At 67.8% G+C, this 55583-nt stretch carries 50 protein-coding genes, 1 tRNA gene and 3 pseudogenes (1 of these 54 running past the window's edge); 23 read left to right on the top strand and 31 right to left on the bottom strand.

The genetic code is table 11. From position 1 onward, the window contains the following. A protein-coding gene (gene trpS / locus ACOMG5_RS09505; protein WP_420343560.1) for a tryptophan--tRNA ligase crosses the window boundary here: on the top strand, positions 1-680 show its 3' portion. Its footprint begins 355 nt before the window's first position; only the last 680 of its 1035 coding nucleotides appear in the window; the start codon falls outside the window, past its left edge; the stop codon is at positions 678-680. A gap of 72 nt (positions 681-752) precedes the next feature. Here trpS and ACOMG5_RS09500 read toward each other — a convergent pair whose 3' ends face one another. The 3 genes from ACOMG5_RS09500 to ACOMG5_RS09490 are packed head-to-tail and all read right to left on the bottom strand — an operon-like array spanning position 753 to position 2982. Continuing rightward, a complete protein-coding gene (locus ACOMG5_RS09500) occupies positions 753-2039 on the bottom strand; it encodes an MATE family efflux transporter (RefSeq protein WP_420343559.1) in 1287 nt (428 codons plus the stop codon). Beyond that, a complete protein-coding gene (locus ACOMG5_RS09495) occupies positions 2039-2536 on the bottom strand; it encodes a PaaI family thioesterase (protein ID WP_420343558.1) in 498 nt (165 codons plus the stop codon). Before ACOMG5_RS09495 ends, ACOMG5_RS09500 begins: the two co-directional genes overlap by 1 nt. After that, positions 2533-2982 (bottom strand): PaaI family thioesterase, encoded by a 450-nt coding sequence (locus ACOMG5_RS09490; RefSeq protein ID WP_420343557.1) that lies wholly within the window; start codon positions 2980-2982, stop codon positions 2533-2535. The genes ACOMG5_RS09495 and ACOMG5_RS09490 overlap by 4 nt, the downstream gene beginning before the upstream one ends. Before the next feature lie 169 nt (positions 2983-3151). Here ACOMG5_RS09490 and ACOMG5_RS09485 point away from each other — a divergent pair, with 169 nt between their 5' ends. From ACOMG5_RS09485 to ACOMG5_RS09435, 11 genes are all read left to right on the top strand, one after another. After that, entirely contained in the window at positions 3152-3523 is a 372-nt protein-coding gene (locus ACOMG5_RS09485; RefSeq protein WP_420343556.1) for a MerR family transcriptional regulator, read from the top strand. Between the two features lie 157 nt (positions 3524-3680). Further along, on the top strand, positions 3681-4085 hold the full coding sequence (locus tag ACOMG5_RS09480) for a MerR family transcriptional regulator (protein WP_420343555.1): 405 nt from the start codon (positions 3681-3683) through the stop codon (positions 4083-4085). 20 nt (positions 4086-4105) lie between these two features. After that, a complete protein-coding gene (locus ACOMG5_RS09475; protein ID WP_420343554.1) occupies positions 4106-5878 on the top strand; it encodes an acyl-CoA dehydrogenase C-terminal domain-containing protein in 1773 nt (590 codons plus the stop codon). 109 nt (positions 5879-5987) lie between these two features. Then, on the top strand, positions 5988-6446 hold the full coding sequence (locus tag ACOMG5_RS09470) for a GFA family protein (protein ID WP_420343553.1): 459 nt from the start codon (positions 5988-5990) through the stop codon (positions 6444-6446). Positions 6447-6518: 72 nt separating this feature from the next. Next, positions 6519-7142 (top strand): glutathione S-transferase family protein, encoded by a 624-nt coding sequence (locus tag ACOMG5_RS09465; RefSeq protein ID WP_420343552.1) that lies wholly within the window; start codon positions 6519-6521, stop codon positions 7140-7142. Positions 7143-7161: 19 nt separating this feature from the next. Then, positions 7162-8373 carry an acetyl-CoA C-acetyltransferase gene (locus ACOMG5_RS09460; protein ID WP_420343551.1) on the top strand — a complete coding sequence of 404 codons (1212 nt, stop codon included), beginning with the start codon at positions 7162-7164 and terminating at the stop codon, positions 8371-8373. Continuing rightward, positions 8373-8897 (top strand): cupin domain-containing protein, encoded by a 525-nt coding sequence (locus tag ACOMG5_RS09455; protein WP_420343550.1) that lies wholly within the window; start codon positions 8373-8375, stop codon positions 8895-8897. Before ACOMG5_RS09460 ends, ACOMG5_RS09455 begins: the two co-directional genes overlap by 1 nt. Continuing rightward, complete coding sequence (locus ACOMG5_RS09450) at positions 8890-11076, top strand: 3-hydroxyacyl-CoA dehydrogenase NAD-binding domain-containing protein (protein WP_420343549.1); 2187 nt, start codon at positions 8890-8892, stop codon at positions 11074-11076. The genes ACOMG5_RS09455 and ACOMG5_RS09450 overlap by 8 nt, the downstream gene beginning before the upstream one ends. 177 nt (positions 11077-11253) lie before the next feature. Next, a complete protein-coding gene (locus ACOMG5_RS09445) occupies positions 11254-12876 on the top strand; it encodes an AMP-binding protein (protein ID WP_420343548.1) in 1623 nt (540 codons plus the stop codon). Positions 12877-13029: 153 nt separating this feature from the next. Further along, positions 13030-14043, top strand: coding sequence for a hypothetical protein (locus ACOMG5_RS09440; RefSeq protein WP_420343547.1), 1014 nt, complete (start codon positions 13030-13032; stop codon positions 14041-14043). 26 nt (positions 14044-14069) lie between these two features. Next, positions 14070-14993, top strand: coding sequence for a LysR family transcriptional regulator (locus ACOMG5_RS09435; RefSeq protein ID WP_420343546.1), 924 nt, complete (start codon positions 14070-14072; stop codon positions 14991-14993). A gap of 4 nt (positions 14994-14997) precedes the next feature. On the opposite strand, the gene ACOMG5_RS09430 is transcribed toward ACOMG5_RS09435, so the two are convergent. The 3 genes from ACOMG5_RS09430 to ACOMG5_RS09420 form a co-directional block, all read right to left on the bottom strand. Next, on the bottom strand, positions 14998-15972 hold the full coding sequence (locus tag ACOMG5_RS09430; RefSeq protein ID WP_420343545.1) for a quinone oxidoreductase family protein: 975 nt from the start codon (positions 15970-15972) through the stop codon (positions 14998-15000). Positions 15973-16171: 199 nt separating this feature from the next. Beyond that, entirely contained in the window at positions 16172-16897 is a 726-nt protein-coding gene (locus tag ACOMG5_RS09425) for a GntR family transcriptional regulator (protein ID WP_420343544.1), read from the bottom strand. 49 nt (positions 16898-16946) lie between these two features. Then, positions 16947-18689 carry a glycerol-3-phosphate dehydrogenase/oxidase gene (locus tag ACOMG5_RS09420; RefSeq protein ID WP_420343543.1) on the bottom strand — a complete coding sequence of 581 codons (1743 nt, stop codon included), beginning with the start codon at positions 18687-18689 and terminating at the stop codon, positions 16947-16949. 252 nt (positions 18690-18941) lie between these two features. Between ACOMG5_RS09420 and ACOMG5_RS09415 the strand changes: the two genes are divergently transcribed. The 5 genes and pseudogenes from ACOMG5_RS09415 to ACOMG5_RS09395 all read left to right on the top strand — a co-directional run bounded on the left by ACOMG5_RS09415 (position 18942) and on the right by ACOMG5_RS09395 (position 24117). Continuing rightward, complete coding sequence (locus ACOMG5_RS09415; protein ID WP_420343542.1) at positions 18942-20498, top strand: FGGY-family carbohydrate kinase; 1557 nt, start codon at positions 18942-18944, stop codon at positions 20496-20498. Beyond that, positions 20495-21583 carry an ABC transporter ATP-binding protein gene (locus ACOMG5_RS09410; RefSeq protein WP_420343541.1) on the top strand — a complete coding sequence of 363 codons (1089 nt, stop codon included), beginning with the start codon at positions 20495-20497 and terminating at the stop codon, positions 21581-21583. The genes ACOMG5_RS09415 and ACOMG5_RS09410 overlap by 4 nt, the downstream gene beginning before the upstream one ends. Beyond that, positions 21576-21827 (top strand): annotated as a pseudogene (locus ACOMG5_RS09405) (ATP-binding cassette domain-containing protein); the annotation flags it as partial. The gene ACOMG5_RS09410 and the pseudogene ACOMG5_RS09405, both read left to right, overlap by 8 nt. A gap of 1 nt (position 21828) precedes the next feature. Continuing rightward, positions 21829-22269: pseudogene (locus ACOMG5_RS09400) on the top strand (carbohydrate ABC transporter substrate-binding protein); the annotation flags it as partial. A 57-nt stretch (positions 22270-22326) separates the two neighbouring features. Next, positions 22327-24117, top strand: coding sequence for a thiamine pyrophosphate-binding protein (locus ACOMG5_RS09395; RefSeq protein ID WP_420343540.1), 1791 nt, complete (start codon positions 22327-22329; stop codon positions 24115-24117). A 38-nt stretch (positions 24118-24155) separates the two neighbouring features. Here the strand turns inward: ACOMG5_RS09395 and ACOMG5_RS09390 are convergent, their stop codons facing one another. After that, positions 24156-25007, bottom strand: a complete 852-nt coding sequence (locus ACOMG5_RS09390; RefSeq protein ID WP_420343539.1) for a bestrophin family protein — start codon at positions 25005-25007, stop codon at positions 24156-24158. A gap of 151 nt (positions 25008-25158) precedes the next feature. On the opposite strand from ACOMG5_RS09390, the gene ACOMG5_RS09385 reads away from it, so the two are divergent. From ACOMG5_RS09385 to ACOMG5_RS09370, 4 genes are read left to right on the top strand one after another with little or no spacing between them, the layout of a single operon-like run. Further along, the gene (locus ACOMG5_RS09385; protein WP_420343538.1) at positions 25159-26913 is read left to right on the top strand and encodes an alkaline phosphatase; all 1755 of its coding nucleotides are present in this window, start codon (positions 25159-25161) and stop codon (positions 26911-26913) included. A gap of 54 nt (positions 26914-26967) precedes the next feature. Beyond that, positions 26968-27411 carry a hypothetical protein gene (locus ACOMG5_RS09380; RefSeq protein WP_420343537.1) on the top strand — a complete coding sequence of 148 codons (444 nt, stop codon included), beginning with the start codon at positions 26968-26970 and terminating at the stop codon, positions 27409-27411. Beyond that, positions 27411-28091, top strand: coding sequence for an ABC transporter ATP-binding protein (locus ACOMG5_RS09375; RefSeq protein WP_420343536.1), 681 nt, complete (start codon positions 27411-27413; stop codon positions 28089-28091). Before ACOMG5_RS09380 ends, ACOMG5_RS09375 begins: the two co-directional genes overlap by 1 nt. Further along, a complete protein-coding gene (locus ACOMG5_RS09370) occupies positions 28091-29311 on the top strand; it encodes an ABC transporter permease (RefSeq protein ID WP_420343535.1) in 1221 nt (406 codons plus the stop codon). Before ACOMG5_RS09375 ends, ACOMG5_RS09370 begins: the two co-directional genes overlap by 1 nt. Here the strand turns inward: ACOMG5_RS09370 and ACOMG5_RS09365 are convergent, their stop codons facing one another. The 13 genes and pseudogenes from ACOMG5_RS09365 to ACOMG5_RS09305 all read right to left on the bottom strand — a co-directional run bounded on the left by ACOMG5_RS09365 (position 29312) and on the right by ACOMG5_RS09305 (position 43829). Further along, positions 29312-29764, bottom strand: a complete 453-nt coding sequence (locus ACOMG5_RS09365; protein ID WP_420343534.1) for a CYTH domain-containing protein — start codon at positions 29762-29764, stop codon at positions 29312-29314. Beyond that, on the bottom strand, positions 29764-30513 hold the full coding sequence (locus ACOMG5_RS09360) for a ParA family protein (protein WP_420343533.1): 750 nt from the start codon (positions 30511-30513) through the stop codon (positions 29764-29766). Before ACOMG5_RS09360 ends, ACOMG5_RS09365 begins: the two co-directional genes overlap by 1 nt. Next, complete coding sequence (locus ACOMG5_RS09355) at positions 30513-32030, bottom strand: CHAD domain-containing protein (protein WP_420343532.1); 1518 nt, start codon at positions 32028-32030, stop codon at positions 30513-30515. The genes ACOMG5_RS09360 and ACOMG5_RS09355 overlap by 1 nt, the downstream gene beginning before the upstream one ends. Then, positions 32027-32215 (bottom strand): hypothetical protein, encoded by a 189-nt coding sequence (locus ACOMG5_RS09350; RefSeq protein ID WP_420343531.1) that lies wholly within the window; start codon positions 32213-32215, stop codon positions 32027-32029. Before ACOMG5_RS09350 ends, ACOMG5_RS09355 begins: the two co-directional genes overlap by 4 nt. A gap of 63 nt (positions 32216-32278) precedes the next feature. Next, on the bottom strand, positions 32279-33763 hold the full coding sequence (locus ACOMG5_RS09345) for a pyruvate kinase (RefSeq protein ID WP_420343530.1): 1485 nt from the start codon (positions 33761-33763) through the stop codon (positions 32279-32281). Positions 33764-33852: 89 nt separating this feature from the next. Continuing rightward, positions 33853-34695, bottom strand: coding sequence for a hypothetical protein (locus tag ACOMG5_RS09340; RefSeq protein ID WP_420343529.1), 843 nt, complete (start codon positions 34693-34695; stop codon positions 33853-33855). A 446-nt stretch (positions 34696-35141) separates the two neighbouring features. After that, complete coding sequence (gene hypF / locus ACOMG5_RS09335) at positions 35142-37361, bottom strand: carbamoyltransferase HypF (RefSeq protein ID WP_420343528.1); 2220 nt, start codon at positions 37359-37361, stop codon at positions 35142-35144. 7 nt (positions 37362-37368) lie between these two features. Next, positions 37369-38796 carry a nickel-dependent hydrogenase large subunit gene (locus ACOMG5_RS09330; protein WP_420343527.1) on the bottom strand — a complete coding sequence of 476 codons (1428 nt, stop codon included), beginning with the start codon at positions 38794-38796 and terminating at the stop codon, positions 37369-37371. After that, positions 38793-39782 (bottom strand): annotated as a pseudogene (locus ACOMG5_RS09325) (HupU protein). The gene ACOMG5_RS09330 and the pseudogene ACOMG5_RS09325 overlap by 4 nt, the downstream one beginning before the upstream one ends. Then, positions 39779-41104, bottom strand: a complete 1326-nt coding sequence (locus ACOMG5_RS09320; protein WP_420343526.1) for a sensor histidine kinase — start codon at positions 41102-41104, stop codon at positions 39779-39781. Before ACOMG5_RS09320 ends, ACOMG5_RS09325 begins: the two are co-directional and overlap by 4 nt. A 118-nt stretch (positions 41105-41222) precedes the next feature. Next, the gene (gene pcaF, locus ACOMG5_RS09315; RefSeq protein WP_420343525.1) at positions 41223-42425 is read right to left on the bottom strand and encodes a 3-oxoadipyl-CoA thiolase; all 1203 of its coding nucleotides are present in this window, start codon (positions 42423-42425) and stop codon (positions 41223-41225) included. A gap of 1 nt (position 42426) precedes the next feature. After that, positions 42427-43098, bottom strand: a complete 672-nt coding sequence (locus ACOMG5_RS09310) for a 3-oxoacid CoA-transferase subunit B (RefSeq protein ID WP_420343524.1) — start codon at positions 43096-43098, stop codon at positions 42427-42429. Further along, on the bottom strand, positions 43095-43829 hold the full coding sequence (locus tag ACOMG5_RS09305; RefSeq protein ID WP_420343523.1) for a 3-oxoacid CoA-transferase subunit A: 735 nt from the start codon (positions 43827-43829) through the stop codon (positions 43095-43097). The genes ACOMG5_RS09310 and ACOMG5_RS09305 overlap by 4 nt, the downstream gene beginning before the upstream one ends. Positions 43830-43937: 108 nt before the next feature. On the opposite strand from ACOMG5_RS09305, the gene ACOMG5_RS09300 reads away from it, so the two are divergent. Continuing rightward, positions 43938-44696 carry an IclR family transcriptional regulator domain-containing protein gene (locus ACOMG5_RS09300; RefSeq protein WP_420343522.1) on the top strand — a complete coding sequence of 253 codons (759 nt, stop codon included), beginning with the start codon at positions 43938-43940 and terminating at the stop codon, positions 44694-44696. A 134-nt stretch (positions 44697-44830) separates the two neighbouring features. After that, positions 44831-44920: transfer RNA gene (locus ACOMG5_RS09295), tRNA-Ser, on the top strand. Positions 44921-45154: 234 nt separating this feature from the next. Here the strand turns inward: ACOMG5_RS09295 and ACOMG5_RS09290 are convergent. The 11 genes from ACOMG5_RS09290 to ACOMG5_RS09240 all read right to left on the bottom strand — a co-directional run bounded on the left by ACOMG5_RS09290 (position 45155) and on the right by ACOMG5_RS09240 (position 55120). Further along, on the bottom strand, positions 45155-46234 hold the full coding sequence (locus ACOMG5_RS09290; protein ID WP_420343521.1) for a hypothetical protein: 1080 nt from the start codon (positions 46232-46234) through the stop codon (positions 45155-45157). Then, positions 46234-46836 carry a hypothetical protein gene (locus ACOMG5_RS09285; protein WP_420343520.1) on the bottom strand — a complete coding sequence of 201 codons (603 nt, stop codon included), beginning with the start codon at positions 46834-46836 and terminating at the stop codon, positions 46234-46236. Before ACOMG5_RS09285 ends, ACOMG5_RS09290 begins: the two co-directional genes overlap by 1 nt. A 1-nt stretch (position 46837) precedes the next feature. Beyond that, entirely contained in the window at positions 46838-47482 is a 645-nt protein-coding gene (locus ACOMG5_RS09280; protein ID WP_420343519.1) for an HK97 family phage prohead protease, read from the bottom strand. After that, positions 47482-48732 carry a phage major capsid protein gene (locus ACOMG5_RS09275; protein ID WP_420343518.1) on the bottom strand — a complete coding sequence of 417 codons (1251 nt, stop codon included), beginning with the start codon at positions 48730-48732 and terminating at the stop codon, positions 47482-47484. Before ACOMG5_RS09275 ends, ACOMG5_RS09280 begins: the two co-directional genes overlap by 1 nt. Beyond that, positions 48725-49066, bottom strand: a complete 342-nt coding sequence (locus tag ACOMG5_RS09270) for an HNH endonuclease (protein WP_420343517.1) — start codon at positions 49064-49066, stop codon at positions 48725-48727. Before ACOMG5_RS09270 ends, ACOMG5_RS09275 begins: the two co-directional genes overlap by 8 nt. Then, positions 49057-50640 (bottom strand): terminase TerL endonuclease subunit, encoded by a 1584-nt coding sequence (locus ACOMG5_RS09265; RefSeq protein ID WP_420343516.1) that lies wholly within the window; start codon positions 50638-50640, stop codon positions 49057-49059. Before ACOMG5_RS09265 ends, ACOMG5_RS09270 begins: the two co-directional genes overlap by 10 nt. Before the next feature lie 432 nt (positions 50641-51072). Further along, entirely contained in the window at positions 51073-52926 is a 1854-nt protein-coding gene (locus tag ACOMG5_RS09260) for an AAA family ATPase (RefSeq protein ID WP_420343515.1), read from the bottom strand. Further along, positions 52923-53234 (bottom strand): hypothetical protein, encoded by a 312-nt coding sequence (locus tag ACOMG5_RS09255; RefSeq protein ID WP_420343514.1) that lies wholly within the window; start codon positions 53232-53234, stop codon positions 52923-52925. Before ACOMG5_RS09255 ends, ACOMG5_RS09260 begins: the two co-directional genes overlap by 4 nt. Further along, a complete protein-coding gene (locus ACOMG5_RS09250) occupies positions 53235-53408 on the bottom strand; it encodes a helix-turn-helix transcriptional regulator (RefSeq protein WP_420343513.1) in 174 nt (57 codons plus the stop codon). A 90-nt stretch (positions 53409-53498) separates the two neighbouring features. Continuing rightward, positions 53499-53864 (bottom strand): hypothetical protein, encoded by a 366-nt coding sequence (locus ACOMG5_RS09245; RefSeq protein ID WP_420343512.1) that lies wholly within the window; start codon positions 53862-53864, stop codon positions 53499-53501. Beyond that, positions 53864-55120 (bottom strand): tyrosine-type recombinase/integrase, encoded by a 1257-nt coding sequence (locus ACOMG5_RS09240; RefSeq protein WP_420343511.1) that lies wholly within the window; start codon positions 55118-55120, stop codon positions 53864-53866. The genes ACOMG5_RS09245 and ACOMG5_RS09240 overlap by 1 nt, the downstream gene beginning before the upstream one ends. Positions 55121-55583: the final 463 nt, after the last annotated feature.

Below are 55583 nucleotides of genomic sequence, written 5' to 3'. Positions count from 1 at the left end.
AGGACAAGACGCAGGGCAAGAATGCCGAGAATTCCTCGCTCGGCCTGCTGGCCTATCCCTCGCTGATGGCGGCCGACATCCTGACCTACCACGCCACGATGGTGCCGGTGGGCGAGGACCAGAAGCAGCACCTCGAGCTCACCCGCGACATTGCGGCGAAGTTCAACCACGATTACGGCACCGAATTCTTCCCGATCCCGACGCCGCTGATCGAGGGCGCCGCGACCCGGGTGATGAGCCTGAAGGACGGCACGAAGAAGATGTCTAAATCGGATCCGTCGGACGCGAGCCGGATCAACCTGACCGACAGCGCCGACACGATCGCGAAGAAGTTCCGCAAGGCGGTGACCGACCCCGAGCCCCTGCCCGAAAGCGTCGATGGGCTGGAGGCGCGCGCCGAGGCGCGCAACCTCGTCAATATCTATGCCGCGCTCGCCGACAGCACCCCGGCCGATGTCATCGCCGAATTCGGCGGCAAGGGCTTTGGCGTCTTCAAGCCCGCGCTGGCCGATCTGGCCGTGTCGAAGCTCGAACCGATCTCGCGCGAAATGGCCCGGCTGATGGCCGACCCTGCCGAGATCGACCGCATCCTCGGGGAAGGCGCAGCCCGCGCCCGCGCGATCGCGCAACCTATCCTCGAACAGGCCCTCGACCTGATGGGCATGGTGCGCAGCCGCTGAGGCCGCCGGGGCAGGCGCAGCCTGCCCGCGCCGGGAGGGGGCTCGATGCCCCCGACCGGCGCCCCTCCCCCCTCAGGCCGCCCGCGCCTCGGCCCGCGGATAAAGCCGCGCCATCGTCACCGCCCGGGCCAGGTTCAGCGCCATCAGCGCCGCCCAGAGCCCATGGTTGCCGAAGGCCGGCACCAGCACCGCCGCCGCCCCGGCATAGACCCCCACCGAAACCACCATCGCATTGCGCATCTCGCGCGTCAGTGTGGCGCCGATGAAGATCCCGTCGAACATCCAGCTCGCCACCCCGATGAGCGGCGCCGCCACCAGCCAGGGCAGGTAGGCGCGCGCGGCCGCCCGCACCTCGGGTGCCGCCGCCATCGCATCGATGATCCAGGGCCCCGCCGCGCCGAAGGCCAGCGCCAGCAGCAGCGCGCCCCCCGCCGCCCATTGCCCCGTCACCCGGGCCGCCAGGCGCACCTGCCGCGGCGCGCGCAGCCCCACCGCCTGGCCGACCAGCGTCTCCGCCGCGAAGGCAAAGCCATCGAGCGCATAGGCCGTGACCTCCAGAAACTGCAGCAGCACCTGATTGGCCGCCAGCACCACGTCGCCCTGCCCCGCGCCGAGGAACATGAAGCCGGTGAAACAGCCCTGCAGCAGCACCGAGCGGATCATGATATCGCCATTGACCCGCGCCATCGCGCCAAGCCGCGCCCGGTCCAGCACCGCCCCCCAGGCCGGCCGCAGCGCGCCCCGCGCATACCACAGCGCCAGCGCAAGTCCGCTCCATTCCGCGATCAGCGTCGCCGCCGCCACACCGCGCACGCCCCAGCCGAGCCCCGGCACGAAGGCCAGATCCAGCACCACATTCAGCCCGTTCATGCACAGCTGCAGCACCAGCACCGCCCGCGTCCGCTCCAGCGCGATGAGCCAGCCGGTGAGCGCATAGAGCCCGATCGTCGCCGGCGCGCCCCAGATCCGGATCCCGAGATAGTGCCGCGCCAGCAGCTCCACCTCGGCGCTTGCGGGGGCCATGCGGAACGCCGCCCACACCAGCGGCCCTTGCAGCGCCATGAGGCCCAGCCCGGCCACGCCCGCGATCAGGAGCGCCCGGATCAGCGTGGCCGAGACCTCCTGCGCATCGCCCCGCCCCTGCGCCTGCGCCACGAGGCCGGTCGTGCCCATGCGCAGGAAGCCGAACACCCAGTAGAGCCCAGCCAGCACCACCGCTCCGATGCCCACCGCCCCGATCGGCGCCGCCTGCCCGATCTGGCCCACCACGGCAGTATCGACCGCGCCGAGCAGCGGCACGGTGGCATTCGACAGCACGATCGGCGCCGCGATCCGCAGCACCCGCCGATGCGTGATCATCAGCGCTCGGGCATCAGGAAATGGCCGGTGGCCTGCGCGAACAGCCGGGTGCGGTTGTCCTGCCAGCCCTCCACATGCACCGAGGCATAGCGCCGCCCGGAGCGGTTCACCCGCGCCCGCGCATAGGCATCGCGCGGCAGGCCGGAGCGCAGGTAATCAACGGTGAAATCGATGGTTTTCGGCATGCGCAGCTGCCCTGCCCCTGCTTCGGGGTCGATCCGGCCACCCTCGATATCCTCCCACCAGGTGGCCCAGGCCAGCTCCACGATGGCCGTCACCTCCAGAAACGCGGCCGTCGCGCCGCCGTGCAGCGCCGGCAGGAACGGATTGCCGATCAGCTTTTCATCGAAGGGCATGGTCGCGGTCAACTCGTCGCCGCGCCGGTCGAACTGGATCCCCAGGAACCCGATATAGGGCACCCCGGACACCAGCGCACGCAGCGCCGCATCGCGCCGCTGCTTCACCACCTGCACGGGTTCGGGCTTCGGGCGGCTCATGCTTCGGCCTCCCGGCGGTCCACGGTGAAGGCGCCGGTGGCGGTGGCCACGGGCAGGCCCGCCTCCTCGTCATGCGCGGTGGCGCGCAGAAAGGCCACGGTGCGGGTCAGGTGATAGACCTCGGCGCGCGCGGTGATGCGCTGCCGGGGCGTGGCCGCGCGCATGTAATCGATCCGCAGGTCGATGGTGGCGGTCACGGCGGCGGCTTCGGGGTGGCTCATCACCGCCGCGCCGCAGCAGGTGTCCATCAGCGCCGACACCGCGCCGCCATGGATCACCCCGGTGCGCGGATCGCCCACCAGCTTCGCGTCCCAGGGCATGGAGATCACCGCCCGCCCCGCGCCCAGCTCCTCCAGATGCATGTTCAGCGCGCGGCTGTGCGGAATCGCCGCGATGAACTGCTGCGCGCGGGCCTTCAGCGCGGCCCCGTCCTCGGCTTCGGTCATGCGCGCTCCTCCGTCATCGCCCGTCCTTGCCGGACTATCCCCCCGCCCGCGCCCTGACGCAAGCCGCCCTGCGCCCTTGACGCCGCGACATCAATGGCGTTTGAAAAGGTCCGGCCCTGCCGCGCCGGCGGGCTGCGGCGCCCGATCCTGCCGCGCGAGGAGACCTGCGATGTCCGAGCTTCTGAGCTTCAAGGAAATGTGCACCCGCTTCGAGGTGACCCCGCGGACGCTGCGCTACTACGAATACATCGAGCTGCTGGCGCCGCAAAAGCAGGGCCGCGCCCGGTTCTATGGCCCGCGCGAAGTGGCGCGGATGACGCTGATCCTGCGCGGGCGCCGCTTCGGCTTCAGCCTGGAAGAGCTGCGCCAATGGCTGGAAATCTACGACAAGAGGGGCACGGAGGAGCAATACCGTGTCTGGGTCGAGCTTGCAGACCGGCAATTGGTGACGCTGCAGAAACAGCAAGATGAGCTCGCCACCACCATCGCGGACCTGCGCCAGCTGCGCGACGATGTCGCCCGGGTGCTTCAGCGGCGCTGACCTGTTCCTTCGATTTCGCTTTACGCGCGCGTCGGTTTTCCTGACATTACGTCAGGGGGAGGACTGACGCCACGTCATGGTGACGTGCGCGTCAACTTCGCTGCTATCTTGGCAGCGGAGGGAATCTTCCCGTCGAAGCGGACAAGGGAGGATGTCCATGGATGACGAGGTCATGACCATCAGGGAGATGTGCGACGCCTATCAGGTGACGCCGAGGACGCTGCGGTTCTACGAGGCGAAGGAGCTTCTGTTCCCGATCCGCGAGGGGCAGAAGCGGCTGTTCACGCGCCGCGACAGGGCCCGGCTGAAGCTGATCCTGCGCGGCAAGCGGTTCGGGTTCAGCCTGGAGGATATCCGGCAATTGCTGGGCCTTTATGACATGGGCGACGCGCAGCGCACGCAGATGTCGGAAACGCTGCGCATCGCACGCCAGCGGCTGGGCGAAATGACCCGTCAGCGGGATGAGCTGACCCAGGCCATTGCGGAGCTGGGCGAGCAGATCGAATGGGGCGAGCGTGAGCTGGCCGGGGAAGAACCGGAGGGCCGCGCCGCCGCGATGTGAAGGCATATCGGGAGGAGAGAATGCCGAACTACACCGCCAATACGCGCGACATGCAATTCGTGCTGCACGAGGTGCTGAAGGTCTCGGAGACGGGCATACCGGGCTATGAGGAGATGGACCGGGATTTCACCGAGGCCGTTCTGGACACGGCGGCCAAGGTGGCCTCCGAGGTGCTGGCGCCGCTGAACCGGGTGGGCGACGCCGAGGGCTGCGTGCTGGAAAACGGCGTCGTGCGCACGCCCGAGGGCTTCAAGGCGGCCTTTGCCGCGATGAAGGACGGCGGCTGGACGGCGCTCGACTGCGACCCGGACTATGGCGGCCAGGGCATGCCCTATCTGCTGAACTGTGCCGTGGGCGAGATGTTCGTCTCGGCCAATATGGCGTTCAACATGTATCAGGGCCTGACGCATGGCGCCTATTCGGCGATCCATGCGCATGGCACCGAGGCGCAGAAGCGGACCTATCTGCCGAAGATGGTCAGCTGCGACTGGACCGGCACGATGAACCTGACCGAGCCGCATTGCGGCACCGATCTGGGCCTGTTGCGCACCAAGGCCGAGCCGCAGGCCGATGGCAGCTACCGCATCACCGGGCAGAAGATCTTCATTTCTGCGGGCGAGCACGACCTGGCGGAGAACATCATCCATCTGGTGCTGGCGAAGGCGCCGGGCGGGGGCGAGGGCACGAAGGGGATCTCGCTCTTCATCGTGCCGAAGTTTCTGGTGGCGGAGGATGGCAGCCCGGGCGCGCGCAATGCGGTCTCGGTGGGCAAGATCGAGGAGAAGATGGGCATTCACGGCAATGCCACCTGCGTGCTGAACTATGACGGCGCGACCGGCTTCCTGCTCGGCGAGCTGCACAAGGGCATGCGGGCGATGTTCACGATGATGAACGAAGCCCGCCTCGGCGTCGGCCTGCAGGGCTATGCCGTGGCCGAGGCCGCCTATCAGAACGCGGTGGCCTATGCGAAGGACCGGCTGCAGGGCCGCGCGGTGACGGGGGCGGAGAACCCCGCCGGGCCCGCCGATCCGCTGATCGTGCACCCCGATATCCGCCGCAGCCTGATGGAGCAGAAATCCTTCCTCGAGGGGGCGCGGGCCTTCACCTTCTGGGGCGCGCATCTGATCGACCGGGCGCACCGGGCAGGCGACGCGGCGGCGGAGGGGCTGATTTCGCTCCTCACCCCGGTGCTGAAGGGCTTCCTGACCGACAAGGGCTTCGACACCGCGGTGCTGGCGCAGCAGGTCTATGGCGGGCATGGCTACATCGAGGAATGGGGCATGTCGCAATTCGCGCGCGATGCGCGGATCACCATGATCTACGAGGGCGCCAATGGCGTGCAGGCGTTGGATCTGGTCGGGCGCAAGCTGGCGCAGGACGGCGGCAAGCATGTGATGGCATTCTTCGAGATGGTGAAGGCCGAGTGCAAGGCGCATGACGACCCGCGCATGGCCCTTTTCACCGAGGCGCTGAAGGCCGCCTCCAAGCAGCTGCAGGCGGCGGGGATGTTCTTCATGCAAAACGGCATGAAGACGCCGAATGCCGCGCTGGCCGGGTCTTATGACTTCATGCATCTGATGGGGCATGTCTGCCTCGGGCTGATGTGGACCCGGATGGCGGCGGCGGCGCATGCGGCGCTGGATGCAGGCGCGGCGGATCCGACCTTCTACGAGACCAAGATCGCTACCGGGCGCTACTACATGGCGCGGCAGCTGCCGGCCTGCGCGATGCATCTGGCGCGGATCGAGTCGGGCGCGGAGCCGGTGATGGCGCTGGCGGCCGAGCAGTTCTGAGCGCGAACGGGGGCAATGCCTGCCCCCGATCCGCGGCCGGAGCCTGCAGGCCCCTCCGCGGTAGCGCCAGCGGCGGATCGGCTCTAGGCTGCTTCGAAAGGAGGCCACGATGACCGATCCTGCAACCGAGGCGCCCGAGGACTGGTGCACCCTGCCCGCCTTCAGCGGCGGCTGCCAGTGCGGCGCGCTGCGCTATCATGTGGCGGCGGGGCCGGCCTTCGCCTCCATCTGCCATTGCCGGATGTGCCAGCGCGCGACCGGCGGGCCCTTCGCCGCACTGCTGAAGGTGGCGGCGGCGCGGCTCCGCTGGGAGGGGGAGCCCGGGGTTTTCGCCTCCTCGAGCCTTGCGGAGCGCGGCTTCTGCCCGGCCTGCGGCACGCCGCTGTTCTACCGGCAGAAGGGATCGGACTGGATCGAGCTGACTTCCGGGTCTCTGCCCCCCGGCGTGGCCTTCACGCCCGTGCGGCAATGGGGGCTGGAGGGGCGGCAGCCCTGGCTCGCGGGGCTCGCCATACCGGGCGCGCCCACCACGGAACGTGACGTCATCTCGCATCAGGCGCCCGAGTGACGTCGCGCCACCTGCGGCCCGAACACCTTACGCGAACGTAAAGCTGCGCTATCCTGCTGAAGGGGAGAGACCATGACAGCCAAACTTTATTGCTTCGGCGAATCCGGAAATGCCTACAAGGCGGCGCTGACCATGGCGCTGACCGGCTATGACTGGACGCCGGTCTATGTGGATTTCTTCAACGGCGAGACCCGGACCCCGGCCTACCGCGCCATCAACGAGATGGGCGAGGCGCCGGTCTTCGTGGAGGGGGATCTGACGCTCACGCAATCGGGAGTGATCCAGCTGCATGTGGCCGAGCGCACCGGCCAGCTGATCACAGACCGCAACGAGGTGCTGCGCTGGCTGTTCTGGGACAACCACAAGGGCTCCTCGCAGTTCGGCACGCTGCGCTTCCTGATGAACTTCCTGCCCGCCGACAAGCGCCCGCAGGCGGCGATCCAGTGGCTGGAGGGGCGGGTCCAGGCCGCGCTCAAGACGCTGGAGGCGCATCTGGCGTCGCGCGACTGGATGGCGGGCGATGCGCCCTCGCTCGCCGATACCGCCTGCTGCGGCTACCTGTATTACCCTGAGCCCTTCGGGTTCGAGCGCGCGGCCTACCCCGCCATTTCCCGCTGGCTGGACCGGATCGCGGCCCTGCCCGGCTGGAAGCACCCCTACGATTTGATGCCCGGCAACCCTTCGGACCGGGCCTGAGACGACATGAGGAGGAGACATGTCTGAAGCCTTCATCTACGACGCCTGCCGCACCCCGCGCGGCAAGGGCCGGGCGGACGGCGCGCTGCACGAGGTGAGCGCGGTCGCGCTCTCGGCGCGGCTGCTGAACGCGGTGCGGGAGCGCAATGGCCTCGAGGGCCATGCGCTCGAGGATGTGATCTGGGGCAATGCCACGCAGGTCGGCGAACAGGGCGGCTGCCTTGCACGCTCGGCGGTGCTGCTGTCGGACCTGGACGAGCGCATCCCCGGCCTTTCCATCAACCGCTTCTGCGCCTCCGGCATGGAAGCGGTGAACCTGGCCGCGAACCAGGTCCGCGGCGGCGCGGGCCATGGCTATATCGCGGGCGGGGTGGAGATGATGAGCCGCGTCGCCATGGGCTCGGACGGCGCCGCCATCGCGGTGGACCCGAGCCTGGCGATGAAGACATGCTTCGTGCCGCAGGGGATTTCGGCCGATATCATCGCCACCGAATACGGCTTCAGCCGCGCCGAGGCCGATGCGCTGGCCGCCGAAAGCCAGCGCCGCGCGGCCCAGGCCTGGGCCGAGGGCCGCTTCGCGCGCGCGATCGTGCCGGTGCGGGATCAGAACGGCCTGACCATCCTCGCGCGCGACGAATACATGCGCCCCGAGACGACGGAGGAATCGCTCGGCGCGCTCAAGCCCGCCTTCAAGGACATGGGCGAGGTGATGCCCGGCTTCGACAAGGTGGCGATGCTGAAATACCCCCACCTGAGCCACATCGAGCATATCCACCACGCCGGGAATTCCTCGGGGATCGTGGATGGCGCGGCGGCGGTGCTGGTGGGGGATGCCGCATTCGGCCGCGCCCACGGGCTGAAGCCCCGCGCCCGGATCCGGGCCACGGCGAAGATCGGCACCGACCCGACGATCATGCTCACCGGCCCGGTGCCGGTGACGGAGAAGATCCTGCGCGACAGCGGCATGGCCATCGGCGACATCGACCTCTTCGAGGTCAACGAGGCCTTCGCCGCGGTGGTGTTGCGCTTCATGCAGGCGTTCGGGGTCTCGCCCGATGTGGTCAATGTGAACGGCGGCGCCATCGCCATGGGCCATCCGCTGGGGGCCTCGGGCGCGATCATCATCGGCACCTTGCTCGACGAACTGGAACGGCGCGACCTCTCAACCGGGCTCGCCACGCTCTGCGTGGCCTCCGGCATGGGCGCGGCCACGATCATCGAGAGGGTATGATGCCGAAGCTCGATCCCGCGCAGGCCCCGGTCAAGACCGGCTCCGTCTACCCCGAGCCCTATGCCAGCCAGATGGCCGGGCGCAGCTCGATCCGGCTCGGGCAGATGGCCGGGCTCACCCAGTTCGGGGTGAATATCGTGACGCTGCAGCCCGGCGCGATGGCGTCGCTCCGGCACTGGCATTCGGGGGAGGATGAATTCGCGCTGGTGCTGGAGGGCGCGCTGGTGCTGGCCGAGGATACCGGCGAGACGCCGATGGGCCCGGGCGATTGCGCCGCCTGGAAGGCGGGCGTGCCGGTCGGGCACCGGTTCGAGAACCGCTCGGGGGCGGTCGCGCGGTTCCTCATCGTCGGCGGCAAGGACCCGGACGAGACCTGCACCTATACCGAAGTGGACATGAAGATCGTGATGCAGGCGGGCAGGCCCCGCTTCATCCATCACGACGGCAGCAATTGGGCCGCCCCGCGCGCGCTCAAGGCCGGGCCAACCGATGCCATGGAATCCAAGGGGGGAGAGAATGGCTGATTTCACCTATGCACAGGGCGACGACGGCGTCGCGCTCATCACCTGGGACGTGCCGGGCAAATCCATGAACGTGATGAGCCTGGAGGGCTTTGCCACGCTCGACGGGCTGATCGACCGGGCGCTGGCGGATCCTGCCGTGAAGGGCGTGGTGTTGACCAGCGGCAAGAAGGATTTCGCGGGCGGGATGGACCTGAACGTGATCGCGCAGATGCGCGAGGGCGGCGCGCAGGCGATTTTCGACGGGCTGATGGGCATGCACCGGGTGCTGCGCAAGATCGAGCGCGCGGGCATGGACCCGAAGACACTGAAGGGCGGCAAGCCGATTGCGACGGCCCTGCCCGGCACCGCGCTCGGCATCGGGCTGGAGCTGCCGCTGGCCACGCACCGGATTTTCGCCGCGCCGAACGAAAAGGCGAAGATCGGCCTGCCGGAGATCATGGTCGGGATCTTTCCGGGCGGTGGCGGCACCACCCGGCTGGTGCGCAAGATGGGCGCGATGATGGCGGCGCCGTTCCTTCTGGAGGGCAAGCTGAGCAGCCCGAAGGCCGCGAAGGCGGCTGGGCTGATCGACGAGGTGGCGGAGGATCCGGTCGCGGCGGCGCGGGCCTGGGTGCTGGCTGCGGGCGAGGCCGATATCGTGAAGCCCTGGGACGCGAAGGGCTACAAGATGCCGGGCGGCGCCCCCTACAGCGCGCAGGGCTTCATGACCTATGTCGGCGCTTCGGCGATGGTCTCGGGGCGCACGATGGGGGTCTATCCGGCGGCGAAGGCGCTCCTGAGTGCGGTCTATGAGGGCGCGCTGGTGCCGTTCGACCAAGCGCTGAAGATCGAGGCGCGCTGGTTCACCCATGTGCTGCTGAACCCTTCCTCCACGGCGATGATCCGTTCGCTGTTCATCAACAAGGAGGCGCTGGAAAAGGGCGCGAACCGGCCGCATGTGCCCGATCAGAGCGTGAAGAAGGTGGGCATCCTTGGCGCCGGGATGATGGGCGCGGGCATCGCCTATGTGGCGGCGAATGCGGGCATCGAGGTGGTGCTGATCGACGCAGCGCAGGAGGCCGCGGAGCGCGGCCGCGCCCATGCCGAAGGCTTGCTCGACAAGGGCGTGCAGCGGCGCAAGATCACCGAGGCGAAGAAGGCCGAGGTGCTGGCGCGGATCCATCCGAGCACGGATTACGATGCGCTGCGGGGCTGCGACCTCATCGTCGAGGCAGTGTTCGAGGACCCGAAGGTCAAGGCCGAGGTGACGCAGCGCGCCGAGGCGGTGATACCCACGGATGCGGTCTTTGCCACCAACACCTCCACCCTGCCGATCACCGTGCTGGCGAAGGCCTCGGTGCGCCCGGCGCAGTTCATCGGCATTCACTTCTTCAGCCCGGTGGACAAGATGATGCTGGTGGAGATCATCCGCGGCAAGCAGACGGGCGCAGTGGCGGTGGCGAAGGCGCTCGATTTCGTGCGCCAGATCCGCAAGACACCGATCGTCGTCAACGATGCACGCTTCTTCTACGCCAACCGCTGCATCATCCCCTATATCAACGAGGGGATCCGGATGGTGGCGGAGGGTGTGAGCCCGGTGCTGATCGAGAATGCCGCGAAGCTGGTGGGGATGCCGCTCGGGCCGCTGCAGCTGGTGGACGAGACCTCGATCGACCTCGGCGTGAAGATCGCCAAAGCCACCCGGGCCGCGATGGGCGATGCCTATCCGGACGGCGCGGTGGACGAGGTGATCTTCTGGCTGGCCGAGCAGGGGCGGATGGGGCGCAAGGCGAAGGCCGGGTTCTACAGCTATGACGCCGCGGGCAAGCGCGGCGAGATCTGGGAGGGGATCGCGGCGAAATACCCGCCGGGCGCGCAGCCCGAGCTGCACGAGATCCAGCACCGGCTGCTGATGGCGCAGGTGCTGGAGGCGGTCCGCGCCTTCGAGCAGGGCGTGCTGGGCGATATCCGCGAGGGCGATGTGGGGGCGATCCTGGGCTGGGGCTTCGCGCCCTGGTCGGGCGGGCCGTTCAGCTGGCTCGATATCCTCGGAGCCGCGCGGGCGGTGGAGATCTGCGAGGGGCTGGCGGCGCGCCACGGGGCCCGCTTCGCGCCGCCGCAGCTCCTGCGCGAGATCGCCGCTGCGGGCGACGGGTTCTATGCGCGCTTCGGCGGCGGCCAGCCCGCTGAGGCGGCCTGAAGCCCATGCAGAGTGGTTGCGATAACGCCCGTTTGAGCGCCGCGAAAGCGCGAAATGACGTAGCGTAACAGCACACAGGGGGCGGCCCCGCCCCCTTCCCTTTCCCTCGGTCGGCGCCAATTATCGGCCCGTCGCCATGCGCGACATGCATACCATGAGGCCAGAGGGGGGAGCGACATGGGTTGGCTTGCGGATGAAACGGGGCTCGATAAATGCGCGGCGAACTTCGTGCCGCTCACGCCCCTGTCGCACCTGAACCGCGCGCTGGAAGTGTTCCCGGAGCGCACGGCGCTGGTCTATGGCTCCATCCGGCGCAGCTATGTGGAATTCCACGCCCGGGTGAGCCAGCTCGCCTCGGCACTGATCGCGCGGGGGATTGCGCCCGGCGATGTGGTGGCCTCGATCCTGCCCAATACCGCGCCGCAGGTGGAGGCCCATTTCGGCGTGCCGGCAGCAGGCGCGATCCTGAACGCGGTCAACACCCGGCTCGACGTGGATACGATCGCCTATATCTTCGAGCATTCCGGGGCGAAGATGGCGCTGGTCGATACCCAGTTCCTGAAGCTGGCCGAGGATGCGATCAAGAAGATGCACGGGCCCGCGCCGCAGATCATCGAAGTGGGCGATGCCGAGCATGGCCATCCGGCGGGTGGGCATTACCTGGAATATGAGGATCTGGTGGCCGAGGGCGACCCGATGTTCGACTGGATCATGCCCGAGGATGAATGGGAGAGCATCGCGCTCAACTATACGTCGGGGACGACGGGCAAGCCCAAGGGCGTGGTCTATCACCACCGCGGCGCCTATCTGGCGACGATGGGCAACCAGATTTCCTGGCGGATGCAGCTCTATCCGGTGCTGCTGACGATCGTGCCGCTGTTCCACTGCAACAGCTGGACCCACCCCTGGATGATCCCGATGCTGGGCGGCACCACCGTCTGCTGCCGCGACGTGACCGCGAAGGCGATCTATGATGCGATTGCGGATGAGGGCGTCACGCATTTCGGCGGCGCGCCGATCGTGCTCAATGCCATCGTCAACGCCAAGGAAGGCGAGCGGCGCGCGTTCGACCATGTGGTGGAGGTGTTCACCGCGGGCGCCCCGCCGCCCGCCGCGACGCTGGCCGCGATCGAGCCGCTCGGCTTCAACGTGACCCAGGTTTATGGCCTCACCGAAGTCTATGGCCCGGCGACGGAATGCACCTGGAAGCCCGCCTGGGAAGGGATCACCGGCGACGAGCGTGCCACGATCAAGGCGCGGACCGGGGTGTTGATGCCGATGATGGAGACGGTGACCGTCCATGACCACGGCCAGGAGGTCGCGCGCGATGCCGAGCATCTGGGCGAGATCGTGATGCGCGGCAATGCGGTGATGAAGGGCTATTTCAAGAACCCGGAAGCCACGCGCGAGGCCTTTGCGGGCGGCGTGTTCCATACCGGGGACATCGCCTTCATGCACCCCGATGGCTATATCAAGATCACCGACCGGGCGAAGGACATCATCATCTCGGGCGGCGAGAACGTGTCTTCGGTGGAGGTCGAGGGGGTGATTGCGGCGCATCCGGCGGTGTCGCTGTGCTCGGTGGTGGCGAAGCCGGACGAGAAATGGGGCGAGGTGCCCTGCGCCTTCGTCGAGCTGAAGCCGGGCGCGGAGGCGAGCGAGGACGAGATCATCAAGTTCTGCCGCGAGCGTCTGGCGGGCTTCAAGACGCCGAAGAAGGTGGTGTTCGCGGATTTGCCGAAGACCTCGACCGGGAAAATCCAGAAGTTCGAGCTGCGCGCGGTGGCGAAGCTTCTGTAGGGAGAAGCGCCGGAGCCGGGCATCGAGCCCGGCCCCACCGCGCCGGGGCTCTGGCCCCGGACCCCATTCGGGGAGGTCCGCGCCAAGGGCCACGATTGACCCCGCATCCGGTTCCGCTATCCTGCGACCGAGAAGAACCGAGACAGGACCCGGATGACCGCTCTCAAGCAATACGAGAGGCTCGAGGCGCTTGGCATCTGGCGGGAAAGCCCGGATGCGCAGCGGCGGGAAGTCATCTGTTCGTTCGGCGATGCCACGCTGGTGATTTTCGATGGCAAATCCAGCCGGCCGCTGGCGCATTGGTCGCTTGCGGCGCTGGTGCGGCGCAATCCGGGCAAGCAGCCGGCGATCTATGCCCCTTCGGAGGAGCAGGGCGAGGATATCGAGATCGAGGATCGCGACATGGTGGCCGCGATCGAGAAGCTGCAGGCGGCGCTGGAGGCCGGGCGCCCGCATCCGGGGCGGCTGCGGGCGCTGCTGACCTGGGGGGCCGCGGGGATGGTGCTGGTGGCGATTGCCTGGGGCCTTCCGGGCGCGCTGGTGGAGCAGACTGCGCGGGTGACCCCGGCGGCGAAGCGCAGCGAGATCGGCCATGCGATTCTGGCCGATCTGGCGCGGAGCACGGGCACGCCCTGCCATTCCACCGCCGGGGATGCCGCGCTCACGGTGCTCTCGGAGCGGCTGCCCGGGCAGCGGCAGATCCTGATCCTGCCGCGGGGGCCCGCACCGGGGCTGCAGCTGCCGGGGCAGATCGTGGCGGTGAACCGCAGCACGATTGCCGATGCGCAAACGCCCGAGGTGATTGCCGGGGCGGTGCTGGCCACCGAACTGGCGGGCCAGGGCGCGGAGCCGTTGCTCGGGTTCCTGCGGTGGGCGGGCCCGATGGCGGCGGCGCGGCTGCTGGTGACCGGCGATCTGCCCGAGGGCAGCGAACAGGGCTATGGCAAGGAATTGCTCGACCATCCCGATCCGGCGCCCGATACCGATGCGCTGCTAGGCGCCTTCGCCGCCGCGGGGATTTCCTCCACCCCCTATGCCTATGCGCTCGATCCCTCCGGCGAGGGCGTTTTGGCCCTGATCGAAGGGGATCCGCTGCGCAGCCGCCCCGCCACGCGGCAGATCCTCGATGAAGCGCAATGGATCTCGCTGCAGGACATCTGCAACTAGACGCATCGGCCGAAGCAGGGAGCAGGATGGACTACCCGCGCGGAGAGGACCTGGACGAGCTGACCGCCTTGTTCGCGCTGGCGGAGGAAGGCTCCTTCACCGCTGCGGGGCGCGCGCTCGGGCGCCATTCCTCCATCATCAGCAAGCGGATCGCCGCGCTGGAGGCACGGATCGGCGTTCGTCTGGTGGAGCGCACCACCCGGCAGATGCGCCTGACCGAGGCCGGCCTGGCCCTCGCGCAGGACTATGCCCAGGCCACGGGCCAGATCGCCGCAGCACAGGAGGCCGCTGCACGCGGCGCGGCGCAGATCCGCGGGCGGCTGCGCATTGCCCTGCCCGCGGCCATGGGCCGGATGTGGATCGCCCCGGCCCTGCCCCGGCTTCTTGCGCGCCATCCGGAGCTGAGCCTCGAGCTGAATTTCAGCGAGACCTTCGTGGACATGATCGGCGAGGGCTATGATGCCGCGTTGCGGATCGGCGCGCTGAAGGACAGCCGCCTTTCGGCGCGCAAGCTCGCCGATCACCGCCGGATCCTGACCGCCGCGCCGGAATATGCCGCGCGGCATGGCCTGCCGCAGGCGCCCGCCGAACTGGCGCAGCATCCCTGCCTGGAGTTCACCGGCTTCGCCGCCTATCCGGTGTGGCGGCTGTCGGACGGACGCGCGACAGAGACGGTGGCGCCGCATGGGCCGATGCGCTCGAACGACAGCCAGGCACTGCTGGAGGCCGCGCGCGCGGGGCTCGGGATCCTCGGCGCCGGCGAATGGCTGACCGCGCCAGACGTGGCGGCCGGGCGGCTGGTACGGGTGCTGCCCGGATGGTCCTTCGATATCGAGGGCGGGATCTATCTGGTGCGGCCTTCGGCGCGCTACCCCGCCCCCCGCACAGAGGCCTTCCTGCGCTGGATGACCGAGCTGTTCCAGCCCGGCCCGCCATGGCAAGGGCCCTGAAGGCTCAGGGGATCAAAACGATGGTGCCGCCCGCGCGGCCCTCCTCCAGCCCCTGATGCGCCTGTGCCGCCTGCCCGAGCGGAAGGCGCTGCGCGATTTCGGTGCGGATCACCCCGGCGCTGAGCGCGGCGAAGACCTCCTGCGCGCGGGCGTGATATTCCCCGAGATCGGTGATGTGATGGGCAAGGCCCGGGCGCGTGAGGAACAGCGACCCCTTGGCATTGAGCGTCCCGACCGGCACCGGATCCGGCGCGCCGGAGGAGGCGCCGATCGAGACCATCATCCCGCGCGGGCGCAGGCAATCGAGCGAAGCCGCAAATGTATCGCGCCCGATGCCATCATAGACGACATCGGCCCGCGCGCCGCCGGTGAGCCGGGCCACCTCCGCCGCCAGATCCACCGCGCCCCAGACCAGCACATGCTGGCACCCGGCCGCTTCGGCGCGCGCGATGCTTTGCGGCTTCGAGACCACCCCGATGACGGTCGCGCCGAGATGGTGCGACCAGCGCGCCAGGATCTGCCCGAGGCCGCCCACCGCGCCATAGATCAGCACCACCTTGCCCGGGCCGACCGGATAGGTGGAACGCAGCAGGTACTGCGCCGTCAGCCCCTTGAAGAACACCGCAGCCGCCGCCTCGGCGTCGATTGCCGAGGGCAGCTTCACCAGCCGTTCGGCAGGATAGATCCGCCCGCTGGCATAGGCGCCGAGCGGGCCGAGCGCATAGACCACACGATCACCCACCGCGACATTATCGACCCCGGCGCCGATCTCCGCCACACGCCCCGCGGCCTCCAAGCCAAGGCCGCCCGGCAGCGGGATCGGCGCCGCCCCGCGCCGCTGCATGACATCGAGGTAATTGACCCCGACCGCCTCCTGCTCCAGCCAGACCTCCCCCGGCCCGGGCGCAAGGCGCGCCACCTCCACCCGGTGCAGAACCGCAGGATCACCGGCCTGATCCAGGCGCATGGCATAAGGCATCGCAACTCTCCCTCCTGGCCGGGCATCGGCGCCCGGGCAAACGACTGTGACAATCCTCCACAGCTGCGCCCATCACATCAATACGCGCCGTACGCAGGATATTTATGCGCTATGTGCAGCAATGATCATGGCGGGGCCACGACCTCAGCCACGAAGGCGGGCCGGTAGCCTGTGCCGAGGCGGCCGATTTGGCCGGCGCTCAGCTGATCTTGAAATGCAGGCGCGCCTGATCCGAGCGGTAGTAGGCGATGTAATGCTCCACCGGGACCGCGTTCCCACCCGTAGACACGGATTCGATCCGCAGGATCGGCGTGCCCTCCGCCACCCGCAGCATCGCGGCAATGTCGTCGCGGGCGGGCACCGCCTCGATCCAGCGTTCGGCCTCGCGGATACTGAGCCCATAGCGTTGGCTCAGCGTGGCATAGAGCGACTTGTCGTGCATGTGCAGCTCGGTGAAGCCCGGCACATCGGCCGCGCGCAGCTGGGTATAGACCATCAGCCGCGGCACGCCATCGACCATTAGCAGCCGGTCGAATTCCACCACCTTGTCGCGCGGGCCGAGCTGCAGCACCTCGGCCTCGTGATCGGTGGGCGCGCGCAGCCGCTGCGACAGGACGATGCGCAGGATCACATCGTCGCGCCCGAGGAAATCCCGGCTGAAGGAGATGTTGCTGCCGACGAAATCCTGCGCCTCGCGGGTGTCGGAGACGAAAGAGCCCTTCCCCTGCAGCTTGTAGACCCGGCCATCCACCACGAGCTGGTTCAGCGCCTCGCGGACCACGGTCCGCGACACGCCGAATTCGGCGCAGAGCTCGGCCTCCGAGGGCAGGCGGCTGTGCGGCGGCATGCCGCCATCGGCAATCCGCGCGAGCAGGCTGTCGCGCAGCTGGACCCAGAGCGGGGGCCCGTTGCGGTCGAGCGGCACTCCCGCCTCCTGCGCCGGATCCTCGGGCGCGGAAATTTCCGGGGCGGGATCATCCCGAAGCTGTGGCTCGGATGTCATGGCGTGGCAATTCCTTCAGGCAAATGCGCGTGCGATGTCGGCTATCGAGCACCTCCGCCAGATGGTCCAGCTCTTCGGAGAGCCGCGCCTCGGACCAGCCCAGCGTCTGCGCCGCGATACGCCCCAATGCGGCAATTCCCGCCTCCGTCGCAAGCCCCTCAAATGCGACAAGCGTACGGCGCAGCACAAGATCGTCAAGCCTTTCAACGCGCTCGTTGCGGCACAGCCAGGCGATCTCCTGCTCCCAATAGCCGGGCAGAGCCGGGATCGGGCGCGGCGCACCGGCCAGCGCATCGGCGATGACGAGCGCCGTCATGCCATAGCGGGCCAGCAGCACCTCGGCCTCCGCCACCGGCAGGCCCGAGCGGCGGGAAATATCGCGCAGCACCCGGCCGCGGCCCTCCGTATCGCGCGGCAGGCCGCGGCCGCCGCCGATCTGCATCTGCAGCGTGGTGCAGCGCCGCGCCACCCCGATCCGCGACAGAACCGCATCCGCGATCTGCGCGGCACAGGCGCGATAGGTCGTCCATTTGCCGCCGACCAGCGTGAGCACGGGAAACGGGCGGGTGGCATCGGGTTCGAACGCCCGCAGGCTGTGATCGCGGCTGATCGCGCCGGTCGCTCCCGATACGGTGCGCGGTAGCGGCCGCACTCCGCAGAAGGTGAAGATGATATCGCTGCGCAGGGGGGCCGCGCCGGGCAGCACCTCCTCCAGCACCTTGAACAGGTAGTCGATCTCCTCATCGGTGCAGCGGGCGCCATCGGCCGTATCGCAGCGCAGGTCCGTGGTGCCGAGAATTACTTTGCCGCCATCCAGCCGGTAGATCAGGCAGGCGCGGAAATCCGAGGTCTCGAAATAGATCATGCTGTCATCGAGCTGCGCCGCCAGGTCGGGCCGGTCCAGCACCAGATGCGAGCCCCGCGTGCCCCCCACCAGCCGCTCCGGTATGCCGAGGCAATTGTCCACCCCGTCGATCCAGGCGCCGGCGCAGTTCACCACCAGCCGCGGGCGCAGCGCCAGCGTGGCGCCGCCGATCCGGTCCGACAGGAGCACCCGGTCGCCCTCGACGCCGGTCACCTCCATATGGGTCAGCGCCATGCTGCCCGGGCAATCGGCCTCGGCATCGGCCGCAACCTCCATCGTCAGCCGCTCCGGCGAGGAAATCCGGGCGTCGTAATACTCGAGCACCGCCGCCACACGCGGCGCAAGCAGCGGAAAGCGGCGCCGCGCCTCCGGCATCGCAATCGCCCGGTGCCGCGGCATGCTGCGCAGATGGTCTCCGAACCGGTCGAAGATCCAGAGCCCGAAGCGAACGACCAGCGCCCCCTTCGCCCCCGGATCGCGCTTCAGCTTCAGGAACCGCAGCCCCGCCGCCAGCGCCCCGCCCGTCCAGCTGAAGACCGGGATCCAGACCGGGATCGGGCGCACCTGATGGGCCGCGTTCAGCAGCAGCTGGTTCCGCTCCTCGACCGATTCGCGCACCAGCGAGAATTCCCCGGTTTCCAGATAGCGCAGCCCGCCATGGATCAGCCGCGAGGGCGCAGAGCTGGTTCCAGCGGCGAAATCCTGACGCTCGACCAGAATCGCCTCCACCCCCTGCGCCGCCAGATCGCGCAAAAGCCCGACCCCGTTGATGCCGCCGCCGACGATCAGGATCTTGCCGTCCCCGGCGCCGGCCCTGAGCGCCGCCATCAGTTCGTCCCGTTGCCTCATGATCATCCTCCCCCGGATCACGCACAGGCTAAGCATTCCAACTTATAATTACAAGTTAGCAGTTATGATTACTCCATACGGCCAAATTTCGCAGCTGCAGAACGATTATTATGCGAATGCACCAAGAATATTACCGGTTGACAGGGCCAATTCTTTCCGTGTTCATCAACATATCATTACAGGTTGGCTCAACGCTTGGGAGGGCGTTCAGCCTGGCGATGGCGCGGCGAACACCGCGAGGGAGGAGAAACAATGGCCAAGCTGTTTATCGGCGTGGATGCCGGTGGCACCATGGTGAAGGTCGCGGCCTTCGACGCCGAGGGGCATGAGCTCGGATGCGAGCATCGCCCCAATCCGATGACATTTCCACATCCCGGCTGGACCGAGCGGGACCCGGATGCGATGTGGCGCAATGCTGCCGCCGCGATACGCGACCTGCTGGAGCGGATGGCGATCGACCCGGCCGATGTGGCGGCCGTGACGGCTTCGGGCTATGGCGCGGGGATTTTCCTCCTGGACCGCGCCGGGCGGCCGGTGCGCCCCGCGCTCGGCTCCACCGACAGCCGCGCCGCCGATCTGATTGCGCGCTGGCGGCGCAGCGGGCTCGCGACCGAGCTCCCCTTCGCGGTGAGCCAGGGCGTCTGGACCGGACAGACCTCCGTCCTCCTCGCCTGGTTCCAGGAGAATGAACCCGAGGTCGCCGAGCGCACCGCCCATGTGCTGAGCTGCAAGGATTTTCTCACCTACCGGCTCAGCGGTACGATTTCGACAGACCCGACGGATGCAGGCTGCGCCGGCGTGCTGGACCTGGAGCGCGGCTGCTATGCGGCCGATGCGCTGCGCGAGGCCGGGCTGCGGCGCTGGCTGGACAAGCTCTCGCCGATCGGCGCGGCGGGCGAGCTGGTGGGCAAGATCACCCCCGAGGCTGCGGCCCTCACCGGCCTGCGCACGGGCACGCCGGTCGCACGCGGGGTCTATGATGTGGTCGGCTGTTCGCTGGCCTCGGGCTTCACCGGCACCGATCAGCTGGGCGTGGTGGCGGGCACCTTCAGCATCAATTCGACCCTGCACCCGATCCCCTGCCTCGACCCGATGCCGACGCTGCAATCGCCCTATCCGGGCGCGCCGGGGCATTATATCGCCACCATCGCCACCCCGACCTCGGCCTCGAATCTGGAATGGCTGTGCCGCACCATGCTGGCCGCGGAGGCCGAACGCGCGCTGCGCGCCGGGCGCTCCATCTATGACATCTGCAGCGAGCTGGTGGCCGAGGGCATGGAGCGCGAGAGCGATGCGATGTTCCTGCCCTATCTGTTCGGCGGGCCCGACGGGGCGCCGGGCGCGCTGTTCGGGCTCACCGCCGGCTCGAGCCTCGGCGATGTGCTGCGCGCGGTGTTCGAAGGCATCGTCTTCGCCCATCGCACCGATATCGATTACCTGCTCGGCGGCGGCTCCTCGGCGCAGCCCAAACAGGTGCTGCTGGCGGGCGGGCCCTCGAAGAGCCATGTCTGGTCGCAGATGTTCTGCGATGTGATCGGCCTGCCGCTGACCGTGGCCGAGGGCTCCGAATTCGGCGCCAAGGGGGCCGCCATCTGCGGCGCCGTCGCCACCGGCGCCGCCCCCGACATTCCCACCGCCATTGCCCAGATGACCCGCGTCGCGCGCAGCTATACGCCGCGCACCGAGCGCCTGAGCCGGATCGACCGCCAGTACGACCGCTACCGGCGGATGTCGCGCCAGCTCTCCGATGCCTGGATGCCCGCCGGGCCCGAACCGTCGCCCTCCTGTTTCGCGGGGGCGCAGGCATGACCATCCGCCTGGAAAATGTCGGGCGCAGCGTCGACGGGGCCATGCATCTGGCCGGGATCGACCTGGTGCTGGAGCCCGGCCAGCTCTATGTGCTGTTCGGCCGGACCCATGCCGGCAAGACCAGCCTGCTGCGGGTCCTGGCCGGGCTCGATCGCCCGAGCGAGGGCCGGATGACGGAAAACGGCGCCGACCTGAGCGCGGTGCCGGTGCCGAAGCGCAATGTTGCCTTCGTCTACCAGCAGTTCGTGAACTACCCCTCCTTCCCGGTGCGCGAGAACATCGCAGCCCCCCTGCGCCGCAAGGGCCTGCCTGCGGAGGAGATCACCCGCCGGGTCGCCGATGTGGCGCGCCGGGTGCAGCTGGAGCCGTTCCTCGACCGGCTGCCGGGTCAGCTCTCGGGCGGGCAGCAGCAGCGCCTGGCCATCGCCCGGGCGCTGGCGCGCGAGGCCTCGCTGATGCTGTTCGACGAGCCTCTGGTGAACCTCGATTACAAGCTCCGCGAGGGCCTGCGCGAGGAGCTGCGCGGCCTGTTCCGCCAGGGCCGCCAGACGGTGGTCTATGCCACGACCGAGCCTGAGGAGGCGCTGCAGATGGGCGGCACCACCATCGTGCTGCATGAGGGCCGCGTGGTGCAGCAGGGCCCGGCGCATGAAATCTACCGCAAGCCGCAGTCCACCCTGGTGGCCGCGATCTTCTCGGAGCCGCCGATGAACCTGATCCCCGCGCGCATCGAGGATGGCCGGCTGCGCATCGGCGCGCTCTCGGTGCCGCGCCCCGCGCATGTGCCCGCGGGCCTGCAGGGAGACTGCCGCATCGGGCTGCAGCCGCACCGGATCCGGTGCGCGGAGAGCCCCGGCGCGATCCGCCTCAATGGGGAAATGCTGCTGGCCGAGGTCGACGGCTCCTCCACCTTCGCGCATTTCGCAGCCGAGGGGCACCCCTGGATCGCCCGGATCGAGGGCGTCCACGCCCTGCCCCCCGGCACTGCCTTCGCAGGCCATGTGGACCCGCGCGACCTCTATGTTTTCGCTCCCGATGGGGCATTGGTGGCGCCCGCGGCCACCGGAGGGGCTCACCATGGCTGAGATCACCATTTCCGCCCTGCGCCATTCCTATGATGGCGATCTGTCGGACCGCTCGCGGCTGGCGCTGAAGGGGATCGATCATGTCTGGCGCGATGGCGGCGCCTATGCGCTGCTCGGGCCTTCGGGCTGCGGCAAGTCCTCCATGCTGAACATCATCTCCGGGCTGGTGCGGCCCACCGCCGGGCGGATCCTGTTCGACGGGCGCGACGTGACGGACCTGCGCCCCGAAGAGCGCAACATCGCCCATCCGCGACAGCACCGTGCGCCATGAAAGCTTCACCAAGCGCGCGCCGGAACTGGGCGGGCTGATCGAGTTCTACCGCTCGCCCGCCCGCGTGGCCTGGACGCCCACCGGCGTGAACGTGCCCGATTATCCGAAGCTCGCGCAGCTGTGGTGGTCCAATATCTCCACCGCGATCTCGGGCGAGACCTCGGTGCAGGAGGCGCTGAACAACCTCGCCGAGGCACAGGACAAGGTCATGGAGCGGCTGGAGCGCGCCAATGTGCAGAAGGTCTGCGGGCCGAAGCTGAACAAGAAGGAATCGGCCGAGTACTGGTTCGCGAAATCCGAGAAGGACGGCAATCTCGCGCCGCAGCGCAAGCTCGCCGACGAGAAGCCGCAAGGCGAGACCGTCGCCTATGAGGACCTGCTGGCCGCCTGGGCGGCGGGCAAGGTCAAGCCCTGATGCAACCCGCGCCGGGGCTCCGGCCCCGGCGCATCCCCCTCACGAAAGGAGAGAGCTATGCCCCACATGGGCGATTTGGTGGCCGAGATGCTGGCGAAATCCGGTGTCGACGTGGTGTTCGGAATGCCCGGAGGGCAGACGACCGCCCTGCATGACGGGATCTCGCGGCGCTCGAACAGGATCCGGCATGTGCTGATGCGCGACGAGAGAAACGCCGCCTATGCCGCCGATGCCTATGCGCGGCTGACCGGCAAGCCCGGCGTGTGCGACGTGACGGTGGGCCCGGGCGCGAACCTGCTGCCTGCGGGGTTCCTCGAGGCGCTGAATGCCTCGATCCCGATGGTGGGCATCATCGGCGAGCTGCCGCTCGACTGGCTGGCGCTGAAGGAAAAGGGCATCGCGAGCCAGGGTTTCGACCAGCTCTCCTTCTTCAAGACCTGCACCAAGGCCGCCTGGCAGGTGCCCTCGGCGGCGGCGCTGCCCGATATCCTGCGCACGGCCTTCCGCGTGGCCACCTCGCCGCGCCCCGGCCCGGTGGCGGTGATCATCCCGCATGACATTTTCGATGCCGACTGGGACGGCGTGACCCCGCCCCCCACGGTGGACGACCGCACCATCCGCATCCCCTATCTGCGCTCGACCGCGCCCGCGGCCGATATCGCCGCGGCCGCAGCGCTGATCCGGCGGGCAAAGCGGCCCGCGCTCGTCTGTGGCGGCGGCGTGCATGGCGCCGATGCCTGCGCCGAGGTGACCGCCTTCGCCGATGCGATGAACGGGCTGGTGGTCAGCTCCCTCTCCGGCAAGGGATCGGTGCCCGAAACCCGGCCCTATGCCGCGGGCGTGCTCAACCCGCTCGGTTCCTGGGCCGCGATCGAGCTGATCCAGGAGGCCGATCTGGTGATCTGGTGCGGCTCCAAGGTCAGCCAGAACACCGGCATGAACTGGACCCTGCCCCGCCCCGAACAGGCCACGATCACGATCGACTTCGACCCGCTGGAACATGGCCGCACCTTCCGGCCGACGGTGCCGCTCCTGGGCGATGTGCGCGAGATCATCACCGCGCTTGGCGGCGCCATGGGCACAGCGCCCGCGCGGCCGGAGTGGATGCAGCGCATCGCCGAGGTGAAGGCCGAGGGCGAGCGCCAGAAGGCGGTGGAAATCGCGGCCGATACCGCGCCCATCCAGCCGCCGCGGGTCATGGCGGAGCTCGCGAAGCGGATCGGGCCCGAGGATATCGTGGTCTCGGATGCCTCCTTCTCCGCCGGCTGGATCGCGGGCTACATCCCGGCGAAGCAGCCCGGGCGGCAGTTCCTGTTCGCGCGCGGCCAGGGTGGGCTCGGCTATTCGGTGCCGGGCGCGATCGGCGCCGCCGAAACCCGGCCCGGGACGCGGATCGTCACCGTGGCGGGCGACGGCGCCTTCTCCTATACCGTGGGCGAGCTTGCGACCCAGGCGCAGTTCAGCCAGCGCGTGGTGAACGTGGTGCTGAACAACGGCAAGCTCGGCTGGATCCAGCTCTGGCAGGAGATCTTCTTCAAGAACGTACAGTCGGCCGTGCTGGAGACGGAAAGCGTGCAGCCGAGCTTCGCGGCGGCGGCGCAGGCTCTCGGGCTGCGCGGCTTCTCGGTGGAGCGTCCCGAGGATATCGGCCCCGCGCTCGACGCGGCCTTCGCCCATGACGGCCCCTCGGTCGTGGAAGTGCGCATCGACGACCGGGCGACGCCGATCCACTCGTTCAAGCGCCGGATGCGCGAGGGCGCCGACACCCCGCGCCCGCGCCCCGGCACGGTGTACAAGCTGCGCGACTGGAAGGTCTCGCCGCAGCTGGTGGAAGACCCGGCCGAATGACCCCCTGCCGCATCCGGCCCCGGCCGGGTGCGGCGCCCCTAGCGCAGGACATAGGCCACCGGCACCGGCGCCGCGGGCAGATCGGTATCGCCGAGCGCACCGCGCAGGGTGATTTCCACCCCTGTGGCATAGGCGCCGATGGGCAGGTCGTTCGCCTGCAGGCCGAACGGCTCCTCCAGCTCCTCGCCGAGCGCATCCAGCCCGAAGAACGTATAGGACACCAGCGCGGTGAGCAGCGGCGTGAGCCAGCCCAGCACATCGGCGAAACCGAACGGCAGCACGAAGCAGAACAGATAGGCCGTGCGGTGCAGCAACAGCGTATAGGCGAAGGGCAAGGGCGTGTTGGCGAGCCGCTCGCAGCCGACCAGCGCCTGCGAGAGCCGCAGCAGGCTGTCGTGCAGGGCCATGGCTTCGGGAACGCTCAGCCGCCCGGCCCGCTCCAGCCCCGCCAGCACCCGCGCGGCCTCGAGCAGCGCCGCATCGGCACTGGCCTCCACGCCCAGCCCGCGCAGCTGCCGCTCCGCCCGATGGGCGAAGGCGACCACCGGGAGGACCAGCGCGCGCCGCTCGGGGGCGCCTTCCAGCATCACGCTCTGGCGCAGGATGTCGCGCGCGGTCTGGATGATCTGGCCCCAGAGCCTGCGCGCCTCCCACCAGCGGTCATAGCTCGCATTGTTGCGAAAGCTCAGGAAGATGGAGAGCGCGATCCCGATCAGCGCGAAGGGCGCGGAATTCACGTCGGGCACCAGCCCGGGGCTCAGCCGGTGCAGCAGCACCACCGCCGCGGAGAGGAGCCCCACGCCCAGCACCTGCGGCCAGACCACCCGCAGCACCGAGCCGCGGATGATGAAGAACAGCCGCAGGGCATTTGGTTTCTCTCGGACGATCATCTGGGCCTTCCCGGTCACTGTATGGCGCGCAGGATAGCACGCCACGGGCGGGTGGCCAGCCGCTGACCGGAAGGTCACCCTGCTGTCACATAACGCGCCTAGAAGTCCGGCGCAGGGGCGGCATGCCCCACGACATTCACATGAGGCTTCCATGCGTACGATCCTCGCCGCCCTTGCGGCCAGCACGATGATGACCGGCATTGCCGGCGCCGCCGACATCTACCCGATGGACCGCGCGACGCTGCTCGAGCGCTCCCCCTTCGACTTCAAGGTGGAGCTGAGCGGCGTTCATGCGGAAGGCGACGTCTCTGTCACCATCAACGGCAAGCCCTATGCCGAAGTCTTCGGCAAGCCCGCGCAATTCGTGGCGGAGGAAAAGGGCAAGGAAGACAAGGTCCTCGGCTCCGCGCTGATCCTGCGCGACGTGGCACTGGCGGCGCCCGGCACCTACACGGTCGAGGTCAAGGCCGGCGACGAGACGAAGACGGCGATCTGGGAAGTCTATGGCACTGGCGCGGCGCCCAAGGCGCGCAACATCATCTTCATCGTCGGCGACGGCCTCTCGGTCGCGCATCGCACGGCCGCGCGGCTGATGGCGCATGGCATGAGCGCGGGCAAGACCAACGGCCGCCTGGCGATGGACGACCTCGACCACATGGCCTTCATCGGCACCTCCTCCACCCATTCGATCGCGACCGATTCCGCCAATACGATGTCGGCCTACATGACCGGGCACAAGGCGCGGGTGAATGCGCTCGGCGTCTATGCCGACCGCACGCCGGCGAGCCTCGACGACCCGAAGGTCGAGACCATGGCCGAGGCGCTGCGCCGCACCACGGCGAAATCCATCGGCATCGTCTCCACCGCCGAAATCGAGGACGCCACCCCGGCCGCCGTCGTCTCCCATACCCGCAAGCGCGGCGACAAGGCCGATATCGTCGGCATGATCTATGCGGCGAAGCCCGAAGTGGTGCTGGGCGGCGGCTCGGCCTATTTTCTGAAATCCGACGTCCCGGGCTCGAAGCGCAAGGACGACAAGGATTACATCCAGCTGTTCCGCGACGCGGGCTATGACGTGGCCTCCACCGCGACCGAGCTGAAGGCCAAGGCCGGCAGCAACAGCGAGCGCCTGCTCGGCCTGTTCCACACCGGCAACATGGATGTCTGGGTGGACCGGCACGAGCTGAAGAAGGGCACCGTGGGCAAATTCCCGGACCAGCCCGACCTGGTGGACATGACCAATGTCGCGCTGGAGCGGCTCTCGAAGAACCCCGAGGGCTTCTTCCTGATGGTCGAGGGCGCCTCGATCGACAAGATGTCGCATCCGATGGACTGGGACCGCGCGATGATGGACACGATCGAGCTCGATCACGTCGTGGCGGCGGCGCGCGATTTCGCCGCGAAGAACCCCGATACCCTGATCGTGCTGACCGGCGATCATACCCATGGCGTCTCGGTGATCGGCACCATCGACACCCAGAAGCCCGGCGACGACATGCGCGAGAAGGTCGGCGTCTATGACGATGCGGGCTTCCCGGACTATGCCGATGCCGATGGCGATGGCTACCCGGACCGGATCGACGTGAAGCGGCCGCTCGCGATCTTCGCCTCCAACTTCCCGGATTATTACGAAACCTGGGGCCCGAAGATGGATGGCCCGTTCGTCCCCTCGATCCAGGGGCCGGATGGCAAATATGTGGCGAACGAAGCCTACAAGGACGTCCCCGGCGCGGTGCTGCGCACCGGCAACCTGCCGCGCGAGAACGATACCGCCGTGCATGCGGTGGATGATGTCGTGCTGCAGGCCACGGGCCCCGGCGCCGAAGCCTTCAAGGGCTATATGGAGCAGTCGGACGTCTACAAGGTTCTGGCCGATGTCTTCGCGCTCGGTGCGGCGAAGAAGTGACCGAAACGGCCTGCCCGGCGCTCCCGGGCAGGCCAGCTCCCGAAGGAGGGGACGATGCGCATCACGATCACCCGCAGGCTGTGCCTCGCCGCTTTGCCGCTGATGGCGGTGCGCCCTGCCCTCGCGGCCCCCGCCGAGCTGAGCTTCGGCGAGCTTTACAGCGCCTTCAGCGCGCTCGGGCTGCAGTTTTCGGAAAAGGTGCAGCGCCTGACCGGCCAGCAGGTCGGCATCCAGGGCTTCATGGCCCCGCCCCTGAAGGCCGAGGCGCAGTTCTTCGTGCTCACGGAAATTCCGATGGCGCTCTGCCCGTTCTGCTCCACCGATGCCGACTGGCCGGACAATATCCTCGTGGTCTATCTGGACCGCAAGCAGACCTTCACCGACCCGAACCAGCCCATCCGCGCCCATGGCCTGCTGGAGCGCGGCTCCTGGACAGACCCGGACACAGGCTTCGTCAGCCAGCTGCGCCTGCGTGGCGCGCGGTTCGAAACGCTCTGATGCCCGCGCTGCAGCTTTCAGGCATCGAGATGGCCTTTCCCGGCCTCGATGCCCCCGCCCTCAGCATCCCCGCGCTCAACGTCCCGGCCGGGGCGCAGGTGGCTGTGGCAGGCCCATCGGGCTCCGGCAAATCGACGCTTGTCAATGTGATCACCGGGCTGGAGCGGCCCGGCCGGGGCCGCGTGCTCTGGGGCGGGCAGGATATCGCCACCCTCTCCGAGCCCGCGCGCGACCGCTGGCGCGGCGCGCATATCGGCCTCGTGATGCAGGATTTCCACCTGTTCCCCGGGCTGTCGGCGCTTGAGAACGTGCTGCTGCCGGCGCGGCTTGCGCGGGTGGCGGACCGGGCGCTGGAGGCGCGGGCCGCGGCGCTTCTGGCCGAGGTCGGGCTCGCGCGCCCGTCGCAGCGGATAGAGACCCTGTCGCGCGGCGAGATGCAGCGCACCGCCGTGGCCCGGGCGCTGCTGCGTGCGCCCGGGGTGATCGTCGCGGATGAGCCCACGGCCAGCCTCGATACCACCAACGCCGCCGCGATCGGCGATCTGCTGATCCGCATGGCCGCGCGCAGCGGCGCAACGCTGATCGTCGTCTCGCATGATCCGGCGCTCCTCGCGCGGCTGCCGCGGCAGATCGTGCTGCGCGGCGGAACCGTGGCCGAAGACCGCGCGGAGGCCGCCTGATGCTGCGCTTCATCATGGCGGATCTGCGCCGGGTGTGGATGGGGGCGCTGGTGGTCGTGCTGCTGGTGGCGCTGGCGGTGGCGCTCGGGCTGGGCGTGAGCTTGCAGGAGCGCGCGCTGCGGCTCGGCTCCGCCCGCGCCTCGGAGAAATTCGATCTGGTGATCGGCGCGCGCGGCAGCGAGACGCAGCTCGTCCTCTCCACCGTTTTCCTGCAGCCCGCCGCGCTGCCGCTGGTGCCGGGCGCCGTGCTGGAGGCGCTGGAGCACGACCCCCGCGTGGCCTGGGCGGCCCCCGTGGGCTTTGGCGATTTCTACCGCGGCCATCCGCTGATCGGCACCACGGCGCAGCTGGTGGCGGCGACCGCGCCGGGGCTGAGCGCGGGGCGCATGTTCGCGGCCGAATACGAGGCGGTGGTGGGCGCGCAGGTCGATCTGCCCCCCGGTGCGGAAATCACGCCGACCCATGGCGAAGTGACCCGCGGCGGCCATGCGCATGAGGGCGTGAACTACACGGTCACCGGCCGGCTGAAGCCCACCGGCACGCCTTGGGACCGCGCCATTCTGGTGCCCATCGAGGCGGTCTGGCATGTGCACGGGATGGGCGGGCATCCGGACGCGGATGGCGGGGGCAGCCCAGAACACGCACCCGGAGCGGGCGGGCAGCCAGACGCCGAGGCCGCAGAACCCGGCGTCCCGGCGATCCTGGTGAAGCCGAAGTCCATCGCCGATGCCTATCGCCTGCGCCAGGAATACCGGGCAAACCCGGAGACGCTCGCGGTCTTCCCGGCCGAGGTGCTGACCGGGCTCTATGCACTGATGGGCGATGCGCGGCAGGTGCTGGCGGCAGTGGCGGCGGGTGCGCAGGGGCTGGTTGCGGCGGCGCTGGTGCTGGTCACGGCGGTGCATATCGGCCAGAGGCGGCGCCAGATCGGCGCGCTCCGGGCGCTCGGGGCGCCGCGCGGCGCGATCTTCGCGCTGGTCTGGACGGAGCTTTTCGCGCTGGTGCTCTGCGGGATCGGGCTCGGGGTTGCGGGCGGCTTCGGCGCGGCCCTCATGCTCTCGCAGATGATCGCGGCGCGGCAGGGCTTTGCACTGCCCGTATCCTTCGCGCCCGCGGATTTTCTGGCGCTCGGAGGCCTTGCCGGGCTTGCGGCCGTGCTGGCCGCCCTGCCCGCCTGGCTCGCCTATCGCCAGCCCGCTGCTGCCGGGCTGCGTGGCTGATCAGGGCCGCGCCAGCGCCAGCGCCTTGTTGCGGTAGCGGCGGTCCTCGGTGACCTCGCGCCCGAACCAAGCCAGCGGCACGAAGGCCTCCGCCGCCGCCACGGAGGCGAATTCGACCTCCACCAGCATCAGCGGCGCCAGATGCCCTTCGAAGACATCGAGCTCGAACCGGCTGCCATCCGGCAGCAGCCCGGTGTGGCGGGTTTTCTCCACCCGGCGGCCTTCCGTCGCGGGCCAGAGCGTCTCGAACTGCGCAGCCGCGATCGGGATCTCATATTCCGCTCGCACCAGCCCACCCTCGGATTTCACCGTCAGGAACCAGGCCGCACCGCTCTGGCGCAGCCGCAGCTCCACGGAATCCGCGGCATCGGTCACATAGCCCTGCCGGATCGGCACCGCCTCCATCGCGATGGCAGGCCACTCAGCCACCAGAAACTTGCGCTCGATCTCCATTACCGTGCCACCCGCGCCATGAGTTCGTCGAACACCGCCTGGCAGGCCCGCCCCGCCACGCTGTTGGGCGCCGTGGCCAGCACCGGCGCCCGGTTCACCCCCATCCGCTCCACTTCGGAGGCGAAGGGCACCTGCGCTGAGAGCAGCCGCTTCCCATGCGCCGCCAGCATCTGCGCGATGACCTCGCCATGCAGGCTCTTGCTGCCTTGCACCATGGAGAAGAACCCGTGGATCTTCTTCGCAGGCAGCTCGTGCTCTGCGAAGAACTCCAGCAGCTGCTCGAAGGTGCGCTGCGAGAGCGTCGTCGGGATCACTGGCACCAGCACCGCATCCGCCGCCCGGAACACGTTCTCCGAGAGCATGGAGATGTTGGGCGGGCAATCGAGCACGATCAGGTCGTAATCGCCCTTCACCGCCTTCAGTGCCTTCTTCAGCCGCGAGCGGCCATCCTTCATCCGCGACAGAAACACGTCGAAATCGCGAAAGCTCATGTTGGCGGGCAGGATGTCGAGGTTCTCGTAGTCGCTGGCGCGGATCGCGCGGGTCAGGCGCTCCTCGTCCTCGAAGAACCGCGCCTCGGTCAGCTTTTTCGAAGGCTTGACCCGGAAATAGAACCCCGATGCCCCCTGCGGATCGAGGTCGCACAGAAGCGTCCGCCGCCCGGAGGCCGCCGCCGCATAGGCGACGTTCACGGCCGTGGCGGTCTTGCCGACGCCGCCCTTGTTGGAATAGCAGGCGATGATCTGCATCACGGTTCCTTGCCGTCCTGGGAGAGGGCCGCGAAACGGCGCCGCATCCGGTCATTGGTGAAGCGGGCAAAGGCCTCGGCGAGATGCCCGCGCTCCTCCTGCTGGCGCCGGTCCAGCGCCGCAATCAGCGCCCCTGCCGCCTGCGCAATCTCCATCCGGTGCGGCACCGCACCGAGCTCCGCCACGAAGGCCTGCAGCGTCGCCTGCTGCACCGCGCAATCATTGAACAGCCCGAGGCTGTCCTGCAACCGTTTCATCGGCTTCAGAACCGCCTCCATCTGCGCGCGCGCGAAAACCGGGGCGAAGAATTCCAGCAGGTAGCGCAGCTTCTTGCAGGCGATCCGCAGGCTGTGGATCTCCGCATCGGGGGTCTCGGGGTCGATCCGCTCTGCCCCCCGGCAGATGCCGCGATAACGCTTGCGGATCAGCATCGCCGCAAGGTCATGCGCGGTGCGCGTGGCGTTCGGCCCCTGGATGAGCCGGTGGCGCTTCGCAAAGAGCTTCGCCAGCGCGCGGATCTCCTTGTCGTAGCGGCCGGTCTGCAGATGGTTCGCGAGCCGCGCATGCTCCGCCTCGCGCGTCTGGCGGATCAGCGCGAACATGTGCTCCAGCCCGCCCTGCAGCGTGGCCGGCACCATCGCGGCGAAGGCCTCATGCTCCAGGATCTGCACGTCCAGATCGCGCACCCGGCCGGTCTGCGCCATCAGCGCCGCGAACCGCGCCTTCAGCGCCTCCGTCTGCGCCGGGTCGTACACATCCTTGAACAGGCTCAGCACCGAGCGGATCTTGCGCAGGGCAATCCGGTAATCATGCAGGAATTCGGTATCCAGATCCTCGATCACGCCGGGCTCGTTCGCCCGCGCGACGGGGATATAGCTCGCGATCAGGTCGGTCGCGGCATCGAAGGCCGTCTCCTCGCGCCCGAGCGGCACCACCGGCTTCGCGATGTAATCCGTGCTGGACGGGTCGATCATCCGATAGAGGTTGCCCGCCGAAAGCGGCACCCCGCCCAAGGCCTGAAGCCGCGCCACAAGCTCCGCGCGCGCCGCATCATAGCCGCGCAGCCCCTGCGGCGTGACCAGCACGACCGCAGCCCCCCGGACCGGCTCCAGCAGGCGCAGCTCGGCCCGCACCCGGGTCTTGCCCTCGTCGTCGATCAGGGCCAGACGGCCGCCCTGCACCTTGCCCGAAGCCACCGTGAGCAGCGCGCGCAACGGCGACAGATCCGAGAGCGCCGCCCGCACCGGCCCCTGCGTGAAGCCCGCCAAGAAGCGCGCATCCGGCGCCGCGCGCTGGCGCAGCACCCGGCCATCGGGCATCAGCAGCACGGCCTGATCGCCCGCCTCGATCAGCAGCCGCCGGCTGCGCCGCAGGCTTTGCTCGAAGCAATCGCGCAGCACGAAAATCGGGCTGCCCTCCGCCCAGTCCAGCACCGGGCGCAGCCCCGACGAGGCATCGCCCGCCAGCCCCGCCAGCTTCGCCGCCGGGAGATAGAACGTTCCGCTCTCGTGGCTCATTCCCGTGGCTCTCGCGGCTGGCTCAGATAGTCCTCGACGAGCATCTCGATGATCTTCTGGAGGCTCGTCTCCTCTTCGGCTGCACGGATCTTCAACGCCTTCAGCGTCTTGCCGGGCAGGCGCAGCGAGGTGTTCTTCTTCTCGCCGTCGCCCTTGTCTTTCTTGGCTTTCTTGTCTTTCGGCATGCCGCACCCCAATATTTTGACGTCATGATGTCACAACATTGGGCGGAGCGCAAACAGCCCGGCTCAGGCCTCGCTGCGCCAGCTCTGCAACGGGCGCAACTGCGGGGTTTTCTTGGCCATGTGCTGGCTCATCCGATCGAGCAGCTGATCGAGCTCGGCCAGCGCCTCGAACAGGTAGGGCCCCTTGTTCAGCATGACGCATTCGGCCCGCGCGGCCATCGCCGCATCGGTCATCTCGCCGCGCGAGGGCACCCCGGTCTTGAGATAGCTCTCGAGCACCTGCGTCGCCCAGATCACCGGCACCTGCGCCGCCTCGCAGAGCCACAGGATCTCCTCCTGCATCTCCGCCAGCCGCGCGAAGCCGATCTCCACCGCCAGATCGCCGCGCGCGATCATCACCGCCGTCGGCTGCTGCCCCGCCGCCCGCACGATCAGATCGGGCAGGTTGCGCACCGCGCGCAGGGTCTCGATCTTCAGCACGAGGCCGAGCGTCTGCCAGTCCGCCCGCTCCGCCGCCAGCACCTCCTGCAGCTGCGCCACATCCTCGGGCGTCTGCACGAAGGAAAACTCGATCCCGTCCGCATGCTGCGCGGCAAAGCGCAGCGCCTCGCGGTCCTCCGCGGTCAGGGCCGCGATCTCGAAATCGGTGTCGGGGAAATTGATACCCTTCTCGGGCTTGAGCCGGTAGCCCTTGTCGTCGGGACCGATCTCCACATGCACCACCGCCCCCCAGGGCGCGCAGGACAGGACGCGGGTGCAAAGCTTGCCATCGTCGATGAAGATCCGGTGCCCCGGCTGCACCGCTGCCAGCGCCTCGGGCAGCGTGCATTCCACGGCGGGCATCTGCGCGGGCATCTTGTCCAGCATCCCCGGCAGCGCGATCGCCAGATCGTCGCCCCGCGCCACCCGCTTCAGCCCCTTGGTCTCGCGCAGCGGGCCGGTCCGGATCTTCGGCCCGGCCAGGTCCATCATCACCCGCATCCGGGTGCCGGTGCGCTCGGCCGCCCGCCCGACATTGGCGATCATCCGGCCCCAGGCCTCGGCCTCGTCATGGGCGCAGTTGATCCGCACCGCCTCCACGCCCTGCGCCGCCAGCCGCTCCACGAATTCCGGCGCCTCCGCCGCCTGCGCGGGCAGCGTGACCATCATCCGCACCGCGCCGTGGTGCAGAAGCGGGCCGAGCATCCCCTCGGCGCGCGCCGCGATCCGGGCTTCGCCAGCGAAGAATTCATCGGTGAGCGCAACCGGCTGCGGGGCACTGCCCGCCGCGCGCAAAAGCATGTCGCGCACCGCATCGAGCGCGGGCATCACCCGGCCCTCGACCCGCCCGAGCGACGACAGCCCCGCCCGCATCAGCCGCCGTTGCAGCGGGCGGATATCGTGATGCCGGAGCGCCAGATAATGCGCGAAATTGCGCCCGCTCGGCACGAAATCCGGCCGCTGGATCCAGCCCGCCCAGCGTGCGAGCGCGGGCTCGGCATCGCGCCCGATCGCGGCACGCAGGGTTTCGATCTCGCCAAGCAGCTCACCGAGGGGGGAAGGTTGCATCGTCGCTCTCCGCTTTTCACGGCAGCGATACCCCCGGCGCATGACAAGGATATGACCTGCCCGGCCTCACCCGGGAAGGGCCACGCCGCTCACGGCCCCGACATCACTGACAGCTCCATATCGTGGATCGTGGTCCGCATGACACTGTCATCGACCCGGATCAGCCCCTCGCGCGGGCGGCGGATCTCCACGACGGAATACATCACCGCGCAGAGGAACAGCGCGAAGGCGATGTCGCGCCAGGTCAGCGCCTGCCCCATCAGCCCGGTGCGGTTGCCCATGATGAACAGCGTGGCGATCGCCCCGAAGAACAGCATCTGCTGCGTGAAGGTGGTGACGGGCGCCGACAGCGACGAAACCCGATAGGTATGCGCATAAATCACCTCGTTCATCGCGCCGGCGACGAAGGCCTGGATCGGGGCCTCCACGCCCGCGGTCGCTGCGCGCGTGGCCGGCCAGAGCGCGGCCTGCGCGGAGAGCGTCCGCTCCAGGAACCTGCGGGTATCGCCGCGCCCGCCAAACACCTCGTTCTCGGGCACGACCCGCGTCTGGGCATAGGCCAGCAGCGCCCTGCGCAGCTCGCTCCGCCCCGGCTCCGGCAGATAATCTGCGCGCACGAACGCCGTGCCGATGGCCGCGGATTCGCTGGCGATCGCCTCCTTGATCTTCTGCGAGACCGTCAGCGCATTGCCGAAACTGAAGGCGAGCAGAAGGCCCAGCAGGGCCTGGAACGCCGCCTGCGTCGTATCGCTCATCGCCGGGCCCACCGTGCGTCCCTGCGCCGCAAGCCGGCGCTGCCGCCCCATGCCGATCCGGTTGCCCAGCACGAGCGCCCCCGGCAGGCAGATCACCAGCAGGATGCTGATCGTGGTGAGGCTGAGTTCGGAAAGGGTTATCCTGTCGTAAAAGGCAGCAGAGGTTTCAATGGTCATTTCTGTTCACGAACACTGGATTGAAATGTGTCGCGGCACCTGCCCGCAGCCCGCGCCTTGCCGGGCCGGAAGCGCGGCACGGGCCCAGGGGCGGGGATGGCCATGGACGCAGGCAAAGAGATCATGACGGTTCCGGGGCAATCGGGCCTGCAATCGGCCCCCGAAGGTTCCGCTCTCGGCCCCGTTCCGTCAAGACGCGATTGCCCTGCCTGCGCATCACATCGTAGAAGGTTTCGATCTCAGATAATCCGTGCTCCCTGGCCTCCGGCCCGCGCTGCGGGGGAGTGAACTCGCGTGGTATTCCATGGAATGCCGAATGCGCTGCCAGCGGGCAAAGACAAAATGCCGCGCCGAGATGGCGCACATTTTCAATTACTTTCAATGCCATGAATGGATATTCGCAGGGCGGGCATGGTCGCCCCTTTGCCAGCCTGGCGCGGCGGTGGTCAGGCTGTTTCCGCCTGCGCCAGATGCGGCGCCGCGGCAATCACCGCCTGGCCGAAAGCCAGCCCGCCATCGTTCGCCGGCACCTGGCGCGGGGCCAGCACCGTCAGCCCCTCCAGCTCACGCAGCATCAGCCGCAGCAGCAGCGCATTCTGAAAGCAGCCGCCCGAAAGCGCCACCGCCGCCGCCTCGCCGCGCGCCACCATCGCGCGCGCGGGGGCCGCGAAGGCCCGCGCCAGCCCGGCATGGAACAGCGTCGCCGCCCTGGCCGGATCCGGCTCCCCGAGCAGCGCCCGCAGCATCGGCGCCGGGTCCAGATCCGGGCCGAAATCGTAGCCCGGCGCATCCGTCATCCCGGCCAGCGCCTCCAGCCGCATCGCGGCCTCGCCCTCGTAGCTCTGCCGCAGCGGCGACAGGCCCAGCACCGCCGCCACCGCATCGAAGAGCCGCCCCACGGAGGAGGAGGCCACCGTATTCACCCCCGCCGCCGCCATCCGCCGCAAGGTCTCGCGCGGGGCATCGGGGAACAGCGCATCGGCCTGCGCGCCAAGGCCCGCCTGATCCAGCCGCATCAGCGCATTGCGCCAGGGCTCGGCCTGCGCCCGGTCCCCTCCGGGGAGCGGGGCGGGGCGCAGGAAGGCGCGGCGCTCGAAGCCCAGATAATCGCCAAGCAGGATCTCGCCGCCCCAGACCGTGCCATCTGTGCCGAGGCCGAGCCCGTCGAGCACGACACCCACCACCTTGCCGCCCGCGCGCGGCCAGAGGTTTTCCGCCATGGCCGCGGCCATATGGGCATGGTGGTGCTGCACGCGTTCGAGCGGCAGGCCGCTGGCCTCGGCCCGCGCCGTAGCCCGGAACCCGGGGTGCAGATCGCAGGCAGCTATCTCCGGCCGGTGATCGAACAGTGCCGCGCAGTCGCCAAGCGCGCGCTCGTATTCCGCCGCCGTCAGCGCATCGTCCAGATCGCCCAGATGATGCGAGAGCATCGCCTGGCCGTTCTTCAGCCGGCAGATCGCCGCCTTCATCTGCCCGCCGAAGGCGAGCACCTGCGGCGCGCCCTCGAACCCTGGCGGCAGCGGCAGCGTGCCCGGCACCCGCCCGCGCGCGCGGCGCAGCACCATCGGCGGATCGGCACGCTCGACCCCGTCATCGAGCCGCCGGGCGATCTCGCGGTCATGCATCACGAAGCCGTCGGCGAAACCCGCGAGCTTCGCGCGCGCCTCGGCGTTGCCGATCACCTGCGGCGCGCCCGAGAGATTGCCCGAGGTCATCACCAGCATGCCGCCGAAGGCCGCGAGCAGCAGATGGTGCAGCGGCGTATAGGGCAGCATCACGCCGAGTTCGCGCATCCCGGGCGCGACCGCTTCGGGCAGGGTCCCGCGCGCGGGCACCAGAACCACCGGCGCCGCCGGGCTGCGCAGGAGCTGCCAGCAGGCCTCCGTCGGCCGGGCATGGGCCGCGATCATCGCCGCATCGCCCATCAGCGCGAAGGGCTTGGCCGGGCGGCGCTTGCGCGCGCGCAACAGCGCAACCGCATCGGCATTCGCCGCATCGCAGGCCAGATGGAACCCGCCGATGCCGCGGATGGCCACCACCCGCCCCGCCCTCAGCGCCGCCGCCGCAAGCGCCACCGCATCGCCCGGCATCGGGCCGCCCGCCTCCTCGTACCACAGCCCCGGCCCGCAGGCCGGGCAGGCGATCGGCTGGGCATGAAAGCGGCGGTCCGCCGGATCGGCATATTCCGCCGCGCAGGCCGCGCACATGGCAAAGCCCGCCATGCTGGTGCGCGCCCGGTCATAGGGCAGGCCGTTCAGGATAGAAAAGCGCGGCCCGCAATGGGTGCAGTTGGTGAAGGCATAGCCCTGCCGCCGGCCAGGGGCGAAAATCTCGGCGCGGCAGGCGGGGCAGGTCGCAGCATCGGGCGTGACCCGGGTTTCGGCGCCCTGCCCCTCGCTGGGGGCGATGTGAAACCCTTCGGGCAGCTCGGCGAACGGATCGCCCGGCAGCACCTCCACCGCATCCACCCGCGCCAGCAGCGGCGCCCGCTCGCGCAGCGCGCGCAAGAACTCCTCGGGCGCAGCGCCCGCGAGCCGGATCAGCACCCCTTCGGGATCGTTCAGCACCTCGCCCCGCAGCCCCGCTTCGCGCGCCAGCTGCCACACGAAGGGCCGGAAGCCCACGCCCTGCACCTGCCCGCGGATCCTGATCGTCACCCCCCGCATCGCGCGCTCAATGCACCGTGCAGACCATGCAGGGATCGAAGCTGCGCACGATATGCTGCACGCTGAGCGGCGTCGTCTCGCCCGGCGCCACGGCCGCGCCCTCCAGCGCCGCCTCCAGCGCACCGGGCACGCCCGCCGCATCGCGCGGCGAGAAATTCCATGTGGTGGGCGCGACGATCTGATAGGCAGCGATGCGCCCCCCTTCGATGCGCAGCCAATGGCCAAGCGCGCCGCGCGCGGCCTCCACCAGCCCCTCGCCCGCGCCATCGCGCAGGGTCACGGGGCCGGACATGAACCGCGCCTCGGGCCGGATCCCCGCCGCCAGCTCCTCCATCACGATCTGGCTGCGCGCGAGCTCCAGGAGCCGCCCCGCCACCCGCGCCAGCACCCCGCCCCCCGCCAGCGCGCGCGCAAGCGGATGGCCATCGATCACCTGCCGGGCAAGCGCGCCGGTCTCCATCACCCGGCCCGCATAACGCGGCGCCTTGCACCAGCTGTAGGCACTCTCGCGCATGTCCTCATCGGGCTCGGTCACGCCCTCAGAGGGATGCGCGGCCGCGCCCAGCATCCAGGAATGGCTCAGATCCTCGGTGATGCGCGCGCTCTCCAGGGGCTGCGGGCCGCCCTCCCAGACGCCTTGCGCAAAGGCATGCCCGCCCTCCAGCGGATAGGCCCCGAACGACAGATACCGCCCCTGCCCGCACCCGAGCGCCAAGAGATCCAGATCCGCCGCAATCTCCAGGAACAGCCCGGCATCGCCCCGATCCCAGGCCATCAGCGCAGAGAGATCGGCGAGCGCCGCGAAGGCCTCCACCGGCGCGCCGAACACCTCCGTCTCCAGATGCCGGCGGAAGGCCGCGAGGCTCGCCATGATCCGCACCCGGTCGCGCGCGGTGGGCGCCCGGGTGACACCGCCGGGCTGGATCGCCAGCGTATGCGGCCATTTCCCCGCCATCAGCCCGAGCACATGCATCAGCGCCGCGCGGGCCTCCACCGTGGCGCGCTGCGCGCCCCCAGCCATGGCGGCGAACCGCGCCACCGCCCGGCCATGCCACGCCCGCCCGGCATAGGCCGCACGGGTGAAATCGGGCATGAAGAACAGGTTGAAATGGGTCAGATGGTCCGAGACATTCTCGATCGCATGGATCAGCGCGGCGATCCGCTCGCCCTGCGGCTCCGGCGCCATACCGCAGGCGGCCGCCAGCGCGCGCGCCGCCGCCGCGGACTGGCTGATCGAGCAGATCCCGCAGATCCGCGGCACGATGGTCAGCGCATCGCGCGGGTCCTTGCCGGGCAGCATCCGCTCAAAACCGCGATAGAGCGGCGAATTGACCCGCGCCGCGGCCACATGGCCGTCGCGGATCTCCAGCCGGATTTCGAGATCCCCCTCGACCCTGTTGAACGGGCCGACGACCAGGCGCGTGGGCTCGCTCATCGCGGCTTGCGCAGCGTGGGCGGCACCACGACCCGGTCCGCGGTGGCATTCTGCGCGATCCGCGGCGGCGTTGCGGCCTTGGAGAGCGAGGCCAGCGCCATGAACCAGGCCTTGGGCATGTCGGTCGGCAGGCCGACCGGGATCCCGGCGATCTTGGGTGTGGCGGTGAAGCTGTGATGCGGCTCCTCGAATTCGGGGGCGGTGCAGTTGATGCAGGGATAGCCGCCCTTGGTGCAGCTGCCCTGCCCGTTCCAGGGCCGGATATTGCAATCGCCCACCGCCTGGGTGCCGATACAGCCCAGATGCTCCATCATGCAGCCCATCTCCGACAGCTCCCGCGCATTAGCCTTGTATTCGTAGAATTCGTTGCGCGAACAGCCGTGATGCACCAGATGATCGGCATAGAACCGCGGCCGGCCGAGCGTATCGAGCCCCTCCGCCCGCAAGGCGCCCTGCGCCAGCATGAGCAGGGTCTCGGTCACCCAGTCCGGATGGGTCGGTCAGCCCGCGATATTGATCACCGGCAGGCCGGAGCGCGGGCGGAACGTATCGGGCAGCGCGCCGCCCGGATGGGCGCCCTCATATTGCACGCCGACCGCCTCCGACGGGTTGCCGCCCGCGGTGGTCACGCCGCCATAGGTGGCGCAGGTGCCCACCGCCACCACATCGCGCGCGCGCGGCGCCAGCCGCCGCACCCAGTCCAGCAGCGAGACCCCGGTCCCGGAGAGCATCTGATAGCGGCCCGTGCCCTTCGGCCCGGTCGCGATCGCCCCTTCGATGCAGAGCACATCGAGCGCAATCTCCCCGCTTTCTATTCCCGCGAGTATGGCGCGCACCTCCTCCCCGCTCTCGAGGCTCAGCGCCGGATGCCACAGGAAGCGCACACCCGCCCCCGCGAGCAGGTCGAACACATTCGGATCCTCGGCGCAGAGGAGCGACATGGTGCAGCCGCCGCAACCCGCCGTTTGCAGCCACAGAACATTCATCCCGCTTCTCCCGCCAAAGGCAACTCCAGACGAAAACAGGCCCCCGCGCCGCCGGGCACCAGCATCAGCCGCCCGCCATGCTCCTCCGCGATCTTGTGGCTGATGGAGAGGCCGAGCCCGGTGCCATGGCCCACGGGCTTCGTGGTGAAGAACGGATCGAAGATCATCGCGGCGGCCGCCTCGTCCACGCCGGGGCCGTTGTCGCTTACGGTGAGTACGCCCTGCCCGCCCTCGGCGGAAGCGCTGAGCGTGATCCGCGGCTCCGCCTGCCCTGCCACCGCATCCGCCGCATTCTGCACGAGGTTCATGATCACCTGCTGGATATGGCCGGGGCGGCCGCGCACCAGGACAGGGCCGCCCTCGATCACCGGCGCGACGCTGCGCCCGGCGCCGCGCATCACCCAATGCGCGCCGACCCGGGCCACATCGGCCAGATCGAAAGAGACCATCTCGCCGCTGCCATCGGCCGAGAGCCGGCGCAGATCCTCCACGATATCGCGCACGCGCTCCGCGCCGTCGCGCGCACCGCGCACGGCCTCGCGCAGGTTGCGGATGTCGCGGTCGAGGCGCAGGTCCTCGCGCAGCGCCACCAGCTCCTCGCGGCTGGCCCCGGCCTGAACACGCTCGAAATAGGTCTCGAATTTCGCGGCATAGCGTTCGAGCGCATGGGCATTGGCGTAGACGAAGCTGATCGGGTTGTTCAGCTCGTGGGCCACCCCGGCGAGCAGGCGGCCGAGCGAGGCGAGCTTTTCGCCGCGCACCAGCTGCGCCTGCGCGGCTTTCATTTCGGCGTGGCTCTGCTCCAGCTGCGCATAGGCGCGGCGCAGTTCGCCCACCGGCCGGCCGGTCAGCACCATCCCCGCGATGCGGCCGCGCTCGTCGAGCCGCGGCGAGAGCACCGCCTCCAGCGGCGCGGGCCCGGCCGGGCTCGCCAGCGCGAGCTCCAGCGTGAGCGGGCGGCGCGTGCGCGACACCTCCGCGCGGGCCCGCTCCAGCGCGGCCAGATGCTCGGGCGGCACCAGGCCCGCGAGATCGCGCCCGATGAGCCCCGCGGCCGGCTGCCCGAGGCAGGCGCCGGCAGAGGCATTGACCTCCTCCACCCGGCCTGCGCGGTCGAGCACGATCAGCACGTCGGAGACGGAGGCCAGCACCGAGGCGAGGAACTGGCGCAGGGCGTCGAGCTCGTGGTTCTGCGCCTCCAGCCGCTCCTGATGCGCCACCAGCTCGGCATAGGCCCGGTCCACGGCCGAGAGCACATCCGCCCAGGCCGTATCCATCAAAGGCGCGCCTTCCGATGTCTGTTCGGTGCCGGTGGCCACCACATGCTCTCCCTTGCTGCGCCCAGAGCATACGTTGCGGGGCGGAAGGTCAAGAGGGCGCCGGGGTGCGTGGCAAAATCCCGGGCGTGGCGGCCCCGGCACGCCGGAGCCGCCGGAAGGATCAGACCCGTTCGAGCGCGATCGAAATCCCCTGCCCCACGCCGATGCACATGGTGGAGAGCGACCGCTTGCCGCCGGTTTTCAGCAGCTCGAGCGCCGCGGTGCCGGTGATCCGCACCCCCGACATGCCGAGCGGATGGCCGAGCGCGATGGCGCCGCCATTCGGGTTCACCCGTGCGTCGTCATCGGCGATGCCGAGGTCGCGCAGCGTGGCGAGGCCCTGGCTCGCGAAGGCTTCGTTCAGCTCAATCACGTCGAAATCCGCCTGGGTCAGGCCGAGCCGGGCCATCAGCTTCTTTGAGGCGGGCGCGGGGCCGAAGCCCATGATCCGCGGGGGCACCCCCGCCGCCGCACCGCCCAGCACGCGCGCGATGGGCGTGAGCCCGTGCCGCTTCGCCGCCGCTTCGGAGGCGAGGATCAGCGCGGCCGCGCCATCGTTCACGCCCGAAGCATTGCCCGCCGTGACCGAGCCGCCCTTGCGGAACGGCGCCTTCAGCCCGGCCAGCGCCTCGATCGTGGTCGCGCGCGGATGCTCGTCGCGGTCCACCACCTTCGGATCGCCCTTGCGCTGTGGAATTTCGACCGGGGTGATCTCCGATGCCAGCCGCCCGTTCGCCTGCGCGGCCGCGGCCTTCGCCTGGCTGCGCAGCGCGAAGGCATCCTGATCGGCGCGCGAGATATTGAAATCCTCGGCCACGTTCTCGGCCGTTTCGGGCATGGAATCCACGCCGTATTGCGCCTTCATCAGCGGGTTCACGAAGCGCCAGCCGATGGTGGTGTCATGCACCTCATTGGCGCGCGAGAAGGCGCTCTCGGCCTTGGGCATCACGAAGGGCGCGCGCGACATGCTCTCGACCCCGCCCGCGACGATCAGATCGGCCTCGCCCGCCTTGATGGCCCGGGCGCCGGCGATGACCGCATCCATCCCCGAGCCGCAGAGCCGGTTCATGGTGGTGCCCGAGACCTCGACCGGCAGCCCGGCGAGCAGGAGCGACATCCGCGCGACGTTGCGGTTGTCTTCGCCCGCCTGGTTGGCGCAGCCATAGATCACATCATCCACCGCCGCCCAGTCGACGCCCGCATTGCGCGCCATCAGCGCCCGTAGTGGCACCGCGCCAAGGTCATCGGCCCGCACCATGGCGAGCGCGCCGCCGAAGCGGCCGATGGGCGTGCGGATATAATCGCAGATATAGACTTCGGTCATGTCAGAGCTCCGGAACGATGAGATCGGCCACCGGGCCATCCATGTGCAGCGTGGCGCCGGTCACGGCCTGAAGCGCCTCGAAGGTGAGCGCGGGCAGCTTCTCGCGCAGCACGAAATGCCCCTCGGCGATATCGACCACCGCAAGCGAGGTATAGACCCGGGTCACGCAGCCCACGCCGGTGAGCGGCAGCGTGCAGCGCTCCATCAGCTTCGGCTTGCCATCCTTGGTGACATGGTCAGTGATCACGGCCACGCGCTTGGCGCCATGCACGAGGTCCATCGCGCCGCCCACCGCGGGCACGCCCTTCGGGCCGGTGGACCAGTTCGCGAGATCGCCATTTTCGGCCACCTGATAGGCGCCGAGGATCGCCACATCCAGATGCCCGCCGCGCACCATGGCGAAGCTGTCGGCATGGTGGAAGAAGGCCGCGCCGGGCTTCAGCGTGATCGCCTTCTTGCCGGCGTTGATCAGGTCCCAGTCCTCCGTTCCGGCGGCCGGGGCTTCGCCGAAGCCGAGGACGCCGTTTTCCGTGTGGAACGCGGCCTGACGCCCGGGCGGCTGGAATTTCGCGACCATTTCCGGAAAGCCGATCCCGAGGTTCACATAGGCGCCATCGGCGATGTCCTGCGCCGCGCGCCAGGCGATCTGGGCGTTGGAAAGCTTGTCGGTCATGCCTGCACCTCCGGGTAATGCGCATCGGCGCGGTTGAGCACCTCTTCCTGCTGCGGATCAGCCACCTCGACGATGCCCTGCACGAAGATGCCCGGGGTGATCACCTGCTCGGGCTCGATCCCGCCCGGCGCCACCGCATGGCTCACCTGCGCGATGGTGCGCGCCGCAGCCATCGCCATCAGCGGGTTGAAGTTGCGCGCGGCCATCCGGTAGGTCAGGTTGCCGTAGCTGTCGCCCAGCTCGGCCTTGATCAGCGCCACATCGGCCTTCAGCCAGCGCTCCTGCACATAGGGGCGGCCATCGAATTCCTCCACCGGCTTGCCCTTGGCGAGGTCTGTGCCATAGCTCGTCGGCGTGTAGAAGGCGGGGATGCCGGCGCCACCTGCGCGGATCCGCTCGGCCAGCGTGCCCTGCGGCACCAGCTCCAGCGCGATCTTGCCGGCGAGGTAGAGCTCGGTGAACACCCGCGGATCGGCCGAGCGCGGGAACGAACAGATCATCTTCGCGACCATGCCCTGCTCGATCAGCGCGGCAATGCCCACATGGCCGTTGCCGGCGTTGTTGTTGATGACGGTCAGGTTCTTCGGGCTGCCGGTGGCGAGGAAGCGGTCGATCAGCGCGTGGATCAGCTCGATCGGCGCGCCCGAGCCGCCGAAGCCGCCGATCATCACCGTGGCGCCATCGGGAATATCGGCCACGGCCTCGGCGAGAGAGGCGATACGTTTGTCCATTGTCTCCTCCGGATCTGGATGGCCGGACCCTAGGCGCTTCGCGCCGCCGGGCGAAGGCGATTTGTGCGCATGTTGACATTTGTTCGCATCGCAGAAATTCTTGTGCGCATGGCGAACAAAACCGATGTGATTTCCTCCATGCTGAAGGGGCTGAGCGTGATCGAGGCGTTCCGGGCCGAGCATCCGCGACTCAGCATCGCGGAAGTGAGCGCGCTCACCGGGCTCGACCGTGCCACCGCGCGGCGCTGCCTGCTCACGCTCCATGCGGGCGGGTATGCCGAATATGACGGCAAGTTCTTCACCCTGACGCCGAAGGTGCTGCGCCTGGGGATGGGGGCGCTGGCCGCGCTGCCGCTGGCGCAGGTGGTGCAGCCTTGGCTCGATCAGCTCTCGGAGCAGATCGGGCAATCGACGTCGGTCTCCATTCTGGATGAGACCGAGATCGTCTATCTTGCCCGGGCGGCGCAGCGGCGGGTGATGTCGATCGGGCTGATGCCCGGCTCGCGGCTGCCGGCGCACTGCACCTCGATGGGGCGCGTGCTGCTGGCCGCCCTGCCCGAGGCGGAGGCCCGCGCCCTGATCGAGCGCTCCGACCTGAGCCCGCGCACCACCTTCAGCCTGACCGACCCTGCCGAGATCATGGCCCGCCTCGCAGAGGTGCGCGGCGCCGGATATGCAGTGATCGACCAGGAGGTGGAGATCGGCCTGCGCTCGATCGCCGTCCCTCTGTATTCGGCCCGCGGGCAAGTGATTGCCGCACTCAACACCGGCGTCGCGGCGGTTCAGGGGCGCCCCGAGGACCTGGTGGCCCTGTATCTCCCCGCGCTCCAGAAGGTGCAGGCAGGATTGCGGCGCGTGCTGCACTGATCACTTCCGTCGCGCGAGACCAACATGCCCCGCCCTCATGTCCGATCGATACGACACGGCGGCCATGAGCGCCCACCGAGAAACTCGCCTTTCAGCACTTGCAAATGCCTGAGTGATGAGAAATAAGCCCCCTTGGACGGGTGGCCGAGTGGTCGAAGGCGCACGCCTGGAAAGTGTGTAGGCGGGGAACCGTCTCGAGGGTTCGAATCCCTTCCCGTCCGCCACTTCACCCCATAAGTTATTGATTTTATTGCATAAAATATGGGCCTGCTGGGCTCACCCATCGTTGCACCCATAGAAGGCAAAAAGCCCCCGGCCTGATGGGGCCGAGGGCTTGCCGGTGCCACGCCCCGAGGAGGGAGGGGCCGCACCGTGACGGGGTTTTCGGGCGTCATTCCCGGGCACTCGCCGTCTGATCCCAGATGCTTTGCGGGCCGGCCGCAGGGCGCATCCCGGCCCTATGCCGCGCCGTCGTTCGGTCCCCAGTTCACCAGCGTCAGGGCCTGCCCGATCTGATCCTCGGACAATCCGCCCTCCTTCGCCCGCGCCATGGCGTCCACAAGGGCATAGAAGGAACGGGCGCGCAGGCCGCTATCGAAGGCTTGCAGCGGGCGCATCACGTCGATCATCACCTCTGCGCCCAGCTTTGCTGTGGCTTCCTCGGACAGCAGCATCGCCAGCGGCTGCAAGGTCCATTGCGCCAGATGCCGTTGGGCCTCGCGGACCAGAGGGCCTTGCGCATTATCGGCAAAGATGGCGGGAAGGACGCCATACGCCGCCATGACCGCCGCCCGGGAGGCTTGCAGCATCTCGACCGGCATCACCCCGCCAATGTTCGGCGTGACCTCCGCAGGCCGCCAGTCCTGTGCCGGTGCGGGACCGCCCGCCGCGACGACATTGACCGATTCGCGCATGAGGATGCGTCCCCGCCGTCCCCGGAAGCCCCGCGCCAGATCGTTGAGGTCCACCTCCTGACTTTCCGGGAAGGGAACGATCTGCGAGCCGATCGGCGCTTCGCGGTAAATCTCTGAAAGCGCGCTTTCAACCGACTGCAACATTCCCGCCGTCAGGCTGGACCGATGCAGGGGCGAAGTTCCGGCCCACGGGGCTTGCTGTGAAGACCCGATGCGGACATGCAGCACCTCGGCGGCCAGCACGGTTTCGGTGGAACCGCCCCCTGCCTCGGGCAGACTGAGGCGATAGGCGCGCGGGCGGCTGTCGCGTGTGGACAGGTCCCAGCCCGACACCGGCACCAGCCGGTCGCCACGGATCAGAAAGACCGCCTCGCCGCGAAGGGCGATGGACCGCGCGAAGGTTGCCAGATCCTGCCGCGTCAGCATTCGGGTGCCTTCGACATGGGCCAGCGCGAAGGCGTTCTCCCACAGGGAGATGCAGCTTTGCACCGCCGCCGTCAGTTCCGCGACACCCGAAACCCCGGACAGCCATTCCGCCCGAGCTGTCATCATTTCGGTGGTGAAGCCCTGCGGGACGGCCCGCTTCTCGACCGCAGGCTCCTTCCTTTTGAACAATCCGAACATCAGCGCGACCTCCGATAGGGGCGCAGCAGGTCAGCCGCGCCGGAATTCTGCATTGCCTTGGCGATGTAATTGGCCGGGCGCTGGAAGCTCTCGTTGCTGGTGCTACTGCTGCCCCCTCCTGTTGTGTGGGTTCTTCCGGTTGCCCACATAGGGAAGGATTCCGGCGTATGGCCGAGGTAGGCGTGCAGCCGGACAGCCGCTTGAATCACCGCCGGAGGGGCGGGGTTGTTCTCGCCGACGATGCCGGTGATACGGCAATGGCTGAAGGGCGAATACATCTTCCAGCCGCGTTGTGGCGTGCTGGGCGGCAGGGATTCCATCCAAAGCCCATAACCGCCGTCTGCGTGAGGGTCGAACCATTCGATCTTCGTTACCCGGAATGGGCGTACCGGCAGTATGAACCAGCCGCTGCCGCCGTCGCTTTCGATCTGCGCTTCGCGAGGCGTCCACCGCCAGTTGCAGTAGGCCTCGATCCGCTCCCAAATCCAATCGGGAATCCCGCGGGCGTCGTTCATAAGCAAGGCGGATCGCGGCACTTCGGGATAAGTCTCGGGGGGCAGTTCCTCGTAGAGAGCAAGCTCCGTTTCGTAGATAACGGCCATGTCAGGCCCTCCAACGGTTAAGGGGATGAACCGCGCCGCGATAAGGCAGCCGGTCCTGATGGGTTTCCGGCACCAGCAAGCCGCCCGCTGTGGGCTGCCAGTTCCGGGCTTCGATCTGGGTTTCGGGATAGGCGGGCCGGGTGACGACGCTCAATTCGTAGAGCAGCGCGGCGTAGATGGTGCGAATGAGGGCAGTCCCGAGTGCCGGGTCTTCCTCCTCGACCTTCTCTGCATCCGGCACTGTCCGCTCCGGGGGAATCCGAAAGCCCGGCGAGATTCCCGCGATCAGCCCGGCCCCGAGGGCGGCGAGGAAGTCGCGCACCCAAGAGACTTGCTGCATCTCTGTGGTAATGTCAGCATCGAAGGTCAGCGCATCGTCGCTGTCCTTGAGCCGCAGGGTTCCCGCCGCCTTGCTGGCGAGGGGCTGGCCATAGTCGTGCCCCACAAGGAGGTGGATTTCTTCCTCGGGCAGTTCGACCCGATAGGAAAACGCCCGTGAGGCCATGACCTCTTTGCGCGGCCTGCCGGTGCGGCCACCGTCCGAAAGGACGGCAGCCTTGTTGTAGGGGAAGCGGCCATGCAGCGCCAAAGCGCCGGATGCCCGCTTGCGGATTTCCAGCCCGCCGCTGTGACCGCCCCAGAGCATCACTGAATGCCCGTCAGGATTTGCGACTGGACGCCGCGCGGCACGGTAACGTCCGCCGTGACAAGGCCGGTCAGCCGTAGCCCGCCCGATTGCGCGTCCGAATAGGGATCGCGGATCAGGTCAACGCCGCCCCACAGGCCGAGGATCGCCGGGGGCACCCCGCCCGCAGTCACCGTCAGCAGCGCGGAGGTGACCGGGGTTTCCCCTGCCGGGGCCGCCAGCGCGTTCGCCGTCTGCACGATGCTGCCGATCTGCGCTGACAGGCGGTCGTATTCCGTCACAGCCGTTCCGGTCACATAGGTGCCGTCCAGCTTGGACCAGACCTCGGGCCGGATCATCAACCGCACGTCCTTCGGACCTGCCGCTGCATGAGCGGTGAGGAAGGCCACCACCGCCGAGCGGAAGGCGGCCCAGGTCGCTGCCGCAGCCACAGGAGTCGAGGTGATGCCATAGGTAACGGCCCCGGTGATGACGCCAAGCGGCTGACCAGCCGTGCCGGTGCCAAGGAACACGGCCTTGTCCAGTTCCGCCCCGATGGCGGCGGCCATGTCGCGACGGATGGCTTCTTCCAGCCCCGCCGTCTGTTTCAGCGCCTTGCGGCTGATCCGCATATGCGCGCCGAGGGTGCTGTCGGGTTTCAGGCTGCGTTCCGCCGTGGCGAAGACCGAAGGCCCGGCGACGTTGCCGAGTTCGGTTGCCGCCCAGCCGGTCGTGACGCCCGAGGTCGCCACCGGATACTCGGTTTCCCCGCTGCCGATGTTGACCGACTGCACGCCCATACGCGCGGCCACCGACGCCGGAAACAGGCGGTCGATGATGCCTTGCGTGGTACGGGGCGCGACCACACCCGGGGCGATGGTTTCCCCGGCCCGCTGTTCCAGCGCCTCGAAGGGCACCGGGATGCCGCGATAGCCGCCGCTGTTGCGCAGTTCCGCCACGACCTCCGCCGTGCGGCCCGACAGCGCCCGGCCTTCATCGAGCGCAAGCACCGCCTGCCGCAGTTCAAAGCCCGCCACCAATTCCGACCATTCCCGGCCCGAGCGGGTTTCCAGTTCCTCGCCCGCTTCCCGCCGCTCGCCATCCTCGGCCACCAGCGCCGCACGGTAGCGGGTTTCGTTGGCCCGATACTCAGCATCGAGGGTTTCCATCGAACGGATTTCATCCGCCGTGGGTTCGGGCTTTCCGGCCAGTTCCGAAAGCGATTGGCGGATTTCAGACTGCCGCCGCTGGATTTTAACAGAATCAAGCATTGTTTTCTCCTTTATGCTTGCCTCGTTTCGTCGCCATGAGTTCAGCGACGGATTGGTCCCATGCTTTGCGCGCAGGGGATTTCTCGGGATGCCCGACCTCGACCCGCGTCTTGCGCGTGTGACAGGAGGGGCAGAGCGTTTGCAGATTGTTCAGATCGAACGAGAGTTCCGGGTGCGTGCGCACTGGCTGGATGTGGTCCACCTCCAGCTTGCCGGTCGCCCCACACAGGACGCATTTCCAGCCGTCGCGGCGCTTCGCTTGCAGCCGCAGCGCAGGCCAGCGCGGGGACCGCTGCACGGCGTAGGAAGGGTACTGCCATTTCTTCAAAGCCACAGGGCAGCCCTTTCTTTCTTGGCCGGGCGACCCGTCCGGCGCGCGCCTTCGGCGACTGCCAGCACCGTTGCGGATGCAGCGTCGATCCGGCCCGTTGAACGGGCCTTGGCGAGTTTCAGGTTGTTGGCGGGATCACGCAGCACCACCGCGTCGGCAAAGGCCGACCGCAGCAGAAGCGAAGGACTGGACCTGACCTTGCCGTCATAGGCCGCGCGCCGGAACCGCTCGCAGTCCTCGCCACCATCCCGGAAGCCCTGACCGCGCCAGACCACAGGAACGCGCACCCCCGCGCGATCCATGGCCTCGGCCAGTTCGGATTGCTTGTATCGGTCGGCGGTGAGGGCAACGACGTTCTCGCCTTCGACCTGACGCATGATATCCTTGAGCCAGAGCGCGACCGGCACCGTCTTGTCGCCAAGGGTCTTCAACTCGCCCCGGTTCTCCATCTCGATGTAGCGCCCGGAAACCCCGTCGCTGGCCCCGCGATCCGCAAGGCTGGGGCTGCTGGGGAAAGTTCCCAACGCCTCAAGCCGCCCGGTGGCGGGCCAATAGAAAGCCACCGCCGACATGGACGCCGAGCCGCCAAGGTCGATGCCGACAACACATCCCCCCTCACGCGGCGGCAGTTCTGCCGTTTCGCAGTTCTGCCATTCGTCCACCGTCAGAAGCACATCGCGGGCTTCGCCGCTTACGCGCTCGTTGCGGTTGTAGAGGCGGAAACTGGTGAGGGTCGAACCGCCACGCGCTGCGGCCCGCTGCGCCTGACCTTGCAGCCATTCGATGCTGGACCCGATCCCGTACGCCGCGCCGGGATTGGCGAGGGCGAGGGATTCCGCGTCGTCCACAGGCAGGCCAGGCGGCGGGCGATGCTCTTGAATATAGACCCCTTTTTGTGGATTATCGAGCCAGACGGAAAAGGGATGGGTGTCCGTGCTGGCGCTTGTCGAGATAATCAGCGCCTTGCCGCCGCGCTTGCCCAGACCGGACAGCAGCGCGTGTTCGAGTTCGTCCCCGCGGTCGAGGGGCCAATGCCCTCTTTCGTCACATAATACTAAAGTAGGCGCAGAGCCGAGGGCCGTCTTCCCGTCCGCCGATATGGCGCGCAGGATGTGGGGGCCGTTCTCCGTACGATATTCGATTTCAAGACGCGGGGCGCGGCGGAAGACCAGACTGGCGCGAATGTCTTCTGGCAGCGACTGCGCAAACCCGGCGACGAACTGCCACGCGATTGACGCTTGATCGCGGGTTTTGGCGGCAAGCAGAATTTCGCGGCGCGGCTGGTCATCCCACACGCCGAGCAGGCTGCCGAGTGCGAGGCCGCTGGATAGGGCAGTCTTTGCATTCCCGCGACCGATGGACAGAACGGCGGTCAAGGTGTCGGCGGCCATCGCTCCGTTCACGAATTGTTCTTGAAACGGCGCGAGCGTGAGAAGCTGACCCGCCTTCGGTCCTTCCGGGATGGCAAGCTGTTTCAAGAATAGCTTTGCCTTGTCGGCGGTGGTGGCGGTGCCAACCAGCTCGCCCACAGTAAGGTCATCTTCCAGCCAAGGCGGGGTGATAAGCGCGCTAGTCATGCTGTGCGCCTCCGATATTTTGTGACCGCGAAAAATTGCCCGGACAGGCCCCTTCCGGGCTGGCCCTCCCTTCCCCCCATGCCGGGGCGGGAAGGCCAATGTCCGGGCAAATTTGGGGGGTGGTAGGGGCCAGCAAAGCCCAGCCCCCCGCCAGCCCTGCCCGCCGGGGACCCGGGGCGAGCGAAGAGGTAAGCCCAACCCTCGGGGGATTCCCTTCCCCAAACTCCAGGCATTGGAGGAGTTTTCGGCCCTGCCTCTGGGCGGTTGGTGAATGCCGCGCGGCACCCCCTTGGGCCGGGCGCAGCCCAAGGCCCCCCTTTAGGGGTAGGTGACCCAAGGGGGACATCCAAGGGTCATCCAAGGGACATCCAAGGGACATCCAAGGGTCACCCAACCCACATCCAAGGGACATCCAAGGCAGGCCCAAGGCAGTCATGGCGCCCTCCTCAAGCAGTCTCGGCGCGTGGCCGCATTGCCCTCTGTTTTGCCCACCACGAGGCGGTCAGAACGAATAAGCCGCTGCATTGCACGCTCGAAAGCCGCTTTTGTTATGCCCCTAGCCTGTGGGTCGGTCGCAAAGTCCTTTGGTGCGTAATAAGGACTCCGCACGGATGGGCTGACCTGAATACCACGCTTCTCTCGTTCATCCAGAAGCTGAAGAAATACAGTCTCTTGGAAGGCCTCATGTTCGGCAGTGGTGGCAGTGTGCATACCTCCCTCCACCACGAATACACCGTGCTGCCACTTCAATAGAAGCTCGCCCCCGGTCCTTCCATAATTGGCTTTCTTAGTCGTCAGCTTGCGTAGATCGCTATCACTTTCATGGCCGCCATCTTCAAAGATGCGCTCAAGATAAAGCCGCGACCTGACGCTGTTATTCCATGCCGTAGAGCCGCTGGTCCCACTGCCGCTGCTAAGCCCAGTCAGGGATGGGTGAGATAACAAAATGACGGCGCATTCATGGCGAATAGCAAGGCCACGAAGAAGACCCACGAATTGGCGAACTTTGGCTCTATCGTTTTCATTGGCCGGATACATATCCGCCAGCGTGTCCAGAACGATTACGTTTGGTTTCTCATCAGCGGCGCGCCCTTCTATCTCATTGAATAAATCGGTTTGCGTTAGATGAATCTTGGTCTCAATTGCAAGCAAGGCATCCTCGCCTGCCAAAGAGCGCAGCGTCATGCTCTCCAAGTCAGGCCAATCCAATCCCTCGTGCCGTCGAATTGATTCGAGTCTTCTATGAAGCTCGTTCCCGTCATCCTCGGCTGTTATGAACAGAACCCGGCCTTGTTTGACTGGCATGCCAAGCCACGGACGGCCTGTGGCGCATGCCACGCACAATTGCAGGATCAGGAGTGATTTCCCCGTACCCCCATCGCCGCTAAACAGCGTGACGGTATTGCTTGGAACCATCCCTTCGACCACCCACGGCTGGGGAAGGATAGGAAGGCCCGCGAGTTCCGTTGGACAAAAGAAGCGTGATTTTCTTTGCTGTAGCAGGCGCTCCCTCGGGATGCCGCCCACATGGGTGCAACCTTCCCACAGGCTCCGGCCATGCTCGACCATAGCCGCGTGTGGATCGGGCTTATTAAGGGCGCGGTCGATCTCCTGCCGAAGCCGGTCAGCCCCTTCCAGATACTTGATTGCGCCAGTGCTTTCGGGGTCTGCCCGGCAGGCGGCTTCGATCTGATCTGGCGACAATCCGGCGCGGCAGTAGTCGCGGACAGTAGCGAAGAAGGTCGCAGAACGATCCCCTTGCTTGATGGCCGGGCCGGGGGCCGCAGCCTGACTTACTTTGCGTGGAATCCACACAGGGGCTTCGGACGGCGCAACCTGGGTTTCAAATTCATAGACCTTCCCTCCCACGACAGAGGGGGCCAAGAGGATGTAGCCGTCCCACTTTATATCGACGCCTTCGCATAGCTTTCCGGCATATTCGGCATCAGCCGGGGCGCGGTAGATATAATGCCGCCCGCCACGAGGCGACTTCTGGACCAATGTTTCGGGAATGCTCTTTCCGGCGGTGAACGAATCCCATTCACAATTCGGCTTGTAAAGATCTGGGTCAACGGCGACCAATCCAGACCGTTTCAGATAGACCCCGATATTGGCCTTGGGTTCACGCCTCCACCAGCCGCGAATGACTTCCGCATCTGTGGTGGCATCCTGCTGCCCATTTCTGACCAGCCACCCGGCCGGGGCTTTATCTCCCGGCGCACATGGGAATACATGCAGGCCATTGGCTGCATACTTAAGTGCGGCTTGTCCAAGTTCCGACATCATTGCAGGGGCATCTCCTGAAATGACGGATCACGCCCGGCCATGTGGTGGAATATGGCGGCAGCCTTGAGTTCATCGGCGTGGGAATAGTCCGCGTCAGAGAAATACATATGTTTGGCAAGCTCGCCGGACGGCAGCTTGAATACCGCCGCATAAGCTGGATACGGAGACAGCTCGATTACAGCGTTATAGAGGACATAATAACCGCGCATCCATTCTTCGGCCTCGCCATCAAGAGCCAGCCGGATGCGGTAGCTGCGTTTGGGGTTCTTCTTGAACCAGCCTAGGTCGTCGCGCAGATACGGGGACATTTACGCCACCTCCCGGCTCTTTTCCCAAGCCTCGATCTCGGACACTTTCCAACGGGTGCAGCCGGGAGACAGCTTGTAGGGCTTCGGGAAGTCGGCATACTCTCGCGTCCAGCGCCAAATACAGGGTTTGGAGACGCCAAAGCGCGCGGCGAGTTGTTTATCTGAGACGTACATAGGGTGGTGGCTCCTTCCTCTTACGGATTGAGCCAACTATGCCTATTTTAGCTTGGCTAGGCTGGGTGAGCCATTAGCGCCCAGCTAACCCTATTGATTTTCCTCAATTATATTTCGATGTGCTTTCAGGGCCTGCTTGTAGCTACGGCAGTACGTTTTAAGGGTTTCATCGTTCAAGTCGGGATATTTAGATAGCACCATCTTGCGGGCGGCATATTCAGACGGCGCTTCACCCATTGTCTTCAACCGCAAGACCTCTTCGGCATATCCCCAGCCATCCCGCCCCTGTGTGCGACGGGATGGTGCCCGAGGATTCTTCACCTGTTCCGCCAGCAGCTTCAAAACGTCTGGATGCAGCGCCATTGGGTCATTGGCCTCAATAGCCTTAATCAAATCGCGGAAGTCGGCGTATAGCTTGGCTTTGTTATACGGCTCCCAGAACAGAAACTCAGCCATCATTTCACCCCCAAGAATTTCGCCCAATCGGCCATCATGGCCCGGCGGCGTTCCACCATATCGCTGCGACGATAGGCCCGCTCAACGTCGCTGCCTACCCTGTGGGCGAGCGCAATCTCGGCCATGTCCCGAGCCTGCCCGGTCTCCGCCGCCCAGTCGCGGAAGGTGCTGCGCAGGCCATGTGGAACGGCCGGGCGGCCATTGCGTGAATCCAGCCAGCCCTTGCGTCCTGCCTCCACCTCGGATTCATGCATCCGCTTCATCGTGGCCGAGAGGGTCATGTCTGACAACTGCCCGCCCCGCGCGGCCGGGAAGACCAACGGGTTATCCTGCAACCGGGGCAATGCCTTGAGCAGCGCCACAGCGGCAGGCGTCAGGGGAACGCGGTGTTCGCGGTCCATCTTCATGCGGCTGGCCGGGATCACCCACAGGGCGTTATCGAGGTCGATCTCATCCCAAGTTGCGCCCCGAACCTCGCCCGAGCGGCTGGCACATAGGGTCAGAAACTCCAAAGCCCGGCTGCCCATGCCTTCACGGGTGCGGAGGTCTCCAAACCATGTGGGAGCGTCTGTCAAGGACAGCGCGGGCTGGTTGTCGCTCTTGGCGACCTTGGACGGCTTCGGCAGGAGTTCTTTGAGGTTGCCGCCCCATCGCGCCGGGTTGTCCCCCGTGCGATGCCCGGCCACAGTGGCCCATGAAAGCACGGCCTCGATGCGTCCCCGGAGACGGCTGGCAGTTTCGGTCTTGCTGGCCCAGATCGGTTGCAGCGTCAGAAGAACATCCTGCACGGTAATATCCTGCACCAGCATATCGCCGATCTGGGGTTTAGCGTAGCTGTCCAAACTGCTGCGCCACTGCGCCTTGTGCTTGTCGTTACGAAATTCCTCCAACCGCGAGGCGAGGTAACGGTCCACCGCATCCGCAAAGGTCAGTCCGCGATTGCGGGCTGCTATGAGGCTGGCCCGCGCCGCCTTGCGTTCTTCCACAGGGTCGATGCCCTGCCTGATCTTGTCTTTTGCCTCGCGGGCCTTGTCCCGCGCGGCGGCAAGGCCAACCTCGGGATAGCCCCCCAAGCCCATGTCGCGGGTCTTGCCGCCAACTCGGGTCCGCAAAACCCAGGTCCTCCCACCGCTCGGCAGAAGCTGCATATAAAGCCCGGAGACGCCGCCAACGGCGACCATCACGTTGAGGCCGCCGCCGGGATGCTTCAGCCTCTTGATCTCTATGGCGGACAGTTCAGGAGCCATCTTCGGCATGTATCACCCATCATTACACCCATTATAGGATATAAGATTGGCCGAGCCTAATTGCACGGGGGTTAGCCAAAGAAATTGCGGTATCCATTTGTTTTACAACGGGAATTTAGACTGACTTAGCCTACCTGAGACTGCACGGAGGCGCCCTTCCCGTCCGCCACTTGCCCCCGCGAAAGCGTTCTCCCGATCCGGCTGTGGCCGGATTTTCCCGTTGTTTTCGAGGGTTATGCGCGGTTAGCTTTGCACTGGCGCCCTCGCTGCAGCAGCCGGAATGGTTCTCTGAAGCCCGATATTCTCCGGACCTCTCGACTGCGCGCATCCGGTGCAGAGCCCGTAACCGATTGACAATATGGGGCCAATTCCTCGCGCCACCTGAACACTTCGAGGCCGGTGGCGTTCGTGAGATGGAACAGAAATCGAACTCCTGCAACGAGCTTCAATCCGACAGGGGAAGCGCGTTGAG

Origin of the sequence: Paenirhodobacter sp. (assembly GCF_041916475.1) — a bacterium.
GTDB lineage: Bacteria > Pseudomonadota > Alphaproteobacteria > Rhodobacterales > Rhodobacteraceae > Rhodobacter.
The sequence above is the reverse complement of the archived record's forward strand: the minus strand, read 5'-3'. Positions and strand labels throughout refer to the sequence as shown.

Bases quoted from the DNA above. Each gene is read 5' to 3' on its own strand.
- ACOMG5_RS09350 (WP_420343531.1), bottom strand. From the start codon at position 32,215: ATGCCGAAAGACAAGAAAGCCAAGAAAGACAAGGGCGACGGCGAGAAG.
- ACOMG5_RS09300 (WP_420343522.1), top strand. From the start codon at position 43,938: ATGGCGAACAAAACCGATGTGATTTCCTCCATGCTGAAGGGGCTGAGC.
- ACOMG5_RS09480 (WP_420343555.1), top strand. From the start codon at position 3,681: ATGGATGACGAGGTCATGACCATCAGGGAGATGTGCGACGCCTATCAG.
- ACOMG5_RS09395 (WP_420343540.1), top strand. From the start codon at position 22,327: ATGCCCCACATGGGCGATTTGGTGGCCGAGATGCTGGCGAAATCCGGT.
- ACOMG5_RS09490 (WP_420343557.1), bottom strand. From the start codon at position 2,982: ATGACCGAAGCCGAGGACGGGGCCGCGCTGAAGGCCCGCGCGCAGCAG.
- pcaF (WP_420343525.1), bottom strand. From the start codon at position 42,425: ATGACCGAAGTCTATATCTGCGATTATATCCGCACGCCCATCGGCCGC.
- ACOMG5_RS09440 (WP_420343547.1), top strand. From the start codon at position 13,030: ATGACCGCTCTCAAGCAATACGAGAGGCTCGAGGCGCTTGGCATCTGG.
- ACOMG5_RS09260 (WP_420343515.1), bottom strand. From the start codon at position 52,926: ATGATGTCGGAACTTGGACAAGCCGCACTTAAGTATGCAGCCAATGGC.
- ACOMG5_RS09485 (WP_420343556.1), top strand. From the start codon at position 3,152: ATGTCCGAGCTTCTGAGCTTCAAGGAAATGTGCACCCGCTTCGAGGTG.
- ACOMG5_RS09500 (WP_420343559.1), bottom strand. From the start codon at position 2,039: ATGATCACGCATCGGCGGGTGCTGCGGATCGCGGCGCCGATCGTGCTG.
- ACOMG5_RS09465 (WP_420343552.1), top strand. From the start codon at position 6,519: ATGACAGCCAAACTTTATTGCTTCGGCGAATCCGGAAATGCCTACAAG.
- ACOMG5_RS09355 (WP_420343532.1), bottom strand. From the start codon at position 32,030: ATGAGCCACGAGAGCGGAACGTTCTATCTCCCGGCGGCGAAGCTGGCG.
- ACOMG5_RS09285 (WP_420343520.1), bottom strand. From the start codon at position 46,836: ATGGCCGTTATCTACGAAACGGAGCTTGCTCTCTACGAGGAACTGCCC.
- ACOMG5_RS09360 (WP_420343533.1), bottom strand. From the start codon at position 30,513: ATGCAGATCATCGCCTGCTATTCCAACAAGGGCGGCGTCGGCAAGACC.
- ACOMG5_RS09290 (WP_420343521.1), bottom strand. From the start codon at position 46,234: ATGTTCGGATTGTTCAAAAGGAAGGAGCCTGCGGTCGAGAAGCGGGCC.
- ACOMG5_RS09280 (WP_420343519.1), bottom strand. From the start codon at position 47,482: ATGCTCTGGGGCGGTCACAGCGGCGGGCTGGAAATCCGCAAGCGGGCA.
- ACOMG5_RS09340 (WP_420343529.1), bottom strand. From the start codon at position 34,695: ATGACCATTGAAACCTCTGCTGCCTTTTACGACAGGATAACCCTTTCC.
- hypF (WP_420343528.1), bottom strand. From the start codon at position 37,361: ATGCGGGGGGTGACGATCAGGATCCGCGGGCAGGTGCAGGGCGTGGGC.
- ACOMG5_RS09430 (WP_420343545.1), bottom strand. From the start codon at position 15,972: ATGCCTTATGCCATGCGCCTGGATCAGGCCGGTGATCCTGCGGTTCTG.
- ACOMG5_RS09410 (WP_420343541.1), top strand. From the start codon at position 20,495: ATGACCATCCGCCTGGAAAATGTCGGGCGCAGCGTCGACGGGGCCATG.
- ACOMG5_RS09245 (WP_420343512.1), bottom strand. From the start codon at position 53,864: ATGGCTGAGTTTCTGTTCTGGGAGCCGTATAACAAAGCCAAGCTATAC.
- ACOMG5_RS09310 (WP_420343524.1), bottom strand. From the start codon at position 43,098: ATGACCGACAAGCTTTCCAACGCCCAGATCGCCTGGCGCGCGGCGCAG.
- ACOMG5_RS09255 (WP_420343514.1), bottom strand. From the start codon at position 53,234: ATGTCCCCGTATCTGCGCGACGACCTAGGCTGGTTCAAGAAGAACCCC.
- ACOMG5_RS09415 (WP_420343542.1), top strand. From the start codon at position 18,942: ATGGCCAAGCTGTTTATCGGCGTGGATGCCGGTGGCACCATGGTGAAG.
- ACOMG5_RS09330 (WP_420343527.1), bottom strand. From the start codon at position 38,796: ATGAGCGAGCCCACGCGCCTGGTCGTCGGCCCGTTCAACAGGGTCGAG.
- ACOMG5_RS09495 (WP_420343558.1), bottom strand. From the start codon at position 2,536: ATGAGCCGCCCGAAGCCCGAACCCGTGCAGGTGGTGAAGCAGCGGCGC.
- ACOMG5_RS09380 (WP_420343537.1), top strand. From the start codon at position 26,968: ATGCGCATCACGATCACCCGCAGGCTGTGCCTCGCCGCTTTGCCGCTG.
- ACOMG5_RS09455 (WP_420343550.1), top strand. From the start codon at position 8,373: ATGCCGAAGCTCGATCCCGCGCAGGCCCCGGTCAAGACCGGCTCCGTC.
- ACOMG5_RS09435 (WP_420343546.1), top strand. From the start codon at position 14,070: ATGGACTACCCGCGCGGAGAGGACCTGGACGAGCTGACCGCCTTGTTC.
- ACOMG5_RS09375 (WP_420343536.1), top strand. From the start codon at position 27,411: ATGCCCGCGCTGCAGCTTTCAGGCATCGAGATGGCCTTTCCCGGCCTC.
- ACOMG5_RS09305 (WP_420343523.1), bottom strand. From the start codon at position 43,829: ATGGACAAACGTATCGCCTCTCTCGCCGAGGCCGTGGCCGATATTCCC.
- ACOMG5_RS09450 (WP_420343549.1), top strand. From the start codon at position 8,890: ATGGCTGATTTCACCTATGCACAGGGCGACGACGGCGTCGCGCTCATC.
- ACOMG5_RS09275 (WP_420343518.1), bottom strand. From the start codon at position 48,732: ATGCTTGATTCTGTTAAAATCCAGCGGCGGCAGTCTGAAATCCGCCAA.
- ACOMG5_RS09265 (WP_420343516.1), bottom strand. From the start codon at position 50,640: ATGACTAGCGCGCTTATCACCCCGCCTTGGCTGGAAGATGACCTTACT.
- ACOMG5_RS09365 (WP_420343534.1), bottom strand. From the start codon at position 29,764: ATGGAGATCGAGCGCAAGTTTCTGGTGGCTGAGTGGCCTGCCATCGCG.
- ACOMG5_RS09385 (WP_420343538.1), top strand. From the start codon at position 25,159: ATGCGTACGATCCTCGCCGCCCTTGCGGCCAGCACGATGATGACCGGC.
- ACOMG5_RS09370 (WP_420343535.1), top strand. From the start codon at position 28,091: ATGCTGCGCTTCATCATGGCGGATCTGCGCCGGGTGTGGATGGGGGCG.
- ACOMG5_RS09460 (WP_420343551.1), top strand. From the start codon at position 7,162: ATGTCTGAAGCCTTCATCTACGACGCCTGCCGCACCCCGCGCGGCAAG.
- ACOMG5_RS09420 (WP_420343543.1), bottom strand. From the start codon at position 18,689: ATGAGGCAACGGGACGAACTGATGGCGGCGCTCAGGGCCGGCGCCGGG.
- ACOMG5_RS09345 (WP_420343530.1), bottom strand. From the start codon at position 33,763: ATGCAACCTTCCCCCCTCGGTGAGCTGCTTGGCGAGATCGAAACCCTG.
- ACOMG5_RS09240 (WP_420343511.1), bottom strand. From the start codon at position 55,120: ATGCCGAAGATGGCTCCTGAACTGTCCGCCATAGAGATCAAGAGGCTG.
- ACOMG5_RS09390 (WP_420343539.1), bottom strand. From the start codon at position 25,007: ATGATCGTCCGAGAGAAACCAAATGCCCTGCGGCTGTTCTTCATCATC.
- ACOMG5_RS09250 (WP_420343513.1), bottom strand. From the start codon at position 53,408: ATGTACGTCTCAGATAAACAACTCGCCGCGCGCTTTGGCGTCTCCAAA.
- ACOMG5_RS09475 (WP_420343554.1), top strand. From the start codon at position 4,106: ATGCCGAACTACACCGCCAATACGCGCGACATGCAATTCGTGCTGCAC.
- ACOMG5_RS09445 (WP_420343548.1), top strand. From the start codon at position 11,254: ATGGGTTGGCTTGCGGATGAAACGGGGCTCGATAAATGCGCGGCGAAC.
- ACOMG5_RS09470 (WP_420343553.1), top strand. From the start codon at position 5,988: ATGACCGATCCTGCAACCGAGGCGCCCGAGGACTGGTGCACCCTGCCC.